General features: G+C 45.2%; 49 protein-coding genes, 2 tRNA genes and 1 riboswitch (2 of these 52 running past the window's edge). Of the genes, 32 read left to right on the top strand and 19 right to left on the bottom strand.

All coding sequences use genetic code 11. The features are described 5' to 3' along the window. Window positions 1-248: the 3' portion of a cytochrome c gene (locus GVN20_RS08715; protein ID WP_166557933.1), read on the top strand. It extends 616 nt beyond the left edge of the window; only the last 248 of its 864 coding nucleotides appear in the window; the start codon falls outside the window, past its left edge; it ends in the stop codon at window positions 246-248. 3 nt (window positions 249-251) lie between these two features. Here the strand turns inward: GVN20_RS08715 and GVN20_RS08710 are convergent, their stop codons facing one another. The 3 genes from GVN20_RS08710 to GVN20_RS08700 all read right to left on the bottom strand — a co-directional run bounded on the left by GVN20_RS08710 (window position 252) and on the right by GVN20_RS08700 (window position 4,264). Continuing rightward, entirely contained in the window at window positions 252-1,115 is an 864-nt protein-coding gene (locus GVN20_RS08710) for an alpha-1,2-fucosyltransferase (RefSeq protein WP_166557932.1), read from the bottom strand. Window positions 1,116-1,161: 46 nt separating this feature from the next. Next, window positions 1,162-2,331 (bottom strand): glycosyltransferase family 4 protein, encoded by a 1,170-nt coding sequence (locus GVN20_RS08705; RefSeq protein WP_166557931.1) that lies wholly within the window; start codon window positions 2,329-2,331, stop codon window positions 1,162-1,164. Window positions 2,332-2,455: 124 nt separating this feature from the next. After that, window positions 2,456-4,264 carry a pseudouridine synthase gene (locus GVN20_RS08700; RefSeq protein ID WP_166557930.1) on the bottom strand — a complete coding sequence of 603 codons (1,809 nt, stop codon included), beginning with the start codon at window positions 4,262-4,264 and terminating at the stop codon, window positions 2,456-2,458. 211 nt (window positions 4,265-4,475) lie between these two features. On the opposite strand from GVN20_RS08700, the gene GVN20_RS08695 reads away from it, so the two are divergent. The 5 genes from GVN20_RS08695 (at window position 4,476) to GVN20_RS08675 (ending at window position 8,906) form a co-directional block, all read left to right on the top strand. After that, entirely contained in the window at window positions 4,476-6,446 is a 1,971-nt protein-coding gene (locus GVN20_RS08695; RefSeq protein WP_166557929.1) for an acetoacetate--CoA ligase, read from the top strand. Window positions 6,447-6,718: 272 nt separating this feature from the next. Further along, entirely contained in the window at window positions 6,719-7,852 is a 1,134-nt protein-coding gene (gene hppD / locus GVN20_RS08690; protein WP_166557928.1) for a 4-hydroxyphenylpyruvate dioxygenase, read from the top strand. 15 nt (window positions 7,853-7,867) lie between these two features. Continuing rightward, the gene (gene phhA / locus GVN20_RS08685) at window positions 7,868-8,596 is read left to right on the top strand and encodes a phenylalanine 4-monooxygenase (protein ID WP_166557927.1); all 729 of its coding nucleotides are present in this window, start codon (window positions 7,868-7,870) and stop codon (window positions 8,594-8,596) included. Between the two features lie 109 nt (window positions 8,597-8,705). Beyond that, a tRNA-Ser gene (locus GVN20_RS08680) sits at window positions 8,706-8,792 on the top strand. 39 nt (window positions 8,793-8,831) lie between these two features. Next, window positions 8,832-8,906 (top strand) — tRNA-Pro (locus GVN20_RS08675). Window positions 8,907-9,045: 139 nt separating this feature from the next. Here the strand turns inward: GVN20_RS08675 and GVN20_RS08670 are convergent. From GVN20_RS08670 to GVN20_RS08660, 3 genes are all read right to left on the bottom strand, one after another. Further along, window positions 9,046-9,537 carry a GNAT family N-acetyltransferase gene (locus tag GVN20_RS08670; RefSeq protein ID WP_166557926.1) on the bottom strand — a complete coding sequence of 164 codons (492 nt, stop codon included), beginning with the start codon at window positions 9,535-9,537 and terminating at the stop codon, window positions 9,046-9,048. Window positions 9,538-9,634: 97 nt separating this feature from the next. Beyond that, complete coding sequence (locus GVN20_RS08665; protein ID WP_166557925.1) at window positions 9,635-10,018, bottom strand: VOC family protein; 384 nt, start codon at window positions 10,016-10,018, stop codon at window positions 9,635-9,637. 6 nt (window positions 10,019-10,024) lie between these two features. Then, a complete protein-coding gene (locus tag GVN20_RS08660; RefSeq protein ID WP_166557924.1) occupies window positions 10,025-10,522 on the bottom strand; it encodes an AraC family transcriptional regulator in 498 nt (165 codons plus the stop codon). A 119-nt stretch (window positions 10,523-10,641) separates the two neighbouring features. Here GVN20_RS08660 and GVN20_RS08655 point away from each other — a divergent pair, with 119 nt between their 5' ends. Beyond that, window positions 10,642-11,142: a pyridoxamine 5'-phosphate oxidase family protein gene (locus GVN20_RS08655; RefSeq protein ID WP_166557923.1), complete on the top strand. Its 501-nt coding sequence runs from the start codon at window positions 10,642-10,644 to the stop codon at window positions 11,140-11,142. Window positions 11,143-11,209: 67 nt separating this feature from the next. Here the strand turns inward: GVN20_RS08655 and metH are convergent, their stop codons facing one another. The 5 genes from metH to GVN20_RS08630 all read right to left on the bottom strand — a co-directional run bounded on the left by metH (window position 11,210) and on the right by GVN20_RS08630 (window position 17,985). Next, a complete protein-coding gene (gene metH / locus GVN20_RS08650) occupies window positions 11,210-15,034 on the bottom strand; it encodes a methionine synthase (protein WP_166557922.1) in 3,825 nt (1,274 codons plus the stop codon). Between the two features lie 35 nt (window positions 15,035-15,069). Further along, a complete protein-coding gene (locus tag GVN20_RS08645; protein ID WP_206023228.1) occupies window positions 15,070-15,732 on the bottom strand; it encodes a murein L,D-transpeptidase family protein in 663 nt (220 codons plus the stop codon). A 293-nt stretch (window positions 15,733-16,025) separates the two neighbouring features. Beyond that, window positions 16,026-16,655, bottom strand: coding sequence for a porin family protein (locus GVN20_RS08640; protein WP_166557920.1), 630 nt, complete (start codon window positions 16,653-16,655; stop codon window positions 16,026-16,028). Window positions 16,656-16,711: 56 nt separating this feature from the next. Then, window positions 16,712-17,188, bottom strand: coding sequence for a hypothetical protein (locus GVN20_RS08635; RefSeq protein ID WP_166557919.1), 477 nt, complete (start codon window positions 17,186-17,188; stop codon window positions 16,712-16,714). A gap of 62 nt (window positions 17,189-17,250) precedes the next feature. Further along, complete coding sequence (locus GVN20_RS08630) at window positions 17,251-17,985, bottom strand: OmpA family protein (protein WP_166557918.1); 735 nt, start codon at window positions 17,983-17,985, stop codon at window positions 17,251-17,253. Between the two features lie 299 nt (window positions 17,986-18,284). On the opposite strand from GVN20_RS08630, the gene GVN20_RS08625 reads away from it, so the two are divergent. From GVN20_RS08625 to GVN20_RS08585, 9 genes are all read left to right on the top strand, one after another. Continuing rightward, entirely contained in the window at window positions 18,285-18,746 is a 462-nt protein-coding gene (locus tag GVN20_RS08625) for an Lrp/AsnC family transcriptional regulator (RefSeq protein WP_166557917.1), read from the top strand. Between the two features lie 101 nt (window positions 18,747-18,847). Further along, window positions 18,848-19,366 (top strand): DinB family protein, encoded by a 519-nt coding sequence (locus tag GVN20_RS08620; RefSeq protein WP_166557916.1) that lies wholly within the window; start codon window positions 18,848-18,850, stop codon window positions 19,364-19,366. A gap of 24 nt (window positions 19,367-19,390) precedes the next feature. Further along, window positions 19,391-20,002, top strand: coding sequence for a DinB family protein (locus tag GVN20_RS08615; RefSeq protein ID WP_166557915.1), 612 nt, complete (start codon window positions 19,391-19,393; stop codon window positions 20,000-20,002). 84 nt (window positions 20,003-20,086) lie between these two features. Further along, a complete protein-coding gene (locus GVN20_RS08610) occupies window positions 20,087-20,533 on the top strand; it encodes an ester cyclase (RefSeq protein WP_166557914.1) in 447 nt (148 codons plus the stop codon). 87 nt (window positions 20,534-20,620) lie between these two features. Further along, window positions 20,621-21,436 (top strand): DUF6597 domain-containing transcriptional factor, encoded by an 816-nt coding sequence (locus tag GVN20_RS08605; protein ID WP_166557913.1) that lies wholly within the window; start codon window positions 20,621-20,623, stop codon window positions 21,434-21,436. A gap of 119 nt (window positions 21,437-21,555) precedes the next feature. Next, complete coding sequence (locus tag GVN20_RS08600; protein ID WP_166557912.1) at window positions 21,556-22,323, top strand: RMD1 family protein; 768 nt, start codon at window positions 21,556-21,558, stop codon at window positions 22,321-22,323. A gap of 96 nt (window positions 22,324-22,419) precedes the next feature. Then, window positions 22,420-24,015 (top strand): NAD(P)/FAD-dependent oxidoreductase, encoded by a 1,596-nt coding sequence (locus GVN20_RS08595; RefSeq protein WP_166557911.1) that lies wholly within the window; start codon window positions 22,420-22,422, stop codon window positions 24,013-24,015. 146 nt (window positions 24,016-24,161) lie between these two features. Continuing rightward, complete coding sequence (locus GVN20_RS08590) at window positions 24,162-24,782, top strand: CoA pyrophosphatase (RefSeq protein WP_166557910.1); 621 nt, start codon at window positions 24,162-24,164, stop codon at window positions 24,780-24,782. 148 nt (window positions 24,783-24,930) lie between these two features. Then, window positions 24,931-27,885: a DUF2723 domain-containing protein gene (locus GVN20_RS08585; RefSeq protein ID WP_166557909.1), complete on the top strand. Its 2,955-nt coding sequence runs from the start codon at window positions 24,931-24,933 to the stop codon at window positions 27,883-27,885. 74 nt (window positions 27,886-27,959) lie between these two features. Here the strand turns inward: GVN20_RS08585 and GVN20_RS08580 are convergent, their stop codons facing one another. Further along, entirely contained in the window at window positions 27,960-28,343 is a 384-nt protein-coding gene (locus GVN20_RS08580; protein WP_166557908.1) for a DUF423 domain-containing protein, read from the bottom strand. A gap of 277 nt (window positions 28,344-28,620) precedes the next feature. On the opposite strand from GVN20_RS08580, the gene GVN20_RS08575 reads away from it, so the two are divergent. After that, complete coding sequence (locus GVN20_RS08575) at window positions 28,621-29,670, top strand: glycosyltransferase family 9 protein (protein WP_166557907.1); 1,050 nt, start codon at window positions 28,621-28,623, stop codon at window positions 29,668-29,670. 102 nt (window positions 29,671-29,772) lie between these two features. Then, window positions 29,773-31,371: a replicative DNA helicase gene (gene dnaB, locus GVN20_RS08570; protein WP_166557906.1), complete on the top strand. Its 1,599-nt coding sequence runs from the start codon at window positions 29,773-29,775 to the stop codon at window positions 31,369-31,371. A gap of 114 nt (window positions 31,372-31,485) precedes the next feature. Here dnaB and GVN20_RS08565 read toward each other — a convergent pair whose 3' ends face one another. The 3 genes from GVN20_RS08565 to metX all read right to left on the bottom strand — a co-directional run bounded on the left by GVN20_RS08565 (window position 31,486) and on the right by metX (window position 34,525). Then, on the bottom strand, window positions 31,486-32,274 hold the full coding sequence (locus GVN20_RS08565) for a DUF3108 domain-containing protein (protein WP_166557905.1): 789 nt from the start codon (window positions 32,272-32,274) through the stop codon (window positions 31,486-31,488). Between the two features lie 168 nt (window positions 32,275-32,442). Continuing rightward, complete coding sequence (locus GVN20_RS08560; protein ID WP_166557904.1) at window positions 32,443-33,474, bottom strand: aminopeptidase; 1,032 nt, start codon at window positions 33,472-33,474, stop codon at window positions 32,443-32,445. A 16-nt stretch (window positions 33,475-33,490) separates the two neighbouring features. Further along, the gene (gene metX, locus GVN20_RS08555) at window positions 33,491-34,525 is read right to left on the bottom strand and encodes a homoserine O-acetyltransferase (protein ID WP_166557903.1); all 1,035 of its coding nucleotides are present in this window, start codon (window positions 34,523-34,525) and stop codon (window positions 33,491-33,493) included. 152 nt (window positions 34,526-34,677) lie between these two features. Next, a riboswitch (SAM riboswitch) is annotated at window positions 34,678-34,803 on the bottom strand. A gap of 151 nt (window positions 34,804-34,954) precedes the next feature. Here metX and GVN20_RS08550 point away from each other — a divergent pair. Continuing rightward, window positions 34,955-35,275 (top strand): DUF721 domain-containing protein, encoded by a 321-nt coding sequence (locus tag GVN20_RS08550; protein ID WP_114069995.1) that lies wholly within the window; start codon window positions 34,955-34,957, stop codon window positions 35,273-35,275. A gap of 52 nt (window positions 35,276-35,327) precedes the next feature. Here GVN20_RS08550 and GVN20_RS08545 read toward each other — a convergent pair whose 3' ends face one another. After that, window positions 35,328-37,709 carry a TonB-dependent receptor gene (locus GVN20_RS08545; RefSeq protein WP_166557902.1) on the bottom strand — a complete coding sequence of 794 codons (2,382 nt, stop codon included), beginning with the start codon at window positions 37,707-37,709 and terminating at the stop codon, window positions 35,328-35,330. A gap of 75 nt (window positions 37,710-37,784) precedes the next feature. On the opposite strand from GVN20_RS08545, the gene GVN20_RS08540 reads away from it, so the two are divergent. Together GVN20_RS08540 and GVN20_RS08535 are read left to right on the top strand one after the other, a co-directional pair. Beyond that, window positions 37,785-38,432: a hypothetical protein gene (locus tag GVN20_RS08540; RefSeq protein ID WP_166557901.1), complete on the top strand. Its 648-nt coding sequence runs from the start codon at window positions 37,785-37,787 to the stop codon at window positions 38,430-38,432. Between the two features lie 115 nt (window positions 38,433-38,547). Continuing rightward, window positions 38,548-41,034 carry a heavy metal translocating P-type ATPase metal-binding domain-containing protein gene (locus tag GVN20_RS08535; RefSeq protein WP_166557900.1) on the top strand — a complete coding sequence of 829 codons (2,487 nt, stop codon included), beginning with the start codon at window positions 38,548-38,550 and terminating at the stop codon, window positions 41,032-41,034. An 8-nt stretch (window positions 41,035-41,042) separates the two neighbouring features. Here the strand turns inward: GVN20_RS08535 and GVN20_RS08530 are convergent, their stop codons facing one another. Continuing rightward, the gene (locus GVN20_RS08530) at window positions 41,043-41,804 is read right to left on the bottom strand and encodes a hypothetical protein (RefSeq protein WP_166557899.1); all 762 of its coding nucleotides are present in this window, start codon (window positions 41,802-41,804) and stop codon (window positions 41,043-41,045) included. 317 nt (window positions 41,805-42,121) lie between these two features. Between GVN20_RS08530 and ccoS the strand changes: the two genes are divergently transcribed. The 9 genes from ccoS (at window position 42,122) to GVN20_RS08485 (ending at window position 52,364) form a co-directional block, all read left to right on the top strand. Continuing rightward, window positions 42,122-42,286: a cbb3-type cytochrome oxidase assembly protein CcoS gene (ccoS, locus tag GVN20_RS08525; RefSeq protein ID WP_114070035.1), complete on the top strand. Its 165-nt coding sequence runs from the start codon at window positions 42,122-42,124 to the stop codon at window positions 42,284-42,286. An 18-nt stretch (window positions 42,287-42,304) separates the two neighbouring features. Further along, window positions 42,305-44,452 (top strand): cytochrome-c oxidase, cbb3-type subunit I, encoded by a 2,148-nt coding sequence (gene ccoN, locus GVN20_RS08520; RefSeq protein ID WP_166557898.1) that lies wholly within the window; start codon window positions 42,305-42,307, stop codon window positions 44,450-44,452. Between the two features lie 66 nt (window positions 44,453-44,518). Continuing rightward, window positions 44,519-45,580, top strand: a complete 1,062-nt coding sequence (locus tag GVN20_RS08515) for a cbb3-type cytochrome c oxidase N-terminal domain-containing protein (RefSeq protein ID WP_166557897.1) — start codon at window positions 44,519-44,521, stop codon at window positions 45,578-45,580. 69 nt (window positions 45,581-45,649) lie between these two features. Further along, on the top strand, window positions 45,650-47,062 hold the full coding sequence (gene ccoG, locus GVN20_RS08510; protein ID WP_166557896.1) for a cytochrome c oxidase accessory protein CcoG: 1,413 nt from the start codon (window positions 45,650-45,652) through the stop codon (window positions 47,060-47,062). 80 nt (window positions 47,063-47,142) lie between these two features. Beyond that, complete coding sequence (locus GVN20_RS08505) at window positions 47,143-47,577, top strand: FixH family protein (protein WP_166557895.1); 435 nt, start codon at window positions 47,143-47,145, stop codon at window positions 47,575-47,577. Window positions 47,578-47,588: 11 nt separating this feature from the next. Next, window positions 47,589-48,284 carry a sulfite exporter TauE/SafE family protein gene (locus tag GVN20_RS08500; RefSeq protein WP_255455429.1) on the top strand — a complete coding sequence of 232 codons (696 nt, stop codon included), beginning with the start codon at window positions 47,589-47,591 and terminating at the stop codon, window positions 48,282-48,284. A 270-nt stretch (window positions 48,285-48,554) separates the two neighbouring features. Further along, complete coding sequence (gene hemN, locus GVN20_RS08495; RefSeq protein WP_166557893.1) at window positions 48,555-49,916, top strand: oxygen-independent coproporphyrinogen III oxidase; 1,362 nt, start codon at window positions 48,555-48,557, stop codon at window positions 49,914-49,916. Between the two features lie 144 nt (window positions 49,917-50,060). Then, window positions 50,061-51,299: a PAS domain-containing sensor histidine kinase gene (locus GVN20_RS08490; protein ID WP_166557892.1), complete on the top strand. Its 1,239-nt coding sequence runs from the start codon at window positions 50,061-50,063 to the stop codon at window positions 51,297-51,299. A gap of 6 nt (window positions 51,300-51,305) precedes the next feature. Beyond that, a complete protein-coding gene (locus tag GVN20_RS08485) occupies window positions 51,306-52,364 on the top strand; it encodes a response regulator (RefSeq protein WP_166557891.1) in 1,059 nt (352 codons plus the stop codon). 77 nt (window positions 52,365-52,441) lie between these two features. On the opposite strand, the gene abc-f is transcribed toward GVN20_RS08485, so the two are convergent. After that, window positions 52,442-54,382, bottom strand: coding sequence for a ribosomal protection-like ABC-F family protein (gene abc-f / locus GVN20_RS08480; protein WP_166557890.1), 1,941 nt, complete (start codon window positions 54,380-54,382; stop codon window positions 52,442-52,444). 260 nt (window positions 54,383-54,642) lie between these two features. On the opposite strand from abc-f, the gene GVN20_RS08475 reads away from it, so the two are divergent. Further along, entirely contained in the window at window positions 54,643-55,644 is a 1,002-nt protein-coding gene (locus GVN20_RS08475; protein WP_166557889.1) for a GNAT family N-acetyltransferase, read from the top strand. Window positions 55,645-55,702: 58 nt separating this feature from the next. On the opposite strand, the gene GVN20_RS08470 is transcribed toward GVN20_RS08475, so the two are convergent. After that, window positions 55,703-57,385, bottom strand: a complete 1,683-nt coding sequence (locus tag GVN20_RS08470) for a glutamine--tRNA ligase/YqeY domain fusion protein (protein ID WP_166557888.1) — start codon at window positions 57,383-57,385, stop codon at window positions 55,703-55,705. Window positions 57,386-57,500: 115 nt separating this feature from the next. On the opposite strand from GVN20_RS08470, the gene GVN20_RS08465 reads away from it, so the two are divergent. Beyond that, a protein-coding gene (locus GVN20_RS08465; protein WP_166557887.1) for a DUF4199 family protein crosses the window boundary here: on the top strand, window positions 57,501-57,671 show its beginning. 336 nt of this gene lie beyond the right edge of the window; only the first 171 of its 507 coding nucleotides appear in the window; the start codon lies at window positions 57,501-57,503; its stop codon lies beyond the right edge, outside the window.

Genomic DNA, 57,671 nt, shown 5'->3' with positions numbered 1-57,671 from the left:
TATTTAAAGTAAACTGCCTGACTTGCCACTCGCTCAATAAAGTAGGCGGAAAAATGGGTCCTGAACTTAATTATCCCAAAAGTATTACGGAATATTGGCAGGTAGACCAAATCAAACAATTTGTCAAAGCCCCGACTTCTTTCCGTAATGAGTGTAAAATGCCCGCCCTAACGCACTTGTCCGACAAAGAGTTGGATGAGATCGTTAACTATTTGAAGTACATGGCCAAACACAAAGTCAAAGTATAGGATTCAGAGACGAATCCAGGATTCTGGCAATAAATCTTTGGTATCAAATCGCTCCGTAGAAAACCATTTCTGCGGAGCGATTACTATTTTATCAGGGTGCGGATTCAGCCACGCGCCCCACCAACTAAAGGTGCTGTTGGCAATGATATGATGCTGACACGAGGCCATGAGTAACAAATCTTCTTGCGCCGAATTTCCCACAACATATTGCGTTGAAAAGTCAAAATGTATATTGGCTTTTGCCCATTCGATGTCGTCAGAGAATACAAAAAAAACAGGATTTGAAATCCGTTTTGTTAAGTATTCCATTGCTGTTTGGTAATAAAGTGCTTCGCACGGTTTTAGATAACGATTTGATTTTGAGGTTTTTGTGTAGTCTCCTCGTCGAATATGGACACTTACCGAAACGCATTGATTAATGGACTGTTTGAAGGTTTGATATTGATTCGTGAATGAAATAATAGGTTTTAAATCTTCACGAATAAGGTCTGCAATTTCTGCAAAATACTTCTCCGACTGCCAATAACCATCCAAATACACACCGTCTAGAAGCGATAAAACGGGCTGATAAAAATGAAAATGAGGCTCCTTGAAATAATAAATTGGCATAAAACCGATTTTGCGGATAACGCGTTGGAAAATATGGTTAGGCTCCCCTGCCAGTAGCTTAATTTCGTCTTTATTGGCTTGCGCTGCCCTAATTTTGAAGGTATCCAACGCTAAGGTTCGAGTGGTTCCACCAGAGGGTTGGGAGAAAGTGGACGTGTCCATTTTCAATTCTGTGTGGTTGACAATCGATAGATGACGCCCGAGGGCGTATTGGAAAAGTTGATTGCCTAAACCGCCGCTAAGTTTTACAATAATCATCTTTTTTTGTGTATTGGCTAAGTTGATTACGGTTGATTTTCAGCACTTAAGTGTTTTTTTGAGTATTATTTGGGGCAGAAGATAGCTGTTGAATCAATGATTGATAAGACTTAGCAATTAAATCCCAATGGTAGATGGTTAAAGCCGCTGTTTTTCCTTTATTACCGAAATTTTGCCTCGGAGATGGGTTTCTTAAGAGCTGTGTCAGTAACAACTTAAACTCATTCTTATCCTTAAAACACAAGCTGCCTGCCAAGGTCGAAACGGCTCCTACATCTCGGCATAAGAATGGTAGGCCAACGGCCATTGCGTCTAGTAAGACCAACGGTTGAACTTCGGTAAATGTAGCCGACACGAATAGGGTGGCTGCACAATAAGCCGCGTGAATATCTTCGAGAGGTAATTTTTCAAACAAGAAAATATTGGTGTTTAAACGCTCACCGATGGCTTTTTTTAAGTGATTAGAGTAGTCGTTAAAATGACTACCAATCAATACCAAAATCGTATCCTTTGGAGAAATCTCAATAAACCACTTAATGAGCTCACGTTGGCCTTTCTCCCTGCTAAAATTGCCGACGCAAAGCAGCATTCTCGCTTTCTTTAACCCAAATTTTACCCAAAAATCAGTGTTTGATTGCTGAAAAAAACTAGGATGAGCCCCGTTGGGAATAATGCTAAAGTTATGAAGACCAAGTCGCTTTGCTTGGATAACATCAAAGAGGCGTTGTCTATCTGGTTTCTCACTCAAAAAGACATAATAATCAAACGCGGTAAGTTTCTTAGAAAACTGCCAAGCTGCTGGACGATTGCGGAGCCAACGCAGCCAGCCTTTGATACCCGGATACCGCAGGTGAATCGTTGTGCCGTGGCTTACCAGTACTTTTTTACCTTGAATTTGGTTCAGAATCGGAAGGGCTAACTCAGATACCCAGCTTTCCCAACAATGAAAAAAAAGAACGTCGAAGTTGGATTCTTTCAGAAATTGTTGGTAGGTTTTACCCACCTCTATTTCATCAAATTTGGGTAAACGGCTGGGAGATAGGGGTAAGGCGATAACCTCAAAAGGAACGCCGTACGGTTGTTCAGAAACTTGGGTGACTACCGTGATACTATATCCCAAACGATGTAGTCCCATAGCCTGTTGATAGGCGGCTTGTGCTATACCGTGTGTTTCTGGATAGAAACCAAAACTGGCGATTAAAATTTTAAGAGACAAAGTAGGTTAAAGAAAGGGTTCTTTAACAATGACTTAAAAACTGCAATAAAGTGACATGTAAAACAATAAAAAAAATCCTCCTCTGCTACTTGCCGAGGAGGATTTGAAACGATGATTGAATCGACTATAATTTATATCTCAATTTAACCACTTCGCGCTCGTTAAGGAAGCGCCATTTGCCTCGTGGAAGTTCTTTCTTGGTCAAACCTCCATACACGGTGCGGTCTAGTTTGAGTACTTCGTAGCCCAAACTTTCAAAAATACGACGCACGATGCGGTTGCGGCCGCTGTGGATTTCGATACCTACCACCATGGCGTCGGGGGTAACGATTGCTAAATCATCCGGTTTGATGGGGCCATCTTCCAAGTCGAAACCTGCTTTGATTTTGTCAAAATCTTCCTGAGTAATAGGCTTATCCAATTCTACTTGGTAGATTTTCTGAATTTCGTTTGAAGGGTGCATTAGCTTTTCGGCCAATTCTCCGTCGTTTGTAAGCAGTAATAGGCCAGTTGTGTTACGGTCTAAACGTCCTACTGGATAGACGCGCTCCTTGCAAGCCCCCGCAATCAGCTCCATCACCGTATGGCGGCCTTCTGGGTCGTCGGTGGTGGTGATGTAATCTTTTGGTTTGTTGACAAGGATATACACCATTTTCTCAGGATTCAACACGCGGTTGCCGTATTTGACTACTTCACCAGGATTGACCTGATGGCCCATTTCGGTAATCACTTTTCCGTTGATGGTAATTTGTCCTGACTCGATCAATCCATCGGCTTCGCGGCGTGAGCAAAGCCCAGCGTTGGCGATGTATTTGTTGAGACGGATTTGACCATCATCGTTTTTGGGCTGAATTTTCTTGGCGTAACGCTGTTCGGCCTGACTGAAATCATAGCGAGGAGCGTCTTTAAATTCTCCTACCCGACGCTGCTCGGCATCACGGGCGCGGTCACGTCTTTCATTTTCGTCCGATTTTTCGTTGGTACGCGGACGTTTATTTGGTCTATCAAAAGAGCGTTTTTCGCCGTCAAAAGTGCCACCGTTGTCGCGAGGCGTTCTTTCGAAAGGTTTTTCAAACGGCTTCTTGAAGGCTGGGCGTTCGTTGCGGTCATCGCGTCTCTCAAAAGGCTTATCGAAATTCCGTTTTTCACGGTCGTAAGGACGCTCACTGCGGTCATCGCGTCTTTCAAAAGGCTTATCGAAATTCCGTTTTTCACGGTCGTAAGGGCGTTCGTTGCGGTCATCGCGTCTTTCAAAAGGCTTATCGAAGTTCCGTTTTTCACGGTCATAAGGACGCTCACTGCGTTCGTCGCGTCTTTCAAATGGCTTATCGAAATTTCTTTCTCCGCGTGGTTTAAAATCGCCTCTGTTTTCAAATGGTTTCTTGAAGGCGGGTCTTTCGCCGCGCTCTGGGCGGTCACCGCGCTTTTCAAAAGGTTTGTCGAAATTCCGTTTTTCGCGTTCATACGGCTTATCTGAACCTGTGCCGCGTTTTTCAAAAGGCTTATCAAAGCTTCTTTCTCCGCGTGGTTTAAAATCGCCTTTATTCTCAAATGGTTTTTTGAAGGCAGGTCTTTCGCCGCGCTCTGGGCGGTCACCGCGTTTTTCAAAAGGTTTGTCGAAGTTCCGTTTTTCACGGTCGTAGGGCTTGTCTGAACCCGAACCACGTTTTTCAAAAGGCTTGTCAAAGCTTCTTTCTCCGCGTGGTTTGAACTCTCCTTTTTTGTCGAAAGGTTTATCAAACGGTTTTTTGAAGGCGGGTTTGTCGCCGCTGCGTTTTTGGTCAAAAGGCTTGTCAAAAGATCTTTCGCTGCGGCCGCGGGGTGATTTTTTCTCAAATGGCTTGTCAAAAGATTTGTCGGACGAAGTGGTCGAGTCCTTTTTGTACTTGCTGTAAAAAGGCGTATTGCCCGGTGTTTTGTTGTCTTTTTTCATTGGGCTTGCAGTATCACTACTGTAAATAAGAAGTTATGTAAACGATTATTTGGTAAATGCTGATTTTGGCGAAATTGCCTGATAATCAGCTATACAAAGGTACTGAATTTTAATCGAAGATGTTTTTTTAACCTAAATATATCTCAAAAAAATGATTTTGGTCGTTTAATCAAAAATCCATCCGAATCCTCATAACTTTTATATACACGTAATGCTGGACCTTGCCCCCGTTAAACCGTTATGGACGCCATCTCGTTCGTTCATGGAACAATCCAATCTCAAAAAGTTTCAAAATTGGCTGTTTGTTAAAAAAGGATTGTACTTCAAAAATTACCATGACTTATGGGATTGGTCGGTCACTGATTTGGATGATTTTTGGGAAAGTGTATGGCAATTTTGTGAGGTAAAATCACACAGCCTGTATTTTGAAGTGCTGATTCGACAAAATAGGGACTTTATCGGAACCAAGTGGTTTAGAGGGGCCACGGTCAATTATGCCGAGCATATTTTCCGCCATAAAAACCCAGCTCGCCCTGCCATTATGTTTCAATCGGAGCAAGAACCGCTCAAAGAACTTTCTTGGCGCGAACTGGAAAAACAGGTAGGAGCAGTGGCGGCTTATTTGCGTCAATCAGGCGTTGTTGCGGGCGACAGAGTGGTGGCAGTGTTGCCCAATGGCCCGCAGGCGGTTGTGGCTTTTTTAGCGACCAATTCGCTCGGGGCGGTTTGGTCGAGTTGCTCACCAGATTTCGGGACGACCGGGATTTTAGACCGTTTTCAACAGATTGAACCCAAGGTGCTGATTGTCGCCGATGGCTATACGTACAACGGAAAAGGTTTTGATAAGCTCCCAGCCATGCGACAGCTCATCGGTCAGTTGCCTACCCTCAAACGCACGGTTTTGGTTCCGTACCTAAATTCCGAGGCACAGCTGCCAAAAACGGATAGTTGGAAGGATGTGTTAAAAACGCCCTTCTCGACCCTTGAATTTACGCCCGTTGTTTTTGACCATCCTTTGTGGGTGGTTTACTCGTCTGGCACTACGGGCAAGCCCAAAGCCATTACCCACAGCGTAGGTGGCTGCTTGTTAGAACACTTGAAAGCCCTTACAATCCATCAAAATGTCAAGCCTGGCGACCGTTATTTTTGGTATTCAACCACGGGTTGGATGATGTGGAATTTTTCGGTGGCTTCTATGTTGGCAGGGGCCACGCTGGTGCTTTATGAAGGGGCCGTTCAATATCCTACCATGAATGTTTTGTGGGATTTGGCCGAAAAAGCAAAAATCAATCATTTTGGTGGCGGTGCGGCTTTTTATCTGGCATGTATGAAAGCGGGCGTGAGTTTGCAAGGGTATAAATTTAACCAACTCCAAAGCATTGGTTCCACAGGCTCTCCGTTGCCTCCCGAAGCTTTTGAATGGATTTATCAACATGTCAAAAAGGATGTTTGGCTCATTTCTCTCAGCGGAGGTACCGATATTTGTAGCGCCTTCGTGGGCGGTTGTCCTACTTTGCCTGTGTACTCGGGCGAAATCCAGTGCCGGTTGTTAGGCTGTAAATTGGAGGCATTTGACGAGGCGGGTAATCCTGTCCAGAATGAACTTGGTGAAATGGTCATCACCCAGCCGATGCCTTCCATGCCTATTTATTTTTGGAACGACAAAGATAACCAACGTTACCGAGCCAGCTATTTTGAGAATTACCCCAACATTTGGCGGCACGGCGATTGGATAAAAATCAATGATAGGGGCGGAATTATCATCTACGGGCGCTCCGACGCCACCCTCAACCGTGACGGAGTGCGCATTGGCACGGGTGAAATTTACAGCGCCGTGGAGAGCGTACCCGAAGTAACGGATAGTTTGGTGGTTTGTTTGGAACAGACGGGTGGAAAATACTTCATGCCGTTGTTTGTGGTTCTGGCTCAAGGTCAAGAATTGACCGATGATTTAAAGAAAAAAATCAATCTGCAACTCCGTTCTCAATTTAGCCCGCGCCACGTCCCTGATGCTATTTATGAACTTTCTGAAGTGCCTTACACCATCAGTGGAAAAAAAATGGAAGCTCCCGTCAAAAAGATTTTGATGGGCACTGACCCCGCCAAGGCTGCCAGCCGCGATACCATGCGAAATCCTCAAGCGCTGGATTTTTTTGCGCAATTTAATCGCGCACAGGTGTAAAGTGACCGTAACCCTCATTTTGGTTTGGTGACCACAATGCACTTCCTTTTGGTGTCTTCTTTCGATGTGTTATAATTTCTTCGGCTCCTGCATCTTTTTTGTAGGGGCCAATTTTTTGTTTTCACTACTGGCTATCTTACCTAAATCTCTTACTACTTTTCTGAGTTTAGCAATAATTTTCCATGAAATCTTGCAAATGATATTAATTGTCTATAAAATTGTAAGCAAAATAATAATTAGTAAAACAAATGTATCTAAGCTAATATACATTCATGGACACACTCATTTCAGATATTGAAGTTTCATCGACCGAAACTGCCGATTTTTTACCTCTCAACGGCACTGATTATATAGAATTGTACGTAGGCAACGCTCGGCAGTCAGCCCACTATTTTCAGACGGCTTTCGGTTTTCAACCTTTGGCCCACGCAGGACTTGAAACGGGCTTGCGCGACCGTGAATCGTATGTGGTGCAGCAGGGTAAAATACGGCTGATGCTTACCTCTCCGTTGGTCGGTCGGACGGCTATTGGCCAGCACATCGATACCCACGGTGACGGGGTGAGAGTCGTTGCGCTATGGGTAGACGATGCCGTTTATTCTTTTGAACAGACCGTCAGCCGTGGGGCCAAACCTTACTTTGAGCCAGTTGTTGAAGAGGATGCTTTTGGTAAAGTAGTGCGCTCGGGTATTCATACCTACGGAGATACGGTTCATGTTTTTGTAGAGCGCAAAGCTTATAATGGTGTCTTTTTGCCTGGATTTAAGCCGTGGAAACCTACGTATTGTCCGTCCGAAACTGGGTTAAAATTTGTGGATCACATGGTCGGAAATGTAGGCTGGAACGAAATGTTGCCGTGGGTAGATTTTTATGCCAACGTCATGGGATTCAATCAGCTGGTGTCGTTTGATGACAAAGATATTTCGACCGATTATACCGCCCTGATGAGCAAGGTGATGAGCAACGGAAACGGTCGCATCAAATTTCCCATCAACGAACCCGCCGAGGGGAAGAAAAAATCGCAGGTAGAGGAATATTTGGATTTTTATGGCGGTGCGGGAATTCAACACATTGCCGTCGCCACAGACGACATCATCCATACCGTTAACGAGTTGCAAAGTCGCGGGGTAGAATTTTTGCCGATACCGAGCGCCTATTACGATGATTTACTCAGTCGGGTTGGGCATATTGATGAAGATTTGGCACCGTTGCGCGAACTGGGTATTTTGGTTGACCGAGACGAAGAAGGCTATTTGCTCCAAATTTTCACGAAGCCCATCATGCCACGCCCTACGTTGTTTTTTGAAATCATTCAGCGCAAAGGGGCTAAATCGTTTGGGAAAGGTAATTTTAAGGCTTTGTTTGAAGCAATCGAACGGGAACAAGAACTGCGTGGAACGCTTTAATCAATCTTAATAGCCATGAACCAGTCCTATCAAAAATACACCGCCGCCGACCACGAAATGTGGCGGAAGCTGTTCGACCGTCAGATGGCACAGTTGCCTGCTATTGCAAGCAGGGCCTACTTGGAAGGAATTGAAAAAGTAGGATTCGTTGCGGAGCATATCCCTAATTTCACGACCGAAACCAATCCGCGCCTGCAAGCCCTAACGGGGTGGTCTGTAGAAGTAGTGCCGGGATTGATTCCTCACCGAGAATTTTTTGAATTTCTGGCCCATCGTCGCTTTCCTGCTTCAACCTGGTTAAGAAAACCCGACCAACTGGAGTATTTGGAAGAGCCAGATATGTTTCATGATACTTTTGGCCATGTGCCTTTGCTGACCAATCAGGCTTTTTGTGATTTTATGGGCGATTTGAGCAGGGTAGCTCTGCGATTTATGGACGTGCCAGAGGCTATTGCTCAAATCGGGCGCCTGTATTGGTACACGGTAGAGTTTGGGCTAATCAAAGAAGAGGGTCAAACTAAGATTTACGGAGGTGGGATATTATCATCGGCGGGCGAAAGTGAGTATTGTTTAAGCGATGCAATTCCTAAATATCCGTTTGATGTTCGTACGCTTTTAAACACTTCCTACCACATTGACCATTATCAAGACCATTATTTTGTAATAAATTCTTACGAACAGTTGTATCGCTCTGTCCCTGATATTGAGGAGATTCTAGCTGAAACGTACTTGGCAGTCGGATAAAATGTGAAGATTTTTGGAAAAATATTTGTTTAAAAGTACGCTAAACCGCTATATTTGCGGCTCAATAAACAAAAGACGTCACAATCATTTGTTCATTGTTCAGCCTCCCGGAGAGATGGGTGAGTGGCTGAAACCAGCAGTTTGCTAAACTGCCGTACTCGCAAGGGTACCGAGGGTTCGAATCCCTCTCCCTCCGCAGACTTTGAGAGAGACCTAAAAATCTCTCTCAAAAAATCGGGATGTAGCGTAGTCCGGTCATCGCGCCTGGTTTGGGACCAGGAGGTCGCAAGTTCGAATCTTGCCATCCCGACAAAAAAGCCTTCCATTTGGAAGGTTTTTTTTATGCAGGGCCGATAGGTGTTTCCTTTAAAATTTACTGTTTTTATCGTATTGCTTATGCTTTCTATTGGTCGAGGAAGATGTTGATGCGTCGTATGATTTTTTTTCGTTTATGACAACATCAACTGCATAAATATCAACTCGAGCCATTTGCCAAATTTGTACCCTACGTCTCGCATTCTCCCTACTTCGTGAAATCCAAGTTGTTGATGGAAATGATAACTCCCTGCGTTGGAGGCATCAATACCCGCAATCATGGTGTGATAACCGTCTTTTTTAGCGCGCTCAATCAGGGTAGACAGCAGTTGCGTTCCAATGCCTCGTCCTTGAAAATCTTGGTGGACGTAAATGGAATTCTCGACGCTGAATTTGTAAGCGTCGCAAGTCCTGAATGTATCGAAAGAACTGTATGCTACCACCTTCGTGTTCGTTTCACATACAAAAACGGGCATCTTATTTGATTGTTTTTTGATAAGCCACTGTCGAATGGTTGCTTCAGTGTGTACTTCATAGGCATACATTGAAGTAGTGTTGAGAATGGCCTCATTCATAATGTCCAAAATAGCCCTTAAATCCTTGGATTGCGCCTCTCTGATTAGCATGGTAGAAATGGGATGTATGTAATATCAACTTTTCTCCGACTTGGAAAGTTATCAAAACTTTCCAAGTCAGCTTTAAAAAAGTGTTCCAAGGCTACCTTTATACCTGAAAAATCTGAATGTGATTGCCGCAGGTATCGTCAAATACCGCCAGCATGGCACCTCCCATGCGGGTGGGCTTCATGCTAAAAACGACCCCTGCTTTGTCCAGTCGCTCGTACTCTTTTGTAACGTCGTCAACGTGGAATGCCGTCAGCGGAATCCCAGCTTCATACAGTGCTTTTTGATAGATTTTGGCGGGGGGGAAACCCATAGGTTCGAGGACTAATTCGACGCCGTTTTGTTCTTCGCTAGATACCACCGTCAGCCATTTGTGTTCACCCATCGGGATTTCCGTTTTCTTCACAAAGCCCAACACGCCAGTATAAAAATGCAGGGCCTTTGCTTGGTCATCTACAAGGATACTTGTAAGTTTTATTTTCATTGTGTTTTAGTTAGAGGAAGCACAAAGATCGGTATTGGTGCGAGGTTGGATGTCTTGAAAATTGCTTTTTTTTAACGAGAGAAAATAAGGTAAAAATCGCAAAGAAGATTGTGTAATGGGTTGAGGGTAAGCGTATTGCCTTCGGTAGGTGCTGGGTGTAACGTTTGTGTAACGTTTGAAAAGTCCTTTGAATGAACTTACACTGTCGAAGCCAACTGCAAAACAAACTTCCGAAATGGTTATGTCGGTTTTTAGTAATTGTTTAGCTTGTTCAATTCGGACCTCGGTCAGGTATTGGTGAGGGGTTTTTCCGTAAATGAGTTTGAAAAGTCGTAAAAAATGAAATTTAGAAAAGTAGGCTTCTTGTGCGATGTCTTGTAGGACGATTGGGTTGTGGAAGTGGCTATCTATGAATTCTTTTCCTCTGATAACCTGCTTGCATAAATAGTCTTTCGGAAAGGATTTTTCCCGAATTGAGATAAATTGTTGCTGATAATAGGTCATTTTGAGTGGAAAGGTTTGCCCAAATTTAGCCGTTTTTTGGAAATGAACAGTGTTCAAAGTTATGGCACATTTCTTTTACAGGAATGAAGAAAATGTTCAATTTTTTAAACAGCAAAGTCATGGAAAATTCAAAAGAGACTACCAAGACCAAGGGTGAATTCAAAGAAATGGTGAAAGACATTCGGGTAGCAATGCTTTGCACGCACAGCGCCGATGGTCACATTCATAGTCGCCCGATGGGTACAACTGAAGTAGACGAAGAGGGGAATATTTGGTTTTTTACGCGTGAATCATCGCCCAAAACCGAGGAAATTGAAGATAACCCTGATGTATGTGTCTGCTATTCAGCCCCAGATGACAATACCTACGTAAGCGTCATGGGTACGGCAAAGCTTATACATGACCCTCAAAAAATAGAAAGACTTTGGCATCCACTCATTAAAGTATGGTTTCCCGAAGGAAAAGACGACCCTGAGTTATTATTAATCAAAATTGATACGCATTCAGCGGAATATTGGGACAGCTCTTCCAATAAAATGGTGGTTTTGTTCAATATGGCCAAAGCCCTTGTAACGGGGAAAGAATACAGTGAAGGTGAATACGGAAAAATCAATTTATAAGATTTTAAACGAATAACGCACGAGGCCAGCCTCGTGCGTTATTCGTTTAAAATATGTATCGACGTGATTAGTCATAGTTTAAGACGGGCGAAAGCCATTTTTCAGCTTCTTCGAGCGACATACCTTTGCGAGTGGCGTAGTCTTGCACTTGGTCTTTAGCGATTTTTCCGAGAGCAAAATACCGAGAATCAGGATGGGCAAAATACCACCCGCTGACCGAACTGGCTGGGTACATGGCGTAGCTTTCGGTGAGTTGAATACCCACCTGTGCTTCGGCATCGAGCAAATCAAACAGTGCGCGTTTTTCGGTGTGCTCGGGGCAAGCAGGATAGCCTGGCGCGGGGCGAATGCCCTGGTATTTTTCCGAGATTAATTCTTCGTTGGAAAGCGCCTCGTCTTTCACATAACCCCAAAATTCTTTGCGGACGCGCTCGTGCATCAACTCGGTAAAAGCTTCTGCCAAACGGTCGGCTACGGCTTTGACCATGATGCTGTTATAATCGTCGTGGTCGGCTTCGTATTTTTCTAGCAATGCTTCAATACCAATGCCCGCCGAGACGGCAAAGGCGCCGATATAGTCGGTTTTGTGGATGGTTGAGGGCATGATATAATCCGAAAGACACAGATTAGGCAAATTAGCAGCCTTTTGGTTTTGCTGACGGAGGTGATGCAGTACGGTTTGTTGTAGAGACTCCACATTCTGCGTTTCTGCGGGTACAACGCGGTATTCAGTCCGTTTTTGTTGGCCCTGTCCCGCAAAACTTACTTCCACTTCTTCAAAATCATGCAATACGATGTCGTCACCGACGGAGTTGGCAGGATAAAACCCAATGACGGCGTTGGCTTTCAGGGATTTATTCTTGATAATATCGGCCAACATTGCCTTGGCGTCGTTGTATAGTTTCTTTGCTTCGTTTCCTACGACGGCATCGTCAAATATTTTGGGGTATTTGCCGTGCAACTGCCAAGTTTGGAAGAAAGGCGTCCAGTCGATGTATTTGGCAATGTCTTCCAGTGGATAATCGTAGAAATATTTATTACCCAAAAATTTGGGTTTGGTAGGAGTGAAGGCTTCCCAGTCGATTTTGGTTTTATTGGCCCTTGCCGCTTCAATCGTCACGGCTTCTTTGGCCTGCTGCCGCTTCGCGTGGTCTTCGCGGAGTTTGGCGTATTCTTTCTTGATGTCGGCCAGTGCTTCGGCGTATGTTTGTTCGTTTTGGGTCAATTTTCCAGCTACTGGCACTGCACGGCTCGCATCCAATACGTGAATCACGGGACCACTGTAATGCGGGTCTATCTTTACGGCCGTGTGAATGCGTGAAGTAGTAGCACCGCCAATCAGCAACGGCACTTTAAAACCCTGACGTTCCATTTCTTTGGCCACGCCCACCATCTCGTCGAGCGAAGGCGTAATTAGGCCCGAAAGCCCGATGATGTCTACGTTGTGTTCTTTGGCGGCGGCCAAAATCTTATCAGTTGGCACCATCACACCAAGGTCAATGATTTCGTAGTTGTTACAACCTAAAACCACACCGACGATGTTTTTACCAATGTCGTGAACGTCGCCTTTGACCGTTGCCAATAAAATTTTGGAAATCCCTGACTCCGTTGCTGACGGGAAGGCGAGTTTTTCTTCTTCAATGAAAGGCAGCAGATAGGCTACGGCCTTTTTCATTACACGCGCCGATTTTACCACTTGGGGCAAAAACATTTTTCCTTCTCCAAACAAATCACCCACCACGTTCATGCCGTCCATGAGTGGCCCTTCGATTACGTGCAGCGGTTTTTCTACCGTTTGACGGGCTTCTTCTACGTCTTGGTCGATATACTCGGTCAATCCTTTGATAAGCGCGTGTTCGAGGCGTTTGGCTACGGGCTGGTCGCGCCATGCCGTATCAATGACCTGTTCTTTGCCTTTAGATTTGACAGTTTCGGCAAAGGCCAGCATTCGTTCGGTCGCGTCGGGGCGACGGTTTAGGATGAGGTCTTCGCAGTGTTCGAGCATATCTTTGGGCAGGTCGTCATAAACGCCCAACTGTCCCGCATTCACGATACCCATGTCCATACCTGCTTTGATGGCGTGGTACAAAAACACGGTGTGAATAGCTTCGCGTACGGGCTCATTGCCTCTGAACGAAAACGACACGTTGGAAACCCCACCGCTTACTTTGGCGTAGGGCAAATGCTCTTTTATCCAGCGGGTCGCGTTGATGAAGTCTACCGCGTAGTTGTTATGTTCTTCCATCCCCGTACCGACGGTCAGGATGTTGGGGTCAAAAATGATGTCCTGTGGAGGGAAACCTACTTTGTTGACCAAAATCCAATACGCCCGTTCGCAAATTTCGAGGCGACGCTCGTAGTTGTCGGCCTGACCTATTTCGTCAAAGGCCATAACCACCACGGAAGCCCCGTAGCGACGTACTTTTTCGGCCTGCTGAATAAATTTTTCTTCGCCTTCTTTGAGGGAGATGGAGTTGACAATAGCTTTGCCTTGCAAACACTTCAAACCCGCTTCGATTACCTCCCATTTTGACGAATCGACCATAAACGGCACGCGGGCAATGTCGGGCTCGGCCATGAGCAGGTTACAGAATTTGGTCATGGCCTGTACTCCGTCAATCATCCCTTCGTCCATGTTGATGTCGAGTACCTGTGCCCCCGTATCTACTTGTTCGCGGGCTACGGCGATGGCCGCGTCGTAGTTGCCTTCGCGCACCAAGCGGGCAAATTTCTTGGAACCCGTCACGTTACAGCGCTCGCCGATGTTTACGAAATTGGTCTCTTTCGTGATTTTGAGCGGCTCTAGCCCCGACAATTTTTGAATATGGTCGTCTGCCGGAATGTCACGTGGTTCGTATTTGGCGGCTACGTCGGCAATGGCTTTGATGTGTGGTGGGGTGGTTCCGCAGCAACCACCGATAATATTAATGAACCGATTTTGCAGAAAGTCATCAATGATAACGGCCATCTGCTCAGGCGTTTGGTCGTATTCTCCCATTTCGTTGGGCAAGCCCGCGTTGGGGTGTGCCGACGTGTAAAATGGGGCTTGCGTGGCCAAGGTTTGCACGTAAGGGCGCATCAAATCGGCCCCCAAAGCGCAGTTCAAACCAATGGAAAGCAAAGGCATGTGCGACACCGACGTCAGGAATGCTTCGGTGGTTTGGCCCGAAAGCGTGCGGCCTGAGGCATCGGTAATGGTGCCCGATACCATGATGGGCAACTGGGTTTTTGTCGTATTGACCGACGGTGGTTGGAACGCCCCTCTGATGGGCCGCAACGTTCCTTTTTTGACATCGTCAAAATATAAATCAATGGCGTACAGCGCGGCTTTGGCGTTGAGTGTGTCAAAAATGGTTTCGACCAACAACACATCCGCACCGCCGTCGGTGAGTGCCTGTACCTGCTCGTAGTAAGCATCGACCAGTTCATCGAACGTTACGGCGCGGTAGCCTGGGTCGTTGACATCGGGCGAAAGGGAAGCCGTGCGGTTGGTGGGTCCGATAGAGCCTGCTACAAAACGGGGTTTGTCGGGATTGAGGGCGGTGTACTTGTCACACGCCTCCCGCGTCAAGCGAGCCGATTCGTAATTGAGCTCGTACACCAAGTCTTCCATGTGGTAGTCGGCCATGGCGATGGTTGTACCGCTGAAGGTATTGGTTTCGATGATATCGGCTCCTGCTTCGAGGTAGGCTTCGTGGATTTCCTGAATCACGTCGGGGCGGGTCAATGACAATAAATCGTTGTTGCCTTTAAGTTCGTGTGGAAAGTCTTTGAAGCGTTTGCCGCGGTAATCTTCGTCGGTCAATTTATAGCGTTGAATCATCGAGCCCATCGCGCCGTCGAGCACAAGGATACGAGATTTTAAAATTTCCTGAATGTCGGGGTTTTGCATGTTGCTACTAAATTGTGGGCTCTTTAAGAGCAGTTTTACTTAAAAACATACTTTTTTCTTTTCACGTTCACGCGGGGCGGGAAGGCGTTTTTTTCAAAAAGGCTATAACCCTCACTGATGGTTTTCCAAAAATCAGCGGACGGGTGGGTGTCATAATTGGCCAAATTTTGGGACGTTATTTCAAACGGAAAGGCATGAACGGCAACGGTTTTCTGGCCGAATTCAAAGGCCGTTTGAACCAATGTGTAAATCTCTTCAATGTACGCATCGGTCATTGCATAACAGCCTACAGAGACACATTTTCCATGCACCATTAAAAAACTGCCCGTGTAATTTTGGGCCCGATCGAATGCATTTGGGTACCCCAAATTGAACGACAGATGATAGTCGCTGTTGGGATTCATTTGAGCGGGGCTGACTTCGTAAAACCCTTCGGGCGCCTGCAAATCACCCTCTTTTGTTTTTGGGCCCAATTGCCCAGAAAAATGACAAATCGGATATGTTTTAAAAAGTGCAAAACGTTTTCCGTTTTTAATCCAAATTTCCAGTCGTTTGGACTCTTTAAATATTCTAATAAAAACTGGGCTTCCCCATTCCAATCCACTCGTTACAAATTCGCTTTTCAGTGATTTCGTTATTCTAACAGTCACCTCACGGGAGCGTTCACTGACTGGGAATGGCTGGCCGAAAGCGTTCATTGCAAACAATAAAAGTAGAAAAGCCCGATAAGGCATACATTTTTTTGTCGGAAAATGGAAAATACAAAATTACGACAAAAGTAATGATTACGACGCTTATTAGACGATAATTGGAGATAAGTGAAACAAAATAGATAATAAATAGGGTATCGTAAGGTTTTATAAATAATATATACTTTTTATAGGGTAGTGAATTCATGAAATAGATAAATTATCCAGCATCTAAAGCACAAAAAATCCCCATCAGACTTGTCTGATGGGGAGAATCATTATGATATACTTTAGCGTTGTTACTAGAACGTAATTCCTAGAGATATTTGGGCTGCGGAATTCTTGGCATTTCCTAAAAATACCTTTGCGGCGTCGCTTTGTGCTACAGGACGTAGTCCATAATTGTAGCGTGTTCCCAACATCAACTTCCCGAAGTAAATACTCAATCCAGCCGAAAGACCGTAGTCAAAACTGTTGAAATTGTCGCGGTTGAGCGTGGTGGCTGCAAATCCAGCGTCACTCTTACTTTCGGTGGAGGCGTTGGCCAGAAACCCTCCGTAGACACCCCCGTGGATATCGACAAAATTGCCCACTTTTACGGTGGCTAATACGGGTATTTCGAGATAATCAAGTTTAAAAGAATTCTCGCCCCGGAAGGTATTGTTTAATAAATTATACCGGGCCGTAACGCCTTTGGTAGAATAGCCAAGCTCGGGTTGTAAATAAAGCACTCCCTTTATGAGAGGTACTTGGGTAAACAAACTTGCGTGAAACCCGTAACGGGGATTGCGGTCGGTAACGTCTTTTAGGTATAAATTTGAGACGTTTAATCCTCCCCGAATACCCGAACGAGAATGGGCTTCTTGGGCGTTTGCGGTTTGGACCAAACCCGTGGCAATACAAATGATTGCGGACATTAATCTGATTTTCATGGCTTCCTTAGTTAAGTAAGTTGGATATAAACTATGTGTGGATATAGGTGTTGTTTTTAGAAGATGTAGCGAATGGAAAGCGCTCCATCGTCTCCCCAAAAACCATCATCTACATTAAGATTGAACGTCGGTTTCCAGTCGATGCTGATGTTGATGGGAATTTCGCGGAAGTTGTACTCTAGCCCTAAAATTCCGTCTATCCCCACCACGCTACTGCGTCCATAAGGTGAATAACCTCTTTTGCTTTCACCCCAAAAATAAACGTGAGCACCTGCACCATAAATAAAATTAAGGCGTTTGACGTCAAAAGCGCGGGCGTGCCCTTCGATGAGTCCTGTAAAGCCTAAGCCTCTCCAGCGGGAAGAGATAATCCCTTCGACGGCTACTTTTGGTTTTGTGAAGTGCTTGATTGTCAGTCCATTGGGGCCGCCAGCCCGAAGGCCGATACCCGTACGATAATCTTGCGACCACCCTGATTGTGTGCTGAGAAAGAAAAATGCTGTTCCATACAGCAAAATAAATAACCTGTTCATTGTATTGGGAATAATTGTTTTACGGTGTAAAGTTAGGGACTTCACGGTACTTACTAGATGGACTATTTAAGGCTGATAGCGCCATTTTGTGCGGCTTTTTTCATTTCTTCGCTGGCATATAGTGCCATCTCTACCCGGCGGTTTTGTTGACGTCCTGTTTCGGTGCTGTTGGAGGCAATGGGGGCTGACTCTCCTTGACCAACAATTTTAAAACGACTAGCAGGAACCCCTTCGCTAATCAAGAAATCTGACACCGCCCGGGCGCGTTTTTCGGAAAGTGCGCGGTTAAACTCTGTTGAGCCTACACTATCGGTGTGTCCTTCGACCAATAAATTGGTTTTACCGTCTGTTTTAAGCGTTTGAGCCATATTTCGCAGGCTTTCTTGGGTTTGGCTGCGCAACTGTGAGGAGCCGAAGTCAAACAGTAGGGCATTGTCGAAAGTTAATTTTACGCCTTCGCCAACACGTTCGACGCGAGCGGTATTGCCCAAATCCTTACTAAGTTTTTCGGCTTGCTTGTCCATGTGATTGCCAATGATGGCTCCTGCCGCACCGCCCACGGTAGCCCCAATGATGGCCCCAATGGCCGTATTTTTATTGTTTTTACCGATAATACCGCCAATAACTGCGCCAGCGCCTACGCCGATTAATGCTCCTCTTTGGGATTTTTTTAGTTTAGCTTTTTGAGCAGTCGTTGTTTTTTTCTTTGTTGACTGTTGAGCGGAAGCTACCCCCACGTTACAAATCGACAACACAATGATGTAGGTTGCGATTAAATAAGATGTTATTGCTTTCATGATATATTTATACCGTTTGGTGTAAACATACCGCCTAAAAATACATGCCTAAGAACAGTTGAATGTATATAAATTTAATTAACTATCTGATATTTAAATTGTTAGGCTTGTTTGTTTGTTTTGGACCTATTCGGATATTTTTTTTAATTGTAGAAAATAGTACCCAAAATGAGGAATTTATGCAAAATTCTGGTCTTTAAAGAATAAACTCATGGGATTAGTGTTAGATAAAATAAATTAAATTTGTTTATTTGTAAGATATTATATCTGATTGTGCGCAAATTATTCCCCAATATCCTATGCTAAAATTAGACACAACCGACCGTGGTATTTTACGCTTTTTACAGCAAAATGCCCTTTTGACCACCAAAGAATTGGCCTCCCAGTTGAATCTTTCCTATACGCCCGTGTACGAAAGAGTACGTAAACTTGAACGGGAAGGAATCATTAAAAAATACGTTGCTTTGGTCAATCGGGAAGGAATTGGTAAAAATTTGGTGGCATTCTGTAATGTTTCGTTGAAAGAACACAGCCGCGCCAATGGCGAGAAGTTTGTATCGGCAGTTATGACCTTTGAAGAAGTGATGGAGTGCTACAACATCTCGGGTGAATATGATTTTATGCTCAAAGTGGTGGTGAATGATATGCCAGAATACCAGCGCTTTTTGATGGAAAAACTCGGGGCGTTGGATAGCATCGGCAATACCCACAGCATATTTGTAATGAGTGAAATCAAGCACGAAACCGCCCTGAAGGTTTAGTGGCAGGGTGGGGGCTTATCTGCTACAAAATGTCGCATTTTTACAATCACCGTTACAAACAGAATAGTAATTTTGAATCGTCAAACAAATCAATTATACAAATGAAAAAATTGCTCATTATCTTATTCTTGCTTTCCTTTTTTGGACAGGCTATCAACGCCCAAAATGCTAAATCGAGACTCTTGGCCGATTGGGAACGGGGCAAAAAATTTATGACAGAGTATTTGGCCGCGATGCCAGAAGATGGTTATTCTTTCAAACCTACGCCCGAAATCCGCAGTTACTCCCAACAAATGATGCACGTTGCAGATGCCAATTTTGCGTTTGCTTCATCTGCCAGCGGTAAAGCCAGCCCTTACCAAGGCTCCGCCGAAAAATCGGCAGACCACTCAAAAGCCACCGTAACTAAAACGGTAATGCAGAGTATTGATTTTACCATCGAAGCCATCAAGGCAATGTCGGAAGAAGACTTGGCCAAGAAAGTAAAAGTATTTGGCCAAGAACTGACGGCTGACAGTGCGCTTACAAAATCGTTTGAGCACATGTGCCACCACCGTGGACAAACCACCATTTATCTGCGTCTGAAAGGTATCAAACCACCCGCAGAAGGATTGTTTTAAAATCCGAAATAACCAACAATTAACATGAAGAAGTTATTCCTGATTTTAATCCTATTCTCAGAAATTTGTCCAATTTGGGCGCAAGAAACCGCCCCACAAAAAAGTTGGACGGAAGCTGACCGCCGCGCGTTGGTCAACCAATACAAACGTACCAAAGCAGAAATCAACCAAGAAACTAGTACACTTACTTCGGCACAATGGAATTTTAAGGAAGGCCCTGACAAATGGACTATCGGGCAGGTATTGGAGCACCTAAATATGTGGTCTTTGTTGACTCAGTTCGACGGTCGGTCGGCTACCTATTTTGGGGAGCGTCCCGATTTGGCGGCTGTCTGTAAGTCAGACAGTGTAAATACCTCATTTATTTACGAAACCAACCCGCATACTTCGCCAGATTTTACGATTCCGACAGGATTGATAAAAGATGAAAATAACCTCAAAATTTTCAATGGTAAATACGACGAAATTATCGGTGCTATTGAGAAGTCGAAGCTCAACTATCGGATGATTGTTCGAGAAGGCAAAGACGGAAATCATCGTGATTTGGCCCAAATTTACATCATTCATTACGGTCACGTAGACCGACACTTACGTCAGATTCGCCGAATCAAAACACATCCAAATTACCCTAAGTAATCTTTTACCAAAGGCATTCTACCTCAGTGCCCTCCGTTTCTCTGTGGTTGCACAAACTATTTTACCCTCTATCCCTTCTTTAACATGGAAACAACAAAAACCGCCGAATCTATCACCGACCTTACGCGCAAAGGCACCTGCATTGAATTTTTTTCTGCTTATCAAGAGCTGGATACCGAACGAATGATTAACCTCGCCACCCCTGATGCTACCGTGTGGTTTGAGCCGTTGGGCGAAGGTGGAAAAGGACTTTTTCAAGAATTTGGCAAAAACGTGTGGAGCTTGCTGATTGACTGTTTTCCTGATTTAGATAACACCGTCGATAGCATGTATTCGGAAGATGAGCTGATTATTTGTAAAGTAGCGATTTTTGGGACGCAGAAAAAAGGCTTTATGGGATTGCCAAGCAAAGGGTTGAAGTTCAACAGCGACCATATCTTCGTGTTTCGTTTTGACGAAAACGATAAAATCATCGACCTGAAAATCAACTGGAATCATGAGAGTTTTGTGGCGCAATTGACGGGCGTGTAAATATACCGTAACCGTTAGATAAGTATCGACTGTAATGTTTGGCGGGTGACGTATAATCTTTGTACTTTCGGTAAATCATGACTGATAATGCTTTACCGAAAGTTCGTTCCGCCGAATCACCTACGTCCCTTTGTGGAATGTTTTTTCTTGTGGGAAAATAGTTTGTTGTTGTCGAAACCCTTGCCTATCGAGTCGCCCCCGACGGGCTTTGCTTCAATGGTGTTTAACTACGGTACACCCTATCGGGTAACTTCCCAAAAACTAAACGGTGGGTTGGTTCCCAAAAATTTCTTGACGGGGCAGGCTACCAAAAGCTATCAACTTCAACTTTCGGGTAAAATAGGCATGGTGGGTATCGTATTTCGGCCTGCGGGCTTAAATACGCTGTTTGGATTGCCGATGTACGAGTTTTCTGACGAGCGCACCAACCTTCGTGACGTGCTGGGGCGTTATTTGGACGAATGGTCCGACAAAATAGAGGAGGCCGCTTCTCCAACCGAACGCATTGGCTTGCTGGAACAGTTTTTAAATCTTCAGTTATTACGTAAAAATCCTGAACTCGACCGCATAGACTACGCCGCAAACCTGATAGTGGAACAGCGGGGAGTGGTCAATATTAGCGACATGATGAACGAGCTTTTTGTGTGTCGTCGGCAGTTCGAACGCAAGTTTTTACAGAAAGTAGGCGTAAGTCCCAAATATTACGCCCGCATCCGTCGGGTAGGCAGTTTATGCAGTGAACTAGCCCAAAAACGTTGGCAGATTGCTGATTGGCAAGATATTATCTACAAAAACGGTTACTATGACCAATCCCACTTCATCAAAGAGTTTACGGAATTTACGGGAAAAAGCCCTTCGTTTTACGTAAAAAATAATGTTGAATTGGCCAATTACCTGAAATGATAATTTTGCATAATGTAATTTTCCAGATTGGTAAAAGATAGGATTTTAAGGGTGTTTTTCGCATCAGAAAGTAGTTGCCTATTTTTGTGCTAAATTTGACCTAAAATCGCTGCTTTATCATGAAAGTCGAAGCCTTCCAGATTGCCGAAGAAATTGATTTGAAGAAATTTCGAGCAGAATATACCACGCCTCCTCTCATTGCCAACAGTTCGGAATTATTGTACCAGCACAACGAAAATCAATTTTTTTACCTGCTGAGCTACGGAGTGGTTGCGTTTGCGGGCGTAGATAACTTGGCAGAAAGTGCCCTGCTCAAATTTATTCGCACCTATGCCAAAGACCACGTAACAGAAGACTATCGCGAAGATGTTGCCGTAAATGTTAAACCAGGCTCAGGGGTGATTTTTGACTATAATTCCATTACGATTCCCGAACTATCTCCCAATGCCCTACGGCTGATTATGCTCAATATTGCCCAGTCGGTTGCCTTGGACTATTATGAGGCGCTAAGTGACGAAATTTTGAAAAATACCAAAAAAATGACGCGCCAGTTGGAGCAAACTGGCCGTTTGAGGGGTTCTCAGAAAGAACTGATGCAGTTTATTGGCAAGACACTCAGTATCAAAAACAGCATTGTAGATGACCTTTACATCTTTGATGCCCCTGACAGTGCCTGGGAAAATGAATTATTGGGACGCATTGACGACGCTATCAAACGTACGCTTGACCTTCGAATGCGCTACCGTGATATTGATTATAAACTAAAAATTGTCCACGAAAACCTGACGGTTTTTACTGATATTCTGCAAAATAGAGAAAGTACGCGTCTGGAATGGATTATTATTATCCTGATTATGATTGAGGTTGTACATCTTTTTTGGAAGTAATACAATACCCCGAAGAATTGAACGCGGGGATTGGTGTCTAAATAGGTGCTTTTTGTACCTTTGTGACATTAAAGGCTAACTCCCTTTCAAACTCAGATGCAACAGACACTCCAATTAACGCTGCCACCCGAGACGGCGATGGACGAAACGGCTTTTCGTCAATATATTATTCAAACCCTTCATCTTCAGGATGCAGACATCCTTACGGTTCGGAAAACCCGTCAATCCATTGATGCACGTTCGCGCCAAATTAAGGTAAATGTACAGGCAGAAATCTACGCCGACGAGACACCCCCACCCGCCATTGCTTACCAAAAAGACTACCCTGATGTTTCCCCAAAGCCGCCTGTTGTAATTGTAGGTTGTGGTCCGGCGGGAATGTTTGCGGCGTTGCGTTTGGTGGAGTTGGGCTACAAACCTGTGTTACTCGAAAGGGGCAAAGATGTTCGTGCGCGGCGGCGGGATTTGGCCGCCATCAACAAAGACCACGTCGTACATCCTGATTCAAATTATTGCTTCGGTGAAGGAGGAGCGGGGACGTACTCGGATGGGAAATTATACACGCGCTCCAGCAAACGCGGCGATATTAGGCGCATCTTGGAAATTTTTGTTGCGCATGGCGCGGCCGAAGAAATCCTGTATGATGCGCACCCTCATATCGGAACCAATAAACTCCCCCCCCTTATCGCAGATATGCGTCAAAGTATTCTGAATGCGGGCGGTGAGGTGCATTTTGAAACCAAAGTCACCGATTTTATTTTTGCCGAATCGTCAACGAGTGCCAATCAACAAGCTGAAATAAAGGGCGTTGCCACCGCCGATGGCCGGGAGTTTACGGGCATTGGGGTGATTTTGGCCACGGGGCACTCGGCACGGGATATTTTTGAATTATGTCAGGTCAAAAACGTGTTGATTGAAGCCAAGCCCTTCGCGGTGGGAGTGCGCATTGAACACTCCCAAAAATTAATAGATTCGCTTCAATACCATCGCCCCGACCGTGGAGCGTATCTGCCTGCGGCCTCATACAGCTTGGTGACGCAGTCGCAGCATAAAAATGTACAACGCGGCGTTTTTTCCTTTTGCATGTGTCCGGGAGGATTTATTGTCCCAGCGGCTACATCGCCTGGCGAATTGGTGGTCAATGGCATGTCGCCCTCGCGTCGTGATTCGCGTTTTGCCAATTCTGGCATGGTAGTAAGCATTGAAGACGTAGATTTGAAGCCGTATCAGGCTTTCGGGGCGTTGGCGGGATTAGAGTTACAGAGAGCCATTGAGCAACGCGCTTGTGTGCTGGGGGGCGGCAGACAAACCGCGCCAGCCCAACGTGTACTAGATTTTGTCAAAAATAAAACTTCATCTGAGCTATTGGATACGTCCTATCAACCAGGGCTTTTGTCAATGGATTTGCGTGAATACTTACCCGACCACATTGCAGAACCGCTCCGCCAAGGATTGCAGGATTTTGGCCGAAAAATGAACGGTTATGTTTCCAACGAAGCCCAACTCATCGGGGTTGAAAGTCGCACGTCGTCGCCAGTACGGATTCCCCGCCACCGCGACACTGCCGAGCACGTTCAGACCCAACGGTTGTACCCCTGTGGAGAGGGAGCTGGATATGCAGGTGGGATTATGTCGGCCGCGCTGGATGGTACTTTTGTGGCCGAACAACTGGTCAGCAAATACGGTAAATAAACCCGTTTGTTCTTATTTTACCAATTCTCTTTTGCCCAAAATCAGCACGCTTGATAAATTGTTTTTGCAAATATGGTTAGTTTATGAACTATCTATTACTTTAGCCAAAATAGAGTTAATAGATTTTTTATATTTTAATTTGGCCAATGCCTTTTAACGATTTTATCCATGCGCTTGATGCCCAACTCCGACAACCGTTGCCGGGGCAGGAGGCACATGTTAAAATGGCATCAGCTACGCGACTGCGACTCAAGGTTCAGCCCAACGAAAAAACGCGGCGCTCCGCCGTGTTGATTTTGTTTTACCCGCATCGTGAGCATATTCTTCTTCCCCTCATTTTACGGCCCAAATACGACGGTGTACACGCTGGACAAATGGCCTTTCCGGGCGGACGTTATGAAAAAACAGATGAAAACCTCATCAGAACCGCCCTGCGCGAAGCCCAAGAAGAGATTGGCATAAAAGCATCGGATGTACAGATATTAGGAAAACTCACCGAATTGTTTATCCCTCCCAGCAATTTTTACGTACTGCCTGTGGTAGGAAAGTTGGCTTATAAGCCCGATTTTTACCCCGACCCCCGCGAAGTTGAGGCCGTTTTGGAAGTAAATTTGAATGAACTTCTGGACGAGACTATCGTTGGTTTTACCGAACTTGAGGTGCGCGGCGTCACGATTGAGGCGCCTTTCTACGATATTCAGGGGCATAAAGTATGGGGTGCTACCGCCATGATGATCAGCGAACTCCTGACGGTGATTCGTCAATAACGCTTCATTTAACAACTTTTAAGAAGGCCGGTTCGTCGCCTTTAGGCTGAATTTGCTATTTTTGGCACGCCTTTGGATAACTAAGGGGAAACAATAGATTTTTTTCGGCAATAATCCCCTCCAAAAACTAACATCCAATATTCTCTATATGTCTAAATTTAATCGAATCAACACCCTAACTGGCTGGCTTGTTTTTGCGGTAGCGCTGGTCACTTACCTGCTTACCGTTGAGCGTACGGCCAGTTTTTGGGATTGCGGCGAATTCATCGCCTGTTCTTACAAACTTCAAGTTCCACACCCTCCTGGAGCGCCACTTTTCCTCCTTATCGGGCGGTTGTTTTCGATGATGGCCATGGGCGATGTAACCCAAGTGGCTTACTGGGTCAACATCGTTTCAGTGATGTCGAGTGCTTTTACCATTTTATTTTTGTTTTGGAGCATCACACTTTTGTCACGGAAATTGCTTGGCAAAAAAGACGAAGATCTTAATTTGGGCGAAACCATCGCCGTGGTAGGCTCTGGATTGGTCGGCGCGTTGGCGTACACTTATTCAGATTCCTTTTGGTTTTCGGCGGTCGAAGCCGAAGTATACGGATTGTCATCCTTTTTCACGGCCATCGTGATTTGGGCCGTGTTGAAATGGGAGCGCATCGAAGATGACGCCGCAGCAAACCGTTGGTTGATTTTCACGTTCTATCTGGTCGGTCTTTCTATTGGGGTTCACTTACTCAACTTGGTCACTATCCCCGCACTCGCTTTGGTATATTACTTCAAAAAATACAAAAATCCATCTTTGTGGGGCGGTATTGCGGCTTTTGTGGGCGGTCTGGTTGTGTTGATGATTATCAACTCGGGTGTGATTGTTTGGCTGCCTTCTATGGCAGGTAAATTTGAAATTTTCTTTGTCAATACCCTCGGGGCACCGTTCTCGGTAGGTATCGTTTTCTTCCTTTTGTTATTCGTTGGAACGTTGATTTGGGGAATTCGTTATACGGCCAAAAAAGAAAAAGAAGTCTGGAATACGGCATTGCTTTCTTTTGCTTTTGTATTGATTGGCTATTCGTCGTATTTCCTTGTATTGGTGCGCTCTAATTTTAACCCTCCTATCAACGAAAACGACCCCAGCGATGTAATCAGCTACGTATCGTACCTCAAACGCGAGCAGTACGGAAGTCGGCCTTTGTTATTTGGGCCAGTGTTTACGGCGCGTCCTGTTAACTCTGAACAAGGAGAGCCTATTTACCGCAAATCAAACGGTAAGTATATCATTGCCGATTATCGGCCAGAATACGTGTACGAGAAAAACCAGCAGATGCTTTTTCCTCGGGTACACAGCAACCAAATGAATCACCCGCAGCTCTACCGTGATAAATTGGGATTGGCCGAAGGGCAAAAACCAAGCATGGGCGACAACCTGGAGTTCTTCTTTTCTCACCAGTTAGGACACATGTACTGGCGTTATTTTCTTTGGAATTTTGTCGGTCGAGAAAGCGACGAAGAAGGCGCTGGCGGTTTGCGTCCGTGGGATACCAACCAAGGCCTTCCCGACGTTATGGCTAATAATCGCGCCCGCGATAATTTTTACATGATTCCGTTCCTCCTCGGATTATTGGGGATTGTGGCGCAGGCATTCCGTCGTAAGCAAGATTTACTCGTAACGGGATTATTGTTTATGATGATGGGCGTGGCGTTGGTGGTTTACCTCAACTCTCCACCCGTCGAGCCCCGCGAACGTGACTATATCTACGTGGGTTCCTTCTACATTTTTGCGTTTTGGATTGGGTTGGGCGTCATGTTTATTTATGATTTTCTGACCAAGATTCTTCCATCAGCGCCTGCTCGGGCGGGTTTAGCCACCGTTATTGGTTTATCAGCGCCGCTTTTGATGGGTGCCAAAGGTTGGGACAATCACGATCGTAGCCATCGTTATCATTCGGTTGATTTTGCCAAAAACCTGCTTAACTCCTGCGCTCCAAATGCGATTTTGTTTACGGGCGGCGACAACGATACTTTCCCGCTTTGGTACGTTCAGGAAGTAGAAGGTTTCCGTACCGACGTTCGGGTGTGTAACCTGAGCCTGTTGGGCACCGATTGGTACATTGGTCAAATGAAGCGCAAAACCTACGAATCTGACCCATTGCCGATTTCGTTGGAATACGAAAACTTTGCGGCGGGGAAAAACGACATCGTGCCTTTCTACGAGATGCCAGCCGTTAAAAACGGTATCAACCTCAAAGAATACATGGCATTGGTAAAACAAAACAATGCGGCCATTCAGGTGCCATTGACCAGCGGTGAGATGACCAGCATCCTGCCTTCGTCGGTATTGGTGTTGGGTATCAATCCCAACGAAGTTCGTAAGCTGAACATTCTAAAGCCTGAATTATCAGCATTTGTAAAAGATACCATGCAGTGGACCATGGGTAAGCGTGATTTGTACAAATCTGACCTTATTATGTTGGATATCATTGCGACCAACGATTGGAAACGCCCGGTGTATTTTTCAGGTACTTTGACCAATGATAACTACCTGAATTTGAAAGAATTCATGCAGTTGGAAGGATACGCTTATCGGTTGTTGCCTGTGCGTGTTCCTGGTGCTTCAGATGGTTACGTGAATACCGACATCATGTCTGAAAACCTCATGAAGAAAACTTTCTGGCGCGAATTGGACAACACCAATGCTTATTACGATGGTACTTACAAAGGTTCGCCCGCATTCTCGGCACGTATTGCCTTTATGCGTTTGGTTGATCAGCTAATTCGTGAAGGGAAAACGGAAAAGGCCAAAACGGCGCTTAATTTTATCCTCACCAAAATGCCGGATAAAACCATTCCCTACGATCAGATTACGGCCAACTACGTGAATTACTTGTTTGCGCTGGGAGAACCCAAAAAGGCCCTCGAAATCGCGGATGTAATGAGCCGCCGTGCAGAAGATATTCTTAAGTACAACCAACAGCACGGGGTAAATCAAGATACAAATATTCAGTTGTACATCCTCCAAACGCTCGCCAATGCGTGCCGTGAAGGAAAACAAGAGGCCCAAGCCAAAAAATACGAAACCTTATTGCAGCAATACATGACTGCATTGGGTGGCTAGAATCGTTGGTTTGAATTCACAAAAAAAAGGTAGCGGGACTGTCCCGCTACCTTTTTTTTGGCATTTTTTTTGAGTTACTGTTTTGTTGCCCCCAAAAAAAGTAATACCCATCCCACAATCATGAGGGTGCCGCCAATGGGCGCCACGGCGCCAAATGCTTTGATGCCTGTAAAGCAAATGGTGTAAAGAGAGCCTGAAAAAACAATGACCCCGCCCAAAAATGAATAGCCAGCCCAATGATACCACTTGGCAGAAGTAACTGCGGTATTCTGGAGCAAAACGCTAATCAGTATGAGCGCTAATGCGTGGTAAAATTGATACTTCACGGCGGTTTCAAACGTATCCATTCGCCCAGAGGCTTCGAGTGTGGGTCGGAGGGCGTGAGCGCCAAAAGCACCTAAGGCGACGCCCAAGGCGCCTAAAATGGCCCCCGACTGTAGAAAAAATTTAGTTGACATTACGGTAAATCAAGGTTTGTATCGCTAATAACTGAGAAGACTTGGCTCAAAAATAGCCAACATTGTTGACGCTCTGGTACGATTTTGGCTAAAATTCTCAATGAATTGCGCCGAATACTAACTGTAATGGATAAAACACGAGATTTTATCACCTAAAAATCCGTTTTTAACCTAATTTTGCGTTAATATGTCAGTTGAATAATATTGAGTAACAGTGATTTGGTTGTTATAAATAAACTAAATCATTTTTCCCAAAAGAATAAAGTCTCAGCTTTGTATGGATGTTTCTGCTTTAAAAGCCCTTTGGGTTCATCGTTTTCGTAAATACACTTACATTTTGGGTGAATACGCGGGGGCATTGGGCGTAATTGTCCGTTTCCTGATTCTTAAGATTTCGTTGAAAGGACGTAGAAAAATAGTGGCAATTTTGCGGACTGAGCATTTTGGTGACATTGTAGCCGCCGAGCCTATCGTCCGTCAAGTGCGGGTGCTTATCCCCAATGCTTACATCGTTTGGATTGTGCGGCCTGTATTTAAAGAATTGGTAGAAAGACATCCTGAAGTTGATAAAGTGTGGGCACAACCTTCTGTTTTACAGCGACTACTGGTGTGTGAGTCGGGTATTTTTGAGGAGGTATATAACCTGGAATTTTGGCAAAGCAACCGAGATTCCATCAGCGAAGATGTGCACGTCAACCACGTTGCGGCGCAGAAAGACATTACCGTTTTTAACTATTTTGAGAAAGGAAACCTGCTCTCTATTTTTCAGCAGTGTGCAGCCTTACCCATTGTCGATGATGTGCCCAAAGTGTTTATCAACGATGCTGACCGCGCGCGGGTGGATGCGTTGCAATTGCCCAAAAAACTGATTGTCATTCATTGCAGTTCTAACTATCCTGCCAAAGATTGGTCGGTAGAAAACTGGAATAAACTTGTCAACTGGTTAATGCACGAAAAAGGGTATTTTGTGGCCGAAATCGGCTTAAAAAATGTCGTTGAGAGTACGGATGACCAATATTTGAATTTGTGCGGAAAATTTTCGATTTTGCAAACGGCCGAAATCATTCGACGCGCCCGATTTTTTATCGGTATCGACAGTGGTCCAGCGCATTTGGCCAATGCAGTTGACACATTTGGGATATTATTGTTTGGTCAGTTAAACAACTTTGATACCTACATGCCTTACTCGGGCCACTATCAAAATGGCACCAAAGCCCTGCTGATTCGGGAGTCGGGTAAGACTTGTGCCGAGTTAGATTATACACTGGTTAGAGGAGAGATTGAAACAATTTTTGACCGAATTCCCAAGGCAGCATCTGTTTTGTAGGACATTTGCTATCAATGAGTTAAAGAAAAATCCAAATTTTTGTTTCCAAAAGCACTTTCAGAATCGTAAAAATAGGCTTATCATTGTAGTAGATTTTGCCATATGGACAACGATAAATCATACAATTTCCTTCAAAAAAAATCTCTTGGGAATAGCTCCCGCCCCAATCCTAGCAATCGTTGGCTAGAAAATGGGACGAGTATGGGAAAATTGCCCCCACAAGCGTTGGAGTTAGAGGAAGCGGTACTGGGAGCTTTGATGATTGAGAAAGATGCGCTCAATTCGGTCATTGATATTTTAAAGCCTGATAGTTTCTACAAAGAAGCGCATCAAAAAATATACAATGCGATTATTACTCTTTTTACAAATTCAGAACCCATTGATTTATTGACGGTTACGACCCAGTTACGTCAATTGGGTACGCTTGAAGTGGTAGGAGGAGCACAATATGTGACGTCGTTGACGACCAAAATTAACTCGGCGGCCAACATCGAATACCATGCACGCGTGGTTGCCCAATCGGCCATGAAACGTGAGATGATTACGGTGGCATCCAAGATTTTACAGGACGCATTTGAAGATACCATCGACGTTTTTAACCTCCTTGATACCGTCGAGCAGTCGCTGTTTAAGATTTCAGAGTCGAATATCCGGAAAAACTACGCCGACATGAGCACGCTCATGAACGAGGCGTTGAAAGAACTCGAACGTCGCCGCGAACAAAAGGATGGTTTGACGGGGGTTCCTTCTGGTTTTACGCAACTCGATCGCTTAACTTCAGGCTGGCAACCTACCGAATTAATCATCTTGGCGGCACGCCCTGCCATGGGTAAAACCGCTTTTGTGGTTTCGTCGCTTCGCAACGCGGCCGTTGATTTTGGGATGCCGGTAGCCATTTTTTCGCTGGAAATGTCGGCCGTACAGTTGGTCAATCGTATGATTTCGGCCGAAGCCGAGCTTGATAGCGAAAAACTAAAAAAAGGAAATCTTGCCCCCCATGAATGGACGCAATTGCACCAACGCATCGACCGCTTGATGCGGGCGCCCATCTTTATTGATGATACTCCTGCGCTTTCTATCTTGGAACTACGCGCCAAATGCCGCCGTCTCAAGCAACAGCACGACATTCAGATGGTGGTGATTGACTATTTGCAGTTGATGCAGGGCGACGGAGGCAAAGGTGGTGGAAACCGTGAACAAGAAATTGCATCTATTTCGCGGGCGCTCAAGAACTTAGCCAAAGAATTGAATGTACCCGTGATTGCGCTTTCGCAGTTGAGTCGTGCGGTTGAGACCCGGGGTGGAGATAAGCGACCGCAACTATCAGATTTACGTGAATCAGGCTCTATTGAGCAGGATGCCGACATGGTTGCTTTCCTTTATCGTCCTGAATATTACGGATTTACGCAAGATGAAGCGGGCAATTCGGTGCAGGGTATCGGTGAGGTGATTGTGGCCAAAAACCGTAGTGGTTCGTTGGATACCATTCAGTTACGCTTTATCGGTAAATACACCAAATTTACCGATTTGGACGGCTATTATTCGGCCAATCCTGGCAATAATGCCCCGCTCAATACGGGTAGTATTCCTGCCTCTTTTGATACACCTCCTGCCGCGGGAGGAACATTCCGTAGCAAAGCCAATGATTTGGGCGCCATGAACTTCCCGCCACCAAATCCTTCCGAAGAACCTCCTTTCTAGGGGCTCACCATGTGCATCAACCTGAAAACCTTCAACGATTCGTTCAGGGAATGGAACGAAAAACAAACTACGGGCGAAGAATCGTTTTGGTGGGCAGCTGAATATGACGAAGAATCAGTACCAGTTGAAGTTGTTGCGGGCACCCCTGAAAGAACGGACCTCCATGACCAACGAACCGACCCAAAGGTCGACTTCAACTTTAATGGGAACCTTGTTGGCATCGTCGGAAACCCAAATTCGGATTGAATTTTCGCCTTTAAATAGTTGATTGTCAGGCATAAGAGGCGTTAGTTTTAATGCTTTTATTTTCCCGAATTTGGTTTTAATTGTGTCCTTCCCCCGGTATTTTACTTTTAATTTATAGACCGAAGATTCCAGAAAAGTAGGGACATCGACGACGTCATTGGGTTGTAATTTGCTGAAATCTAGTGTTCTCAAATAAAAATACCCGCTGATGGCATCCTGAATATGATTGGGAACGTCAAACTTTTTGGTGCCGTTTTCATCGGTCACCACGGCATCGTCAGTGGCGTGATTGAACAGGGTCGTTTCTACTTTTCGATAATTGTTTTCCTGAATATTTCGGTAAAATTTCTGCGATACAATGGCCGATGTATCCATCCATGATTGCCATTCATCACGTACTTTGGCAAACCAACTAAAGGCACCTAGTGTGGTGCCTACAATGCTTATTTTATAGCAGGGGCGACCGTTAACGTACTGAATTTGAGGGCTTACGTCGACCACTGCATCTGCCGCATTGAAAATGCCGTAATGAACACGGTATTCAAAATGCTCCCCTACACCAAAGCTAGTTTGAGCCACTCGGCGATAAGAATCTTTGGCATGAAAAGCTGGAAAAATCAGCAATACCCATAAGGCTATGACACTGCGTCGAAGCATACATTCATTATTTTTGTTAACACGGCAAGTGTATTTTTTGAGGTCTCGTTTAGGGTCCTTAAATGTACGATTAAAAGCCCAAATCGGTTTTAAGGCAAAGATTTAATGAGACGATTCGTATACACCCCAAATTTACAATTAAACGCAGATAGAAGTTCAAAATTGTTCCTAAAAGGAGGTAGGGTACTTCGTTTTTAAGTACGAAAGATAGGCGCGAAAGTTCCCTTTAAACCTTTCATTAAACTCTTTATTGAACTGATTTTGTTGAGAATGGTACGTAAGGTACCCAATAAAAAACGCGTTGTTGGGTAGTTTCTTGCCGCGCCACGGGTATTTTTTGCCAACCAATCCCCCCAAAAGCGTATCCGAACTTTGGACAATATGTTGAATTTTGGTCGTTTTGAGACTGTCTTTGAGGGATGTAGCAAACGAAGGCCTAAACTTTTTATAGAGGCTGTCAAGTTGATTGGCCCCTCGTACAATGTGCTGACTGAGGGCGTCGTTGTAGCGTTTTCGAAATTCATAACGTTCAAGCTGCGGTGCGTTCTTTCCGTATTTGGCTTCCATAAATCGCACCGCCCCGTAGTCACCGACAAAGCTTGCCAGATTTTCATTTAATTCTAGATTATCCTTGACAAAGAGCGTGCCGTGGGTCATTTCATGGATGATGAGGTTGGCCAGACTGCCTTCGCCTCGGTAGAGCATCGAAGATAAAATCGGGTCTTTGAAAAAACCCAACGTACTCCATGCCGACACTTCGTTGATTTGGGTGTCAAATCCTGCCGCTAGGAGCGTTTTCTCTTCGGTATAGGCACGGGTGGTATCAAAAAAGCCTTTGTAAGAAAACGTCCCGATGATGGGAAAGCTCCACTGCTTGGGCTTCATTTGGAATTTTTCACAGGCGGTAAGCACCCATAAAATGGGTTTACCGCCCTGATCATAAAATTCGGTATAACTGCCCGAAGAGTCCAATCCGAGTGAATCAATGGCAAATTGCTTGATTTCACCGATGAGTTTTAGCCGCTGTTTGAGCGAGTCGGGGAGGGTAGGGTCCTGCAAAACTTCCGCTACTGGGCGGGTGTTGAACAAAATACTCACCTGTCCTTTGGCCTGCATGTATCCGTAACTAATCAGTTCTCGATAGAATATACCGAGGACGACGAGCACAAGCAAAACAACGAGGAGGACTTTTTTGAGCATTTGGATTGCATTTACATTAACGTCCTTGCGGGATTCCTTTGGTTTCCCAAGCTTGCAAAATCTGCTTCAACTGCTTGTATTCAATCAAAAAGCCGTCGTGACCGTAGAGTGAGTCAATTTCTTGGTACTCAGCATCGGGAATGTGTCGGGCGAGGAATTTTTGTTCGCTAGGTTGGAATAAAATATCCGAACTGATTCCCACCACCAGCGTATGCGCTTTTACTTGCGAGAGGGCATTGGTTACGCTCGGACGGTTGCGGCCCACGTTGTGCAAATCCATCATTCGAGAAAGTGTCCAGTAAGAAAACGCATTGAAGCGGTGGGCTAATTTATCACCTTGGTATTGCTGATACGTAGCCGCCCGGAAATGATCGGTTTGTTCGTTGCTGTCGCGGGCTTGGGTAAAGTCGTAGGTGTCATAATTGCGGTACGACAGCAGGGCAATGGAGCGCGCCACTTTCATGCCTTCGATGCCTGCGTCGGGGCGGGCTTCTTGCCAAGTGGGGTCAGCTTTGATGGCCATGCGCTGCGATTCATTGAACGCAATTCCCCACGGTGAGTGGAGGGCATTGGTGGCAATCAAGACCAAATTTTCGATTAAATCGGGTTTGAGAATGGCCCATTCGAGGGCTTGCTGCCCGCCCAAAGAGCCGCCCGCCAAGGTATGAATGTGCTCAATGCCGAGGTGTTCACGAAGTAGTTCAAAAGCGTAGATATTGTCCCGTATGGTGATGTCAGGAAAACTCTGAAAGTATGGCGCTTTTGTTTTAGTGTTGATACTCAAGGCGTTGGTGGAGCCGTAATGCGAGCCGAGTACATTGACGCATATAATAAACCAATCCTTGGGGTCATAATGAAGTCCGGGGCCTACCAACCCGTCCCACCAATCGGTAGGGTCAGAGCTGCCCGTGAGGGCGTGGCAAATCCATAAAACATTGCTGCTGTCGGCGTTGCGGGTGCCGTGGGTAGTGTACGCCAATTGGAAGCCTGCCAGTTCGCCGCCCAGTTCCAAAGGAAACGTGTAAGGATATTTGAATAAAGTAACTGCCAAGGTTCAAAAACAATTAAAAGTGGTTTTGTTGTTTCAGCGTTTTCAATTTCCAAGGGATAGTAACGGCCCAGTGCATCTTAACGAAAAGATGACAAACGTGTGTTGCGCAAAAGGCGCATTTGTTTTTCCGGGAATCTTAACATGAATGTTTCGATTTATATCCCCTGAGGGTCGTTTTTGCGACCGCTTAGGTAGGAATTAGCACCTTATCTCGTGTATTGGGAAACAGGTTGCCAGAGGTTCGCGGAGCCTATTCTCTCCCCCCTTCTTTATAAATCAATCGCTGTGCATAATAGAAGCAACTGACTTGATGGTGCAATATTACAGCGCAAAGGGCTGAATCCAAAATAAATCAGAAAAAACTCGTTGTTCCAATCCAAATTTCTTCATCTTATTGTAGCTTTGTCATAGAAAACTCTACCCATAAATATGGTTTACCGTTTTAAAAAAGAAAATGCAGCCCGCCGTCCGGGTGTAACTACCGTGGGCGATGCCATCAATAAAATGTTGGAAATTTACCGTCTACGCGGGAAATTTGATGAGTCGTCGGTGAAAGTGTATTGGGAAAAACTGGTAGGCAAAGAGATTGCTTCGCGTACTTCGGATATTTACGTAAAAGACAAAGTCCTGTTTCTCCGACTGGACTCGGCCCCTCTGGCCAACGAATTGGTGATTGCCAAACGCAAACTCATCCAATCCCTTAACGACTCCTTTGGGTATGAATTGATTACCGATATTGTGTTTATTTGACAGTAAAGCCCTGATGTTTTAAAAAAATCGGTGTTAAATATTTTATCTGGCCTCAGAATTCCACCCGATAATTCACGACTGGCAAAATCCCGAGCTGGTACTGCTGAACAACCTTACGTTGAAGAATATCGTAGTAACTGAAGGCTTCATTTTTAGTACTCGTCACGTTCTGAATATCAATTGACCACGTCCGGGTGTAGTTAGGTTTGTTGCGTTTCCAGAAAATGCGCAAGTCGGGACGGAAATAATCCTTTAATTTAATCGTGTATAATTCCGTGGCTTTATACACCGTTTGGGCCGCACCTTTCGAGGCTTCCAAATCAATCGGAGAGTCGCGGTAGCCACCTAGCCACAAAACCCGTACATTAACGCCAAACGGACGGTTAGGACGACGATGAAACTCTTTTCCACCCGCCAGACTGAACGTATGATTGCCATTAAAGCGCGTATTGCGGTCGACTCCATCTTGCCCTTTATACCTCGAATTATACAATGAACCCGTGATAAGTGCGTAAAAATTATTTTGTAGCAATTGTTGATAGGTTACTTCGATACCGTAATTCCTGCCAGTACCCGTGTTGGCCAATTCTCCATCCGTAAAACCTTCCAACAGATTCAAAGTCGAGAAAGCGGGAATGACCCGGTAGCTCACAATCGACGGATTCTTGGCCACGGGCACATTGTACAAGGATTGATAATAAACTTCTACTTTCAGTGAAGAGAGTGGCGAAAGGCTTTGCTCATAGCCCGCTACGAAATGTTGTGCTTTGGTAAACCCTAAACGAACATTGGGAAATACTTCGTCGCGGGTGGCTGAATTTTTGAGGGCCAAATACGTCTGCGGCAATTGCAATTGACTGTGTAGGCCGTACGATAAACTAAACGCGGTACGTTTATTGGCGCTATAACGCAGGGAGGCACGAGGCTCCAGCGAATTGGTTTGATTGTAGGTATATTCAAGCCAATGAAGTCCCAGCTGCATCGTCAATCGTGGGGCAATTCGCCCCGTGAGGTTGATGTACGGCTGAATAATCAGTCCCTTCATGCCACCCCTTGCAATCCCCCGATTGCTGATATTAACCGAATCTTGCTGATACGTTAGGTACACGCCTTCTTGCAACTGCCACTGCGCATTGAGTTTATGAGAGAGGGTCGTCGAGAACGAATAACGTGTTTTTTTGAAAGCATCCAACTGAACAAAAAAGCGATTATAGGAGATTTTCGAAAGCACATAACCTTCGCGGCGCGTCTCCAATGCCGAGGCTGCCAACACCGTACGTAGGCTAGAATTTCGGCCTACTTTCAGTTTATGCGTCAAGCCGATGGCGCCCATTCGGTTTTTAAATTCAATGTCAAATCCGTCTTTTTCAACTTCCCACAACAGCGTATCACGCTCGGCCTTAAACATATTACTACTCGCGCCTCCCATTCCAAACACGGTAAAATGGCCCGCTTTTCGGGTAGGGAACGATAGATTGAACGAAAGGTCCTGAAAACGAATATCTTCTCCGCCAAATTTGACGCCCATCGCTGCCAATAGTCCTGTGAATGAATAGCGATAATTGATCAGATACGATGATTTATTTTTGCTGGAAATGGGCCCCTCGGCCGATATGTCAATGCCAATCAAACCCGCCTGCGTCGTAAATTCGTGCTTTTGGTCATTACCTTTGCGCAAATGTACATCCATCACTCCACCCAAAACATTGCCGTATTGAGAAGGAAAAGCTCCCGTCAAAAAGTCGGCGCGCTCCATGAGTTGCGCACTCAGAATATTGGTTCCACCGCCCGATTGCGTCGGTCGGTCGCTAAACGTTCCCGCATTGCTGAGGTGATTGGGGTTCACAATCTCAATGCCCTCCAATCGCCACTGCGTTCCTGTCGGAGAATTGCCGCGAATGACCAGATTATTGGCTTGGTCGTTGGCCGCCACTACGCCCGGAAACGACGTAGCGAGACGGGCGGGGTCAAAAAAGGTAGCCGCATAGCGTAACGTTTGTTCGATGGTAATGCTCTGTATGCTACTTTGTGAAACAGGACGGGCGGTGCGCACAACCGCCTCGTCGAGCTGCTGAGGACTTTCTTTGAGGGAAATGGTTAGTACTTTCTCTTTTCCAGCTTCCAATAAAACCTCGGGGATAATGGTCGTTTCAAAACCAATACTGCTTATTTGGACCGAATACCGACCGATAGGAATCGCCGTAAATCGAAAACTACCGTCGGCCTCCGTGATGATGCCTTTGTCGGTGCCCGTCAATGTAACGTTCGCCCCCGCAAGCGGCTGATTGTTGTCGATGTCCAACACCACGCCCCGCAAGGTTTGGGTAAGGGTTGTTTGTCCAAAAAGTGAACCAGAAAAGCAAAAAACCGTCACCAGAAGAAAGAAGCTAACAGTTACCGAAAAATTCAAATAAACAGTGGATATATGTTTCATCAATATACTTGCGTTGTTTAATACCAAATGTAAACTTAGTATTAAGGAATTTAGTTATCAATCAAAGTCAAAACAATGAGCCTCAAAACAACCGAAGCCAAGCTTTACTACGCCCTGTACGATTTTTTCGAAGCAGAAGGGTTTCGACTGTTGATGGACAAAAAACAATTTCGCAAAAATACACCTGCAGGCTTCACAAACATCATTTTTTCGGTTTCTGAATACGAAAAAGAAAATGATGCGTGGATAGAAGTTCACATTGGATGCCGTAATGATCAGGTAGAACAAATAGCGCAGCAGTTTTTAAATGCCAATTTGGTCGATTTTCGTTCTGACGTCAATACCATTATCATCTCCACGGGCAAATACAACGACGTCAATTACTTCCGTTATAAAATTCAAAATGACGAAGATTTGACCGATGCCTGCGAGTCAATCAAAGAGTTTATGCAGCTTTCAGGCTTTGGCTTTCTTGCTTCTATTACGCACGTAGGCGACATTGACCGCATTCTGAACCTGATGCCCCAAAAATCATCGAAATACCTCTATAATCAGGTACATCGCTGTTTTAAGGGAATTGTAGCTGCCAAACTCAATAACAGCCCGCAATTTGACCGACTCATTGAAATATACCGAAGCTATCTCTCTAAATTTGGCAATGACGTCGAACGCGCCAATTACGACCGTCTCGTTGCCTATTTGAAGTATTACGGCAATAATTAATCCCCTCATTTCAACTTTCTAAATTACTGACAAAGGTCAGTTTTCTACGTTGACAATACTCATATATTAGTGACAGTCCCCGACGCAATTTTGGGCAAATACAAATACCCATTGTATGTCGCAATCCATTTCACCTACTGTCGAAGTCGCCTGCTATCATTGCGGAGCCGACTGTGAAGAAACCGTCATCGTCCACGACGACAAACCCTTTTGCTGCGAAGGCTGCAAATTGGTCTATGAGTTATTGCAGGAAAACGAACTGTGCAGTTACTACGATTTTACAAAAAATCCGGGGGTTTCGCCCGATAAAAACTATTACAAAGGCAAATACGCCTACTTAGACCTTCCAGAAGTGCATCAGCGCATCATTCAATTTACGGATGGCCGCCAAACGCACATCAACTGGTACCTGCCACAAATGCACTGTAGTTCGTGCGTTTATTTGCTTGAAAACCTCCACCGATTGCAGGAAGGCGTCATTTCGGCGGTGGTAAATTTTCCTGAAAAACGGGTGCGAATTATTGTTGATGAAGAAAAAATTAAGCTGAGTCAATTGGCTGAACTGCTGACGTACATCGGATACGAACCCTACATCAGCCTTCAGGATGTTGAATCTGACCAATCCCCCAAAACCAACCGAACGCGTTTATACAAAATCGGTATTTCGGGATTTGCCTTCGGCAACGTCATGATGATGAGCTTCCCCGATTATTTTGGATTGGGCGACACCCAAACCGACCAGAAGTTGCAATCCCTGTTTAGTATTTTTAGCGTGGTGCTGGCGTTGCCCGTCTTTTTTTATGCCGCTTCGGACTTCTTTGTGTCGGCTTGGAAAGCCATTCGAAAACGTTATTTGAACATTGACGCTCCTATTGCGTTGGCTATTTTGGTCACGTTTGTGCGCAGTTTGTACGAAATCGGCACCCAAACGGGTGTAGGTTATCTCGACTCCATGACGGGAATTGTTTTTTTTATGCTGCTAGGGCGGTATTTTCAAGACAAAACTTACTCGGTTATTTCGTTTGACCGCGACTATAAATCTTATTTCCCCGTGGCCGTGACGTTATTGCAAAAAAGCAAAAGCACGGCCGAAAAGCCCATGGACGAGACACAAAATGCGCATTACGCCGTCAATGCCGAGGAGCCGCAGATTATGGTGACCGACCTGCAAGCTGGCGACCACATTTTGATTCGCAACAAAGAATTGATTCCTGCCGATGCACGTCTTGTGAGTGAGCGGGCGATGATTGACTACAGCTTTGTATCGGGAGAATCAGAACCCGTAGAAAAAACCCGGAATGAAATTATCTACGCAGGTGGACGTCAGGTGGGCGGTGCCATTGAGTTGGAAGTCACCAAGCGGGTTTCACAAAGTTATCTGACGCAGCTTTGGAACAAAGATTCTTTCACCCAAAACAACCAAAAGCAGGACCGCGATTTGGTGGCGCAAATCAACCGTTATTTTACGTGGACGGTCTTGGGACTGGGCCTTGCGGGATTGGTCTTTTGGATATGGGCGGGCGATTTGCCGCGCGGCATCAACGCAATCACCACCATCCTGATTGTAGCTTGTCCGTGCGCTTTACTGCTCTCCGATACTTTTACCAACGGTAATATTTTGGGGATGTTTGGCAAGCATAAATTTTACCTCAAAAATGCCAAAGTCATTGAAAGCTTATCAGAAATTGATACCGTTGTTTTTGACAAAACAGGCACTTTAACCTTGCCCGACGCGGGTCAAATCCAATTTAAAGGCACGCCGCTTACGCGTATTCAGCAGCGGATCGTGCGTACGATGTGTGAGCAATCTTCTCACCCCCTGAGCCGGCTCATTTCTAAATCGTTGGCAGCCGTTCCCAAAGAAACCGCCCTGACGGGCTTTCAGGAAATTGAAGGCAAGGGAATTATGGCCAACTTAGGCGAAAACTGCCTTATAAAATTAGGGTCAGCCGCTTTTGTAGGGTTGGTTGAAGCTCCCGCCACGGCATCCAATGCTCACAGTAGGGTCTATTTTTCTTTTGGCGAACAACAAGTCGGTTATTTTGAAATTCACAGTTACTACCGTGACAACCTATCTGATACGCTCCAGGCCCTCAAGCATAAAAACTATCAAACGTATCTTTTATCGGGCGACAAACCGACGGATGTAGTATTATTGGGCCATTTGTTTGGAGATGCTACGCACTTGCATTTCAATCAAAAACCCGAAGATAAGCTCATATTCATTGAACAATTGCAACAAAAAGGTCGCAAAGTGCTGATGGTGGGCGATGGCCTCAACGACGCGGGGGCTTTGGTCCAAAGTAATGTGGGCATCGCCGTTTCTGACAATATCAACAATTTTTCGCCCGCCTGCGATGGTATTTTGGAAGGCAGCCATTTGTCGTTCTTGCCCCAATACGTACGCCTCGCCAAAGCGGGCCGCAGCATTGTGGTTCAGAGTTTTATTATCTCAGTAGTGTACAACATCATTGGGCTAAGTTTTGCATTGACGGGCACATTAGCCCCCGTTATTGCGGCCATTTTGATGCCAGCAAGCTCGATTTCTATCGTCCTGTACACCACCATTGCCAGTAGAATTGCCACCGCAAGAGCGCTTTAACTTACTTATTACCAAATCCGAATCGCCACGGCATTGATGAGTCCATTGACCACAAAGGCAAGCAAAAACGAAACTGGTATGGAAAATTCTCGTAGGAAAAACGCTTGTAAAAACAGGAACGTGGTAAAGCCTACCAGTCCAATCATAATGCCCCTGAGTATGGTGATGGTAGCATTGCTTCCTTGAAGATAGTGCGTAAAAATGGCCAAAATGGAAGTAATAATTGGAAATGGAGTCAGAATCCCGCTCCACGTAGGCCCCAACCCCTTGGCAAGGGCCGTAATGGCGAGTACAAAAAGGGTGGCTACCAACATGCGGAAGGGGATATCGAATTTAGGCGTTTTGGCTCGTTCGAGCGGGGGAATTCCCGCGACGGGGAGTGGAAAATAGCGCAGTGCCGCCACAACGCTCAGGACAGCGACCCCGTAGATACTCCACAGGCTCAAATGAAGAGAATCCAGCAAGAGCGCTGCTGCAACAAACGCCCCGTAAGAAATAAGAAGCGTTGGTAACCAAGTAAGATACTTTGAAAGAAAAGCGTAGCAATAACAAAAACCAACCAACGACACGACGCCAGTCAGAATACCGGGAATGGCCCGTATACCGAAGGCCGTTCCCTGTTCCACAATAAAAAACACCAAAATAGGTCCAGCGACCCATGGCATACTTCCAATAATCCCTCCAATTTTATTGCCCCATTTGCGGCTTACAAGGGTAATCATTCCAATGACCATCGGCATCATGGCCAGTTTAAAGTATAGCGTATTCATCCAGAAACTATAAATATCAACAAAGGTACACAGAGAAAGCACTCAAAGTCACGCTAACGTTTTTTTGTGGGCAAAGGTGCCTTGTGGTGCGTTGAAGGCTTATTTCAAACAATAAGGTACAGTACAATAATTGTCCTCATTTTTTAGCAGAGGCCATCGTCCGTCAATTCGTCAATCATCCCAAAAAGCTGATAAAAGTCAGTTTCAATCCCTGATATCCCTCATCTTTATTCGGAAGCGCTGCGGCTACTTTTGGGCAACCCGCTCGGAAGTGTAGCGTATCATTTACACCCCGACAAACGCAAAATTTAATACCTATGAGTGCTCTAATCCTTCTCCTTTCTGTCAGTCTGCTCGTGGCAGTCGGATTTTTAATCGCCTTTGTGTGGTCGGTCCGAAAGGGTCAATTCGACGATGATTACACGCCCTCCGTTCGAATTTTATTCGACGACAATGAAAAAAATTCATCTCCTCAATCATAAACTCCTCAAATCTAAAGTATGGAACCAATTTCCAAAACGACCGCTACTGTTGAAATGGAAGAGTTCACCTACGATAACGTCATTGTACGGAACTTCGCCATTGCCTCTATCGTGTTTGGGATAGTCGGCATGTTGGTAGGTGTGCTTATTGCTTTTCAGTTAGCATTCCCGGCCCTCAATTTTGACATTTCGTATACTACCTTTGGTAGATTACGACCATTGCACACCAACGCCGTGATTTTCGCCTTTGTCGGCAACGGTTTTTTTATGGGGCTTTATTACTCCGCGCCCCGGATTCTCCGAACCCCCATGTGGAGCCCTTTGTTGAGTCAAATCAATTTTTGGGGGTGGCAGTTAATCATCGTCGCGGCCGCCATCACTTTACCCCTTGGCCTAACCACTGGAAAAGAATACGCTGAATTGGAATGGCCCATCGACATTGCCATTGCTTTAGTTTGGGTAGCAGGGTTGGTTAACTTAGTAATGACGATGGTAAAACGTCGGGTTCAGCATATCTACGCGGCTATCTGGTTTTACTTAGCTTCTTTCGTAACGGTTGCCATGCTTCACGTGGTCAACAGTGTAGAATTGCCTATTTCGTTGACCAAAAGTTATTCGTGGTACGCTGGTGTACAAGACGCGTTGGTGCAGTGGTGGTACGGACACAATGCCGTGGCCTTTTTCTTAACCACGCCTTATTTGGGCCTGATGTATTATTTCTTGCCCAAAGCCTCCAATCGCCCTATCTATTCTTATCGTCTTTCGATTGTTCACTTTTGGTCATTGATATTTTTGTATATCTGGGCGGGTCCTCACCACTTGTTGTATACCTCATTGCCCGACTGGGCACAATCATTGGGGGTGGTTTTTTCCATCATGCTGATTGCACCTTCATGGGGTGGGATGATCAACGGGCTCTTTACCCTGCGCGGTGCTTGGGATAAAGTACGGGAAGATATTGTGCTAAAATTCATGGTTGTAGCCGTTACCGCCTACGGTATGGCCACCTTTGAAGGGCCGATGCTTTCACTGAAAAACGTTAATGCCATTGCCCACTATACCGACTGGATAGTTGCCCACGTACACGTTGGTGCCCTGGGTTGGAACGGGTTTATGACCTTTGCCATCATGTATTGGTTGTTTCCACGGATTTACGGTCGGCCTTTGTTCTCTCAAAAATTGGCTAATTTCCACTTCTGGATTGGCACGTTAGGCATTATTTTCTACGCAGTACCGATGTACTGGGCGGGCTGGACACAGTCGTCGATGTGGAAAGAATTTACGGAAGAAGGTTTCTTAAAATACCCTAACTTCCTCGAAACCGTTACTCAACTTGTTCCTTTCTACGTATTACGTGGTTTTGGTGGTACACTGTACTTGGTAGGTTTCTTGGTAGGTGCATATAACCTCATGATGACGGCTCTCAACGGCAAACTCATCAGAACCGAAACGGCCCGTTCGGCGTCTTTGGCTTCTATCTGGAATCCACCAGCCAACGAATATTGGCACAGCCGTATTTTTGAGCGCAAGCCCGTGTTACTGACCGTTATTGCCTTAGTTGCCGTAATTATTGGAGGCGTTATTGAGTTGGTTCCGACCTTCATGGTTGAATCCAACGTTCCGACCATCGAAAGCGTGAAACCGTATACTCCGCTAGAATTACACGGCCGCGACATCTACGTTCGTGAAGGTTGCTATACTTGTCACTCACAGATGATTCGTCCGTTCCGGAGTGAAACCGAGCGCTACGGCGAATACTCAAAAGCAGGTGAGTTTGTGTACGACCACCCATTCCAATGGGGGTCAAAACGAACTGGACCCGATTTGCACCGCGTGGGTGCCAAGTATCCAGATTCGTGGCACTTCAACCACATGGAAGACCCCACCAGCATGTCACCAGGCTCCATTATGCCTAAATACCCTTGGTTATTGGAAGATGAGCTTGATTTAAGCACTACCTCGGCCAAAATCAGCGCCATGCAAACGCTGGGCGTTCCTTACGAAGAAGGTTACGAAGAAAAAGCCACTGCTGATGCCCAAGAACAAGCCAAGCAAATTGCGGAAAATCTCAAAAAAGACGGTATCAAAGCCAAGTCTGACCGAGAAATCATTGCTCTGATTGCTTACCTACAACGAATGGGTACCGACATCAAAGCCGCTCAATAATGATAAAAAAATAGCAGTGAGTAATCTTACATTACTCACTGCTATAAACCCAATAGTCTATAAAAAATGAAATTCAGAAACTACCTCCAGGCAATCGACGGAGTGGCCATCTATCCGCTTATTGGGCTGCTCATTTTTACCGGTCTATTCATCGGTTTGGTTTGGTACCTCTTTCGTATGGACAAACAGACCATTCAAAAGATGAGTAATCTTCCGCTGGAAGACGGCACCGTCCGAAACATCCTTTCTACCTTTCTGCTGCTTTTTGTGACTTCAGGCGCTTTTGCGCAGGCAGAAGCCCCCAAAGCAGGAAACAAAGAATTAGTGACGTACCTTATCTTGATGATTTTGCTGTTGGTCATCGCAGCTGTGGTCGCAGTATTGGTACAGGTGTTGTTGTTGCTGAAAAAAATCTCCGCAAAAACGCAAACCTCCGAACAAGCAGTTGAAGACCTACGTGGCGATAAAGCACCGCTATTCAGCGCCCGTTGGTGGCAACGCTGGACGGGCTTCGGGGTTCAGCTCGAAGATGAGCAACGTATACTTATCACTGGCCACGACTACGACGGAATCCACGAACTCGACAACCGCATGCCACCTTGGCTCGCTTTCCTTTTTCAAGGGACTATCTTGTTCGCCTTTGTGTATTTGATTTATTATCACCTAACGGGCGCAGGAGATTTGCCGATGGCCGAACTTGAAAAAGAAACGCTTGTCATCGAAACTAAAAAAGCTGCCTTCCTTGAAAAAGCATCAGCCAAAATCAACGAGAATACGGTGGCGCTCCTTACTGATGCCAAAACCATTGAAGAGGGCAAAGCCATTTTTATCGCCAATTGCGCTGCCTGCCACGCGGCCGACGGTGGGGGCACGGTAGGCCCGAACCTTACCGACGAATACTGGCTGCACGGTGGCGGCATTAAAAATGTGTTCAAAACCATCAAATATGGCGTACCCGAAAAAGGGATGATTTCGTGGGAAAAGCAGTTAAATCCGCTCAAAATGCAACAGGTTTCCAGTTACATTATTTCATTGAAAGGAACAAAACCCGCTAGTCCCAAAGCTCCGCAAGGAGAAGTTTATACCGAAACAACAGCGAAAACGGATAGCACCGTTGCCTTGAAATAACATTGAACGTCAGCATGTCGGTTGAATTCTGACATGCTGACACCCCATTCCACTTTGACATTCTCAACCATGAATCCCCTCGATACACACCCCGATTTTGATGAATCGTTTCGCGATAATTTCGCAGCAGTAGACAACACTACTGGCAAACGAAACTGGTTTTTTCCGCAAAAACCAACGGGAAAATGGCATAATCGCCGCGTGTGGTTCACGATATTCCAACTCAGCGTAATGATTGGGCTGCCTTTTATTAAAGTCAACGGGCAGCCCTTATTTCTCTTCAACATTTTAGAGCGAAAATTCATCATCTTTGGTCTTTTCATCGGGCCACAAGATTATTGGCTCTTTGGACTCATGATGATTTCATTTTTTGTGTTTATCGTTTTGTTTACCACCGTCTTCGGGCGAGTATGGTGCGGATGGGCTTGTCCGCAAACGGTATTCATGGAAATGGTTTTTCGTAAAATTGAGTACGTCATCGAAGGGGATTGGAAAGCACAGCGGGCCTTGGAGAAAGCCCCCTGGAACAACGAAAAAATCGTCAAAAGAACCCTCAAAGTGGTGGTTTTTATGACTGTTTCGTTTCTGATTGCCAATCTTTTATTGAGCTATTTTGTGGGCGTTGACCGCTTGTGGCGCATTGTTTCGGAGCCTATCACTGAGCACTTGACGCTGTTTTTGGGAATTTGTGCGTTCACGCTGATTTTCTTCTTCAATTTTGCGTGGCTACGCGACCAAGCCTGCACCGTTGTATGTCCTTATGGACGTTTACAGGGTGTTTTGTTGGATAAAAATTCAGTCGTGATTGCATATGACTACAAACGCGGTGAACCGCGCGAAAAACTGCACAAAGGCAAAGAACGCACCGCTGGCGACTGCATCAACTGCTTTCAGTGCGTGAATGTGTGTCCTACCGGAATTGACATTCGTAACGGTACCCAAATGGAGTGTGTCAATTGCACCGCTTGTATTGATGCCTGCGACAACATCATGGAGAAAGTAAATCTGCCCAAGGGTTTGATTCGCTTCGACTCCGAAAACAACATTGCAAGTGGCAAAAGCAAGTTAATAACAACCAGAACCATTGCGTACGCCGTTGTTTTAACGGCATTATGGGTGGCCTTGGGCTACGCCATACTGACCCGCGACGACACCGAAACCACCATGCTTCGGGTGCCCGGCTCTCGCTACATCGAGAATCCAGACGGCAGCATCAGTAATTTATACACCTTCAAACTTTTCAATAAAACCAATCATGCCATCAACCCCGAAATGCGGATTCTTTTTCCGAAAGGCAGTCTTAAATTTGCGGGGATTCCCAGTTTGCACCTCGACGGAGCAGGGATGGTAGAAGGGTCGGTGTTTATTACCATTCCCAAAACCGAAATTGCCAACCGCAGAACAGAAGTCAAATTGGCCATTTATGCGGGGAGTGAAAAACTGGAAGAATTTAAAACCACGTTTATTGCACCGGAAGAATAGTGATTAGTGGCTGGTGAACCGTAGGCGGTTTATTTATCTATTACCAGCCACCGACTACTCTCCACAAACTATTTAAAATTATGAAAATCTCTTGGGGTACTGGCATTTGGGTTCTGTATGGCTCGTTTGTCCTGTTGATATTGACGATGGTGGGCATGAGTGTAGTCCAAAAAATAGACTTGGTGACGGATAAGTATTACGAAGAAGAAATACAATACCAAGGTAAAATTGATAAAATCAAAAACGCCAAAAGTTTGGCGGCTCCGCTGGTTTGGGAAGTGACAGAAACTGGCATTAAAATCAACTATCCTAAGGAGTTACAAAACATAAGCGGTGTTGTAAACTTCTATTGCCCTTCCGACAACAGTAAAGATTTCAGCGTAAAAATTCAGCCCGATTTAGGAAATACACAGTACATTCCAACCCAAAACGCGGCAGCGGGGCGTTATAGAATTCAATTCGACTGGAAATCTGGAGAGATGGGATATTGGAACGAAGGTATCGTAAATTTATAGTAAAAAACACCATGTTTTACCTCGCATTTACTTTAGGCCTAATGAGCAGTCTCCACTGTGTGGGGATGTGCGGACCTATTGCGCTGGCGTTGCCGGTTCACCACCGGTCAACATTCGGAAAAATGTTAGGGATTTTGATGTATAACGCGGGTCGCGCCATTACCTACAGTTTGCTTGGGGTGTTGTTTGGATTTGTGGGTAGTGCGTTGAATTTTGGAGGATTGCAGCGCGGCCTCTCCATCGGAACGGGCCTTTTTTTGTTGGGTACGGTGGCGTATTCATCACATTGGCTCGACCAGCTTTCTGCTCCTTTACCCTTGCAAAAAGGGGTTCAATGGATAAAAAAAAGACTGAGCTCGCTGCTTTCTCGTCGAAGTTTCCCTGCATTGTTTCTGCTTGGTACGCTCAATGGTTTATTGCCGTGCGGCCTTGTATACATGGCACTTATTAGCTCCGTTGCCCTAGGCAATCCGTGGGAGGGGGGACTATTTATGGCTCTTTTTGGGGTGGGTACAATTCCTGCCATGAGTGCCGTGGCATTTGTAAAAACGTTTATCTCAACCAAATTTCGTAACCAAGCCCGCCGCCTCATGCCTGCTTTTGTGGCGGCGGTGGCGATTCTTCTTATTGTAAGGGGTTTTCAATATTCCGAAAATTCGTTGATGGAAAAAACATCCCACACAATCCCCATTTGTCACGGCGAATAATGTTCAGTGACTTTTGTTACATTTCTGGGTTGGGGCTCAACCCCTATGCTTCCTAGTGCCAGCCTTTATTAGTTTAGGTATCAAGCCCCACCTGCTCGTTAACTCCTACTAATTAAGGTATTACGACTAATCACTTCTTCTTTTCTTAAAGATTCGAGGCGCTTTTTCTCTTCAGATTCTCATGACAGTTTTTAGCTATACATGACGATTATCATATTTTACTCGGCCAAAGAAGTTGATTTTTGATAAAGTTACCTTTCAGTATTCACCATGAACAGTCAGCTCTTACAAAAATATAACGTCCCTGGCCCGCGCTATACGAGTTATCCAACGGTGCCTTATTGGGACAAAACCCCGGTAACAGACGAGCGTTGGAAAAACCTCGTAAACGACACTTTTGAAGTAAGCAACGCCACCCAAGGCATCAGTCTATATATCCATTTGCCATTTTGCGAGCGCCTTTGCACCTATTGCGGCTGCAATACCCGTATCACGGTCAATCACAAAGTAGAGCACCCTTATATTGATGCGTTGTTGAAAGAATGGCAACTTTACACTGACTTCTTACCCAATCGTCCTCAACTGCGGGAAATTCACTTGGGAGGGGGCACTCCAACTTTTTTTAGCCCCGAAAACCTAAAAAGGCTTATCAATGGATTGCTCGCCAAGGCCGATGTTCACCCTGATGCCGAATTTGGCTTTGAGGCTCACCCCGCCAATACAACCGATGAGCACTTAACGGCACTTTACGAAGTGGGTTTTCGACGCATAAGCATTGGTGTTCAGGACTTTAACCCGGTTGTCTTAGAACTTATCAATCGTCCGCAAACCTACGAACAGGTGCAACACTTGACCGAAAAAGCACGCGAAATCGGTTACAATTCGGTCAATTATGATTTAGTGTATGGGTTGCCCCAGCAACAAATCAATACCGTGGCTAAGACCATCAGTGAAGTGATTCAACTACGCCCCGACCGGATTGCGCTTTACAGCTACGCCCACATACCTTGGGTAAAACCCGGGCAGCGAAAATTTACGGAAGCAGATTTACCCGATGCCGCCAAAAAACTGGCGATTTACGACAATTGTCGGGAAGCTTTAGAAACGGCGGGCTATACCGACATTGGTATGGACCATTTCGCTTTACCGACAGATGGCCTCTACGAAGCCGTTCAACAAAAACGCCTACATCGCAATTTTATGGGTTATACCACCACCCAAACCAATTTGCTGATTGGCCTGGGCGTATCAGCTATCAGTGATTGTTGGTGGGGCTATGCACAAAATGAAAAAACCGTTGAGAAGTATTACGAACGACTCAAATCCGACGAACTTCCTTTGTTTAGAGGCCACGTACTGACCCGCGAAGACCTGATACTGCGCCGTCACATCCAACGATTGATGTGCAATTTTGAAACAACTTGGTACGATTCAAAAGAACAATGTAAAGAGCTATATGATGCACTTGCCCGATTAGAAGAACCCGAAAAAGATGGGTTGGTCATCATCGAACCCTATCATCTGGCCGTGACCGAAAAAGGGAGAAATTTTATACGCAACATCAGTATGGCCTTCGATGCCCGCCTTTGGAATGATATTCCACAAACGGCAATTTTCAGTCAGGTGTTTTAAAACTGCTCTGAACTCTTAGGTATGATTTTATATAATAAACTTTCAAATTCCTGAATATCAATAAGATACCTAATTAAAAATTGGCTATTTTATATACCTATTCAATTAACACTTGCAAAAATCACAATAACCTCCGTATTTGGTATGTTAGAAGTATTTATTCAGCAAACCCAAGCGATGAGAAGACACGTCGAAATGTTACATGCACTCTTTAAAAGTGCAACAGAGGGGATTATTGTGGTAGATTCATGGGGAGAAATTCAGTTGGTAAATCCAAAAGCGCAGGCGCTGTTTGGGTATGCTGAAGGAGAATTGCTCGGCAAGAAAATTGAGACCCTTATTCCTCAACGGTACGCAAAAAAGCACGTTGATCACCGCATGAATTACGCCCAGCAACCCAAAGCCAGAAGCATGGGTGGCAATTTTGATTTAAAGGCCAAACGCAAAGATGATACCGAGTTTCCGGTAGAAGTGAGCCTGAGTCCGTTTAGTACCAGCGATGGCGACTACATCGTTAGCTTTATTATTGATATTTCGGAACGAAAAAAACAAGAAGTTGCGCTACTTGAAGCCCACCACGAAATCCAAAACCTAAACGCTGACTTAGAAAAACGGGTCGAACAACGTACCCGTGAACTAGCCCTAGCAATGGAAGAACTCGAACAATCAAAGCAGGAAGTAATGCGGGCCCTCGAAAAAGAGCGCCAACTGAACGATATGAAAACAAAATTTGTGACCATTGCCTCGCACGAGTTCCGTACTCCTTTGGCCACAATCTTGTCATCAGCCTCGTTGATTGGGCGTTATGTATACAGTGAAGAAGATGAGAAACGTCAAAAACACGTTCAACGCATAAAATCGACGGTCAATAATCTGACCGAAATTTTGAACGATTTCCTATCGTTGGGAAAACTAGAAGAAGGTCAAATACGGAACGTGCCTGTGGTGTTTAATCTTTATGAATTTTGCAAAGAAATGGTGGATGAACTCCGCTCGGTCTGTAAAGAAAATCAGCAGGTGCAGTACGTACATACTGGCGACTCGGAGGTGTGTATTGACCGGCATTTACTCAAAAACGTGCTCATCAACCTTATTTCCAATGCCGCAAAATATTCGGGAGAAGGAAAAGACATCTTTTTAAACACCGAAAAAGTTGATTCAAAGCTCAAGATTGTCATTCGGGACCAAGGAATCGGTATTCCTGAGCAAGATATTCCCTATGTATTTGACCGATTTTTTAGGGCGCAAAATTCAGGAACCATTCAAGGTACTGGACTAGGGCTCAACATAGTATACAAATATGTTCAGCTGATGAATGGTGATATTCACCTTGATAGTAAGCTCAATGAAGGTACCCGTGTTTTTCTTGTACTTCCCACGTAATAGTAAATGAAAACAATCCTGTTGATAGAAGACAATCCCGATATGCGGGATAATACGACCGAAATTCTGGAGTTGGCCCACTACAAGGTGATAACGGCAGAAAACGGGAAACAAGGCATAAAATTGGCGCAAGAAAGTAGTCCTGACCTTATCATCTGCGATATTATGATGCCAGAGCTGGATGGCTATGGCGTGCTTCATTTACTCAGCAAAGAGCCTTCTACGGCTAGTATTCCGTTTATTTTTCTAACCGCAAAGGCCGAAAAAAATGACTATCGTAAGGGAATGACGCTGGGGGCCGACGATTACCTCACCAAACCCTACGACGATGTTGAGCTATTAAGTGCCGTTGAAACGCGTCTGCGGAAAAACAACTTGCTCAAAACCGAATATTCACGTACGGAGGAAGGCCTTTACCAATTTTTGAACGAAGCCAAATCTTTTGAATCCCTCAAAAAACTTTCGGAAAATAAGAAAACGAAGCTCTTCAAGAAACGGGAGATTATCTATTCGGAAGGCAATTATCCCAACGCGGTTTATTTCCTAAAAAGCGGAAAAATTAAGAATTTCAAAACCAACGAATTTGGGAAAGAGTACATTATCGAGCTGCACAAGCCCGGTGATTTTTTTGGGTATTTGGATTTGCTGGAAAACACCGCCTACCAAGACTCGGCGGTTACGCTTCAAGACAGTGAAGTGGTGATTATTCCCAAAGATGAGTTTAATTCCTTGTTGTACAACAACCGTGATGTAGCCTCAAAATTCATCAAAATCCTTTCCAATGAAGTACGGGAACGTGAAGAACGCCTGCTCAAATTAGCCTATAACTCAGTGCGTAAACGCGTAGCCGAATCGCTCATTATGCTGGCTAACCGCTATCAGGAGGACAAAACCAAGCATTTTGCGATCGCCATTACCCGCGAAGATTTGGCAAGCATTGTAGGAACAGCGACTGAAACGGTGATTCGCACGCTGTCGGATTTCAAAGAAGAATCACTCATCGAAATGAAAGGTAGTCTCATCACGGTGCTGGATTATGAAAAACTGGCCCGAATGAGAAACTAAAACGAAAGACAACTTACAAATAACTAACGTCGGCGAGGTTTGAACCGTGGTACGCAGCCCTCGCCGACGTTGCATTTCTACCCCAAAGCCTCCACCTCCAGCATTGCCTGCTCCCAGTTTTCAGTCGATTTATCTATTTTTTGCTTGATTTCAGCGTATTGGCGGTTGAGTTCGGCCAACTTGGTCGGATTGCTGTAAACAGATTCATCGGCCAATTTCGCTTCCATTTCCGTCTTACGTTTTTCTAGTTCATCAATCTCTTTTTCGAGCTGATTTACTTTATTTTGAAGCTGTTTGAGCGCCTGCCCGTTTGAACTCCCATTTTTAGACGGAGCAGCAGGAGCCGCTGGCGCGGTTTTTATGGCGTTCATAGATGCCAAGCTCGTCATAACGGCCTCTTTTCCTTTGGCTGTCTCTTCTTCTCCCCGCTCTTCCTGCCACCACTCGTATTCCTGATACGTGCCTGGGTATTCTTTTACTTCGCGATTGTCGATGTACCAAATTTTGCTCGCAATGGCTTCCACAAAAAAACGGTCGTGAGAAACCACCACAAAAGAGCCTTCATACTGGCGCAGCGCCTGAATCAGGATATTGACCGATTGCATGTCTAAGTGGTTGGTAGGCTCATCGAGTAGCAGGAAGTTGGCTTCCGATACCAGTACCTTTGCCAACGCTACCCGCGATTTTTCGCCTCCAGAGAGGACCTTTATTTTTTTAAAAACATCCTCGCCCGTAAACAGAAAACATCCCAAAATGGTCCTACATTCTGTTTCACTCTTGGTTGGGTTGGCATATTTAAGTTCTTCCAGAATCGTATGCTCAATATTCAGTGATTCCAACTGGTGCTGAGCATAAAACGTAAAAAGTACGTTATGCCCTAATCGCCGCTCACCTTCAATGGGCTCGGTGCCAGCAATGACCCGCAGGAGCGTCGATTTTCCTTTTCCATTGGCTCCGATGAGGGCGATTTTATCACCCCGTTCCATCGAAATAGTGGTATTTTTGAGGATTTCTTTTTCTCCGTATGCTTTCGAAACGTTTTCGAGTTGCAGCACATGGCGTCCCGGTTGGGTGGTAAACTGAAATCGAAAATGCACTTTTGCATTTTCATCGACTACCGCCTCTACGCGGTCCATTCTATCCAACATTTTGGCGCGACTTTGGGCTTGTTTGGCTTTGGTTGCTTTGGCCTTAAAACGCTCAATGAAACGCTCCGTTTGGCGTATTTTAGCCTGTTGGTTTTCGTAGGCTCCCTTTTGAATCTCGTTACGCAAGGCTTTTTCTTCGATGTAAAAAGAATAATTGCCGCCGTAATAATTCAACTTTTGGTTGCTAACTTCTACCATTGTATCGCAGACATTGTCCAAAAACTCCCGGTCGTGAGAAACCACAATCACGGCATTTTCATAACTCTGCACGTATTTTTCTACCCACTGAATCGATGGTAAGTCCAGGTGGTTGGTAGGCTCATCGAGCATCAACAGCGAAGGCTTTTGGAGCAGCAATTTGGCGAGCATCACGCGCATACGCCACCCTCCCGAAAACAGTCGCAGTGGTTTTTGTAAATCGGCTGTAGAAAAGCCGAGACCTTCCAAAATTTCTTCTGCTTTAGATTGGATAGAATAGCCATCCAAAGCTTCAAATTCTTCCTGAATGCGGGCGAGCCGGTCCACCAATTTGTCTTGGTAATTGACCTCCATTTCGTGAATGACCGCATCCATCTGCCGTTGGAGTTCGTTGGCACGCTCAAAAGCCTGCATCGCTACCGACAAAATAGAATCGTCACTTTGGTACGAAAGCAAATCCTGATTCAAAAAACCGATGGTACAACCGCCTGATTTTGAGATATGTCCAGCATCGGGCTGATAATTACCCACAATTAAATGCAATAAAGTAGACTTGCCCGTTCCGTTCAAACCAATAAGGCCAATTTTATCTTTGGGCTTGATGTGGAGCGAAGCGTTTTCGTATAACGCCCGGTCGCCGAGATAATACGATAAGTTAGTTATTGAAATCATGCCGCAAAGTTAGTGTATTTTTTGCCTCCTTGCCCGACTTGTTCAAGTGGAATCAAAGCTATTCTTTCTAAAAATGAATAATTACGATCCATAAAGCACCAACATTTAGCGTTAAAAACCGTCTTTGAACTAAATGAAAAGACTTTGGCATCAAATAAAACAATTCCGTTTGTCGCCTTTCGTTAAAACCATCAATGAAATAAGAAAGCCCTGTAAGACAAGCCGAGATTTTATATCTTTGTCGATTAAGCAAGCCTCGAATGCAATTTTCAATACCTCAACATACGGTGACGCCTTCTCTGCTACGCAATTATACTGCGTTGGTGGTACAGAACAATCCCGACATTTTGCACCGTTTTCACATTCGGTGGCCGTTGTGGCTGTTCAATACTCCTTTGCACGTAAAACACCAAATGGCTTCAGAGGTGTACACGTTCATCTTGACTGATACCGCCACCCAAACCGAAGCCTTCGGGGTTTTTCATTTATTCATTCAACAGCAAGCAGGAATCAGCCCATCTCAAGCTTCATTTGGGTCTTTTGAAATAGCAGAGCGCATCAGCCATACCGAATTTGCAGAGTGGTTGACGGGCATTGAAGATTTTGCCAAAAGGGTGGGAATCAGCAGTCTGCGCATCAAGCATTATCCTACGGGTTATAATCCCTCACGCAGTACTTTTGTGCGAAGGGGGCTTTTAAGGCGTGGTTTTGAACTGACTCAGAGCATAGAAAATCAGTTCATTCCAGTCACCCAAACCAACTTTGAGGAAGGGCTTCACGCTTCTGAGCGCCGCCGCTTACGCAAGTGCTTACGGGCGGGGTTTCGTTTTGAGGAATGGCTCAACCCGCCAGCGCGTGAAGTCTACACGTTCATTAAGCACAACCGTCAATTATTAGGGTATTCGCTTTCGTTCAGTTTTGAGCAATTGCAACTGTGGCTTAGTGTTTTTGCACCGCATTTCCGCGTGTTTTGCGTCAAAGATGGCGATACATTGGCCTCACTTTCGGTTACGGTGCGTGTAGGAGAGTCAGTATTGTATAACTTCTGTCCCGCCGACAACCTGACGTATCGTACGTTCAGTCCCGCCGTGTTGCTCAATAAAGGACTATACGGGGAATGCCAACAAAAAGGAATCTCACTCTTGGATTTAGGAATCTCCGTCAATGAAGCGGGTGAACTAAAACCCAGTTTGAAGCGATTTAAGGAGAATTTAGGCGCAAAAAACTGCGACAAATACGTTTTTTATAAAAATTTGCTCTAAACAAAAACGTCGACAGTGCTTGGTGCGCTGCCGACGTTGCGAATGACAATATTTATTTCTATTTCGCTGCTACTTTTCCCCACGTGTCTTTCAATCCAACGGTACGATTAAAAACCAAATGGTCAGCGGTACTGTCTGTATCAAGGCAAAAATACCCTTTACGCATAAATTGAAACTTCGCGCCTATCGCGGCTTCTTTCAATGCAGGTTCGGCATAGCCCGTAATGACCTGCAACGAATTGGGATTAATATAGTCTTTAAAATCCCCTTCGGCGGTTGAAAGGTCTTCCACAGTGAAAAGTCGGTCGTATTCTCGAATCTCGATGGGCAAGGCTTCGTTGACCGACACCCAATGCAGTGTGCCTTTTACGTTGATGCCTGAGGTATCGCTACCGCTTTTGCTGTTTTCGATGTATGAGCAATGCAATTCGGTCACATTTCCTGCTTCATCTTTAACGAAATCGTCACACTTGATGATATAAGCACTTTTGAGGCGAACCATCTGCCCTGGAGCTAAACGGAAGTATTTTTTGGGAGCTACTTCCATAAAATCATCCCGTTCGACGTAAATCTCACGACCGAAAGGAATCTCACGCATACCGCTGTTGGGGTCTTCAGGATTGTTTTCGCTGTGGCAAATCTCCACCTGACTTTCGGGGAAATTGGTGATAATTACTTTGAGCGGGTCAAGCACAACCATACGGCGCTCGGCCACTTTGTTGAGATGTTCGCGAATACAGAATTCCAGCAAACTTACATCAATCAGGTTGTCGCGACGTGCTACCCCAATGCGGTCACAAAACTCACGAATAGACTCTGGTGTATATCCTCGACGACGCAAGCCCGAAATCGTGGGCATTCGTGGATCATCCCAGCCTGTTACATGTTGTTCGTTGACCAATTGGAGGAGTTTTCGTTTGCTCATTACGGTATACGTAAGGTTCAGACGCGCAAACTCATATTGTTTTGACGGAAATATTTCTAATTTTTCGATGCACCAATCGTACAAATCGCGGTGAGGAATAAATTCTAATGTACAAATAGAATGCGTGATTTTTTCGATTGAATCCGATTGTCCGTGGGCAAAATCGTACATGGGATAAATGCACCATTTGTCGCCTGTACGGTGGTGATGCGCAAATTTGATGCGGTAAATCACAGGATCGCGCATGATCATATTCGGGGCCGCCATGTCGATTTTGGCCCGAAGTGTACGGGTTCCTTCGGCAAACTCACCATTTTTCATGCGTACAAACAACGCTTCGTTTTCCTCAGGTGTGCGGTCACGGTAAGGGCTATTGGTTCCTGGCTCGGTGGGAGTTCCCTTCTGCGCCGCCATTTGTTCCGACGTAGATTCGTCCACGTACGCCAGTCCTTTACGGATAAGCAACAACGCATACTCGTACAAAGAATCAAAATAATCAGAGGCATAAAATTCATTAACCCACTGAAAACCTAGCCATTGTACATCATTCTTGATGGAGTCTACGTATTCGGTATCTTCCGTCACAGGGTTGGTGTCGTCAAAACGAAGGTTTGTTCCTCCGCCGTATTTTTGAGCAACGCCAAAATTAAGGCAAATTGACTTGGCGTGGCCAATGTGTAAATAGCCGTTTGGCTCGGGTGGAAAGCGCGTTAAAACTCGCCCTCCGTGTTTACCGTTACGGAGGTCTTCCTCGATGATTTGCTCGATGAAGTTAAGTGATTTTTCTTCGGTGGGTTCTTTGCTGATTTCACTCATGTGGCTCTGGTTACTGGTGGTAATTCGCAAAAGTAGTATAATTCGTTCTCATCAAGGAGGAGTCAGCAGGGAAAAATAAGAGAAAATACCTAAGTTTGCCTACTTTTTTAAACCTATGATATTTTCCGGAATGAACAATACCCTCAAATTCGCCATTTACATCGTTGTTTTCAGTCTTATTTGGTTGGTTGGAGAAAAATTAATCGGTTATCAAAATACAATTGTTGACTGGCTACCCTTCACAAGTTTGCTTTGGTTAATCCTGATTGGAGTATTTTACATTGTC

It is taken from the genome of Runella sp. CRIBMP (assembly GCF_009905605.1).
Lineage (GTDB): Bacteria > Bacteroidota > Bacteroidia > Cytophagales > Spirosomataceae > Runella.
The sequence above is the reverse complement of the archived record's forward strand: the minus strand, read 5'-3'. Positions and strand labels throughout refer to the sequence as shown.

Excerpts from the sequence above, each read along its gene's own strand:
- GVN20_RS08540 (WP_166557901.1), top strand. The coding sequence starts at position 37,785 with ATGAGCCTCAAAACAACCGAAGCCAAGCTTTACTACGCCCTGTACGAT.
- GVN20_RS08530 (WP_166557899.1), bottom strand. The coding sequence starts at position 41,804 with ATGAATACGCTATACTTTAAACTGGCCATGATGCCGATGGTCATTGGA.
- GVN20_RS08610 (WP_166557914.1), top strand. The coding sequence starts at position 20,087 with ATGGAAACAACAAAAACCGCCGAATCTATCACCGACCTTACGCGCAAA.
- GVN20_RS08550 (WP_114069995.1), top strand. The coding sequence starts at position 34,955 with ATGGTTTACCGTTTTAAAAAAGAAAATGCAGCCCGCCGTCCGGGTGTA.
- ccoS (WP_114070035.1), top strand. The coding sequence starts at position 42,122 with ATGAGTGCTCTAATCCTTCTCCTTTCTGTCAGTCTGCTCGTGGCAGTC.
- GVN20_RS08645 (WP_206023228.1), bottom strand. The coding sequence starts at position 15,732 with ATGAACGCTTTCGGCCAGCCATTCCCAGTCAGTGAACGCTCCCGTGAG.
- hemN (WP_166557893.1), top strand. The coding sequence starts at position 48,555 with ATGAACAGTCAGCTCTTACAAAAATATAACGTCCCTGGCCCGCGCTAT.
- GVN20_RS08560 (WP_166557904.1), bottom strand. The coding sequence starts at position 33,474 with ATGCTCAAAAAAGTCCTCCTCGTTGTTTTGCTTGTGCTCGTCGTCCTC.
- GVN20_RS08605 (WP_166557913.1), top strand. The coding sequence starts at position 20,621 with ATGCTTTACCGAAAGTTCGTTCCGCCGAATCACCTACGTCCCTTTGTG.
- GVN20_RS08470 (WP_166557888.1), bottom strand. The coding sequence starts at position 57,385 with ATGAGTGAAATCAGCAAAGAACCCACCGAAGAAAAATCACTTAACTTC.
- GVN20_RS08595 (WP_166557911.1), top strand. The coding sequence starts at position 22,420 with ATGCAACAGACACTCCAATTAACGCTGCCACCCGAGACGGCGATGGAC.
- GVN20_RS08655 (WP_166557923.1), top strand. The coding sequence starts at position 10,642 with ATGGAAAATTCAAAAGAGACTACCAAGACCAAGGGTGAATTCAAAGAA.
- GVN20_RS08630 (WP_166557918.1), bottom strand. The coding sequence starts at position 17,985 with ATGAAAGCAATAACATCTTATTTAATCGCAACCTACATCATTGTGTTG.
- GVN20_RS08640 (WP_166557920.1), bottom strand. The coding sequence starts at position 16,655 with ATGAAAATCAGATTAATGTCCGCAATCATTTGTATTGCCACGGGTTTG.
- GVN20_RS08635 (WP_166557919.1), bottom strand. The coding sequence starts at position 17,188 with ATGAACAGGTTATTTATTTTGCTGTATGGAACAGCATTTTTCTTTCTC.
- GVN20_RS08485 (WP_166557891.1), top strand. The coding sequence starts at position 51,306 with ATGAAAACAATCCTGTTGATAGAAGACAATCCCGATATGCGGGATAAT.
- GVN20_RS08475 (WP_166557889.1), top strand. The coding sequence starts at position 54,643 with ATGCAATTTTCAATACCTCAACATACGGTGACGCCTTCTCTGCTACGC.
- GVN20_RS08600 (WP_166557912.1), top strand. The coding sequence starts at position 21,556 with ATGAAAGTCGAAGCCTTCCAGATTGCCGAAGAAATTGATTTGAAGAAA.
- dnaB (WP_166557906.1), top strand. The coding sequence starts at position 29,773 with ATGGACAACGATAAATCATACAATTTCCTTCAAAAAAAATCTCTTGGG.
- GVN20_RS08665 (WP_166557925.1), bottom strand. The coding sequence starts at position 10,018 with ATGAAAATAAAACTTACAAGTATCCTTGTAGATGACCAAGCAAAGGCC.
- GVN20_RS08580 (WP_166557908.1), bottom strand. The coding sequence starts at position 28,343 with ATGTCAACTAAATTTTTTCTACAGTCGGGGGCCATTTTAGGCGCCTTG.
- ccoN (WP_166557898.1), top strand. The coding sequence starts at position 42,305 with ATGGAACCAATTTCCAAAACGACCGCTACTGTTGAAATGGAAGAGTTC.
- GVN20_RS08710 (WP_166557932.1), bottom strand. The coding sequence starts at position 1,115 with ATGATTATTGTAAAACTTAGCGGCGGTTTAGGCAATCAACTTTTCCAA.
- GVN20_RS08565 (WP_166557905.1), bottom strand. The coding sequence starts at position 32,274 with ATGCTTCGACGCAGTGTCATAGCCTTATGGGTATTGCTGATTTTTCCA.
- GVN20_RS08500 (WP_255455429.1), top strand. The coding sequence starts at position 47,589 with ATGTTTTACCTCGCATTTACTTTAGGCCTAATGAGCAGTCTCCACTGT.
- GVN20_RS08585 (WP_166557909.1), top strand. The coding sequence starts at position 24,931 with ATGTCTAAATTTAATCGAATCAACACCCTAACTGGCTGGCTTGTTTTT.
- GVN20_RS08545 (WP_166557902.1), bottom strand. The coding sequence starts at position 37,709 with ATGAAACATATATCCACTGTTTATTTGAATTTTTCGGTAACTGTTAGC.
- GVN20_RS08620 (WP_166557916.1), top strand. The coding sequence starts at position 18,848 with ATGAAAAAATTGCTCATTATCTTATTCTTGCTTTCCTTTTTTGGACAG.
- abc-f (WP_166557890.1), bottom strand. The coding sequence starts at position 54,382 with ATGATTTCAATAACTAACTTATCGTATTATCTCGGCGACCGGGCGTTA.
- GVN20_RS08575 (WP_166557907.1), top strand. The coding sequence starts at position 28,621 with ATGGATGTTTCTGCTTTAAAAGCCCTTTGGGTTCATCGTTTTCGTAAA.
- GVN20_RS08615 (WP_166557915.1), top strand. The coding sequence starts at position 19,391 with ATGAAGAAGTTATTCCTGATTTTAATCCTATTCTCAGAAATTTGTCCA.
- GVN20_RS08490 (WP_166557892.1), top strand. The coding sequence starts at position 50,061 with ATGTTAGAAGTATTTATTCAGCAAACCCAAGCGATGAGAAGACACGTC.
- GVN20_RS08505 (WP_166557895.1), top strand. The coding sequence starts at position 47,143 with ATGAAAATCTCTTGGGGTACTGGCATTTGGGTTCTGTATGGCTCGTTT.
- GVN20_RS08695 (WP_166557929.1), top strand. The coding sequence starts at position 4,476 with ATGCTGGACCTTGCCCCCGTTAAACCGTTATGGACGCCATCTCGTTCG.
- hppD (WP_166557928.1), top strand. The coding sequence starts at position 6,719 with ATGGACACACTCATTTCAGATATTGAAGTTTCATCGACCGAAACTGCC.
- GVN20_RS08535 (WP_166557900.1), top strand. The coding sequence starts at position 38,548 with ATGTCGCAATCCATTTCACCTACTGTCGAAGTCGCCTGCTATCATTGC.
- GVN20_RS08625 (WP_166557917.1), top strand. The coding sequence starts at position 18,285 with ATGCTAAAATTAGACACAACCGACCGTGGTATTTTACGCTTTTTACAG.
- GVN20_RS08515 (WP_166557897.1), top strand. The coding sequence starts at position 44,519 with ATGAAATTCAGAAACTACCTCCAGGCAATCGACGGAGTGGCCATCTAT.
- phhA (WP_166557927.1), top strand. The coding sequence starts at position 7,868 with ATGAACCAGTCCTATCAAAAATACACCGCCGCCGACCACGAAATGTGG.
- metH (WP_166557922.1), bottom strand. The coding sequence starts at position 15,034 with ATGCAAAACCCCGACATTCAGGAAATTTTAAAATCTCGTATCCTTGTG.
- ccoG (WP_166557896.1), top strand. The coding sequence starts at position 45,650 with ATGAATCCCCTCGATACACACCCCGATTTTGATGAATCGTTTCGCGAT.
- GVN20_RS08660 (WP_166557924.1), bottom strand. The coding sequence starts at position 10,522 with ATGACCTATTATCAGCAACAATTTATCTCAATTCGGGAAAAATCCTTT.
- GVN20_RS08670 (WP_166557926.1), bottom strand. The coding sequence starts at position 9,537 with ATGCTAATCAGAGAGGCGCAATCCAAGGATTTAAGGGCTATTTTGGAC.
- GVN20_RS08700 (WP_166557930.1), bottom strand. The coding sequence starts at position 4,264 with ATGAAAAAAGACAACAAAACACCGGGCAATACGCCTTTTTACAGCAAG.
- GVN20_RS08590 (WP_166557910.1), top strand. The coding sequence starts at position 24,162 with ATGCCTTTTAACGATTTTATCCATGCGCTTGATGCCCAACTCCGACAA.